Origin of the sequence: Colwellia sp. MB3u-55 (genome assembly GCF_014076785.1) — a bacterium.
Lineage (GTDB): Bacteria > Pseudomonadota > Gammaproteobacteria > Enterobacterales > Alteromonadaceae > Colwellia_A.
The window spans coordinates 1-57,671 of the sequence record NZ_JACGUS010000103.1 but is presented as its reverse complement, the minus strand read 5'-3'; the positions used below and the strand labels follow the sequence as shown (position 1 = coordinate 57,671).

The following is a 57,671-nucleotide window of genomic DNA, read 5'->3' as shown; positions in this document are numbered from 1 at the left end:
TAAAGGTGACAGAGTATGTCCATAGAAATTATTTTACTGGCGCTAAGCCCGGTCTTTATTATTTTTGTTACGTTAGAATTTATTAAATATCGCCGTTATTACGATATCAAAGACAGCTTCGCCAACACGGCACTGGCTCTGATGCATCAAGGTGCAGATGCTGTCGCCTTACTGATTTTAATGCCCTTTTTTTATTGGCTTTATGATTATCGACTCTTTGATATAGCGCTAAACCCTATCAGTATTTTTGGTGCCTTTATCTTGCAAGACTTCTTGTATTATTGGTTTCATAAGGCATCTCACCATATTCATTGGTTATGGGCCGCGCATGTGGTTCATCATAGTTCGACCAAAATGAACTTTACTACCGCCTTTAGACAGAGCTTAATGTATCCGCTTGCCGGTATGTGGCTATTTTGGTTGCCGATGATATTACTAGGTTTTGACCCCATTACCGCATTTACTGTAGTCGCACTTAATTTGGCTTATCAATTTTTTGTTCACACTCAAGTTGTGAATAAGTTAGGGTGGTTCGAAAAAGTTTTTAATACCCCATCGCATCACAGGGTTCACCATGCAATAAATGCGGGTTACCTGGATAAAAATTTTGCTGGGGTACTGATTATTTGGGATAAATTATTTGGCACCTTTGCCGAAGAAGAATCTGGAAAACCTTGTAAATACGGTATTGTTGGACAACTGCACAGTAATAACCCACTGACGATTACCTTTCATCAATGGCGTTATTTAATAAGCAGTATGTTGACCAGTAAAGGCATGAAAGCAAAACTGAAGGTACTCTTTGGTTATCCGACCAGCTCCGTTAAAGAGAAGTAAGTGAGATAACCGCTAAGCTTTGCTGGTTCTTACGACTAAGCAACAACACCTTGCTCAAAAGCACTTGAGATAATGGCATCATCATAGTTAAGCATATCCTTTAAAACAAAGTAGGTATGCTGTCCTAACTCGGGTGCTGCACTATGGTATTGCAGAGGTGTCGCCGACAGATTAATGGGTGATGCCACAACATCGATTAAATCGCCATCATCGTTTGGCAGTTGCTTAACCATAGCTCGGTGTTTTATTTGAGGATGGTCAAATACTTGCTCTAGAGTATTTACCGGTCCACAAGGTACTGATATCAATTCAAGTTGCGCTATCCACCACTGCGTTGTTTGTGTCTTAATTTTTTTAGCTAATGTCGACACGACATCGTCTCGATGAAGAACCCGTTGAGCATTCGTGCTATAGCGGTCGTCTGCTGCAAACTCGTTTAGCTGACACAAATGACAAAACCTTGAAAATTGGCTGTCATTGCCGATGGCTAAAATTAAGTCACCGTCTTGGGTGGTAAACGTTTGATAGGGCACGATGTTTGGGTGTGCATTACCTAATCGCGGCGGGTTTTCATTAGTGGTTAAGTAATTCATCGCTTGATTAGCCAGCATTGCTGTTTGAACATCAAGTAAAGCCATATCAATATATTGACCACACTTGGTGTGATGCCTAGCCATAAGAGCGGCTAAAATAGCGTTACAGCTATATAGCCCGGTCATAATATCCACGACTGCAACCCCAACCTTCATTGGACTGCCTTGCTGTTCACCGGTAATACTCATCAGGCCACCCTCGCCTTGTATCATGGCATCGTAACCGGGTTTGTGAGCATAAGGACCCGTTTGCCCATAGCCAGTAATTGAACAATACACCAAATTAGGATTAATTTTTTTCAACTCAGCATAATCTAAACCATATTTAGCTAAATCACCGACTTTAAAGTTTTCAATAAAAACGTCTGACTGCACCACTAAATCTTTAATGATCTGTTGACCTTGCTGACATTGAATATCAATGGCAATAGATTTTTTGTTACGATTAGCGCAATGAAAGTACGCCGCTTGTGGCGGTTGACTGGTTGCTTGGGATTTTACAAAAGGAGGTCCCCAAAAGCGGGTGTCATCACCTACTTTTGGCCGTTCAACTTTTATCACCTCAGCCCCCAGATCAGCGAGCATTTGCGAGGCCCAAGGCCCCGCAAGTATCCGGCTTAAATCGACTACCTTGATACCTGCTAATGCCGATGGAGGGTTTGCGTTTGTAGGAGTATCTGTCATTAGCAAAAAGCTTGTAAACCGGTAATAGCACGACCTAAAATTAAGGCATGAACATCATGTGTACCTTCATAGGTATTAACCGCTTCAAGATTCATCATATGGCGAATAACCCCGTATTCATCACTAATGCCATTGCCACCGTGCATATCACGTGCAACACGAGCAATATCAAGTGACTTACCACAATTATTACGTTTCAATAATGAAATTAATTCAACCGGACATTGATCCGCATCCATTAACCGTCCCATTTGTAAGCAACCTTGTAAACCAAGACTTATCTCAGTTTGCATATCGGCAAGTTTCTTTTGAATTAATTGGTTAGCAGCTAAGGGGCGACCAAATTGCTCACGGTCTATCGTGTAAAGTCTTGCGGCATTAAAACAGAACTCTGCAGCCCCTAAAGAGCCCCAAGCGATGCCATAGCGCGCTTTATTTAAACAACCAAAAGGCCCTGCTAAGCCTTTAATCTCTGGGAACATATTTTCATCGGGTACAAAAACGTTATCCATAACAATTTCGCCGGTGATTGAAGCACGTAAAGAAAATTTACCTTCGATTTTCGGTGCCGTTAACCCTGCCATACCTTTTTCAAGCACAAAGCCGCGGATTATCCCCTCAAACTTTGCCCAAACAACAAAAACATCAGCGATAGGCGAATTGGTGATCCACATTTTACTGCCTGTTAAAGCATAGCCACCCTCAACTTTCTTGGCGTGCGTGCTCATTGAAGCAGGATCGCTACCTGAATTAGGCTCAGTTAACCCGAAACAACCCACCCATTCGCCGGAAGCAAGTTTAGGTAAATATTTCATCCGTTGCTCTTGTGTACCATAGGCATAGATAGGATGCATAACGAGTGATGATTGCACACTCATCGCGCTACGATAGCCACTGTCAACGCGTTCTACTTCACGAGCGATTAAGCCATAGCTAACATAGTTAACTTCACTGCCACCATACTTAGCAGGCAAAGTAGCCCCTAGTAAACCCAATTGACCTAATTCACGCATTATTTCTCGGTCAAAATGTTCATGTCGATTGGCTTCGAGTACTCTGGGCATCAATTTTTCTTGGCAATAATCATAAGCCGTATCGCGTATCATACGCTCTTCTTCGGTTAATTGATTATCAAGGAACATCGGGTCTTGCCAGTTGAAAGGCGTTAATTTGTCGCTCATCAGGTAACTCCATTAGTAGGTGGTTATGCGCTAAATTTTTTATTTATGCGTTAACTCTATCCTCAAAATAAAAATAAATATAATATATAGTTATTATATTTATCATAACTTTCTCTTATATACAGGCTTAATATGAATTTAAAGCGTTTAGCATATTTTTGTCAATTAGCCTTATTAGGCAATTTTACTCGGGCTGCACATAAAATAGGTATTGCTCAGCCAGCGTTGAGTATAGCTATTCAAAAGCTAGAACAAGAGGTTGGTTTAAAACTAATTAATCGTACCGATAAAAACTCCTTATTAACCGCTGAAGGCGAAGTGCTCTATAAACTGGCAACACAATTATTAAGCCAAGCAAAACAAGTTGAATTAGAGTTAGAAGAACTGAAAGATTTAGAAAGAGGTACCATTCGCTTTGGTGTTTCCGCGATGATGGGATCTTATTACTTTCCGAAAGTGTTAACGGCATTTAAGCAACAGTATCCAAAAATAAAAATACACTTGATTGACCAAGGCACAGCGGCACTCGAGAAAATGTTAATGGATGGCGAACTCGACTTAGCCTTGATCCGCGGTGATTTAGAGAATCAACAACTGCGTTATACCGAGCTTATTGATGAGGAAATTGTTGCTGCTATGGCGATTTCACACCCGCTAGCAAAAGAAGAAACTTTATCATTGGCACAATTTTGTCAAGAACCACTGGTGTTGTTTCATCAAGGTTATTTTTTACGTGAAGTGGTTAGTCATTATGCAAAAGCGCATAACTTATCATTAGACATACGTATGGAAACGAATCTTATTGAACTGCAAAAATCATTGGTTCGAAATGAAGTCGGTATCACCACCTGTTTGTCACGTATTTTGCAAAATGAACAGCAGATAACTTCAATTCCGTTTGAACCAAAACTCGCCTTTAAATTGAGTTTGGCATGGAAAAAAAATCATTATCTTTCTAAAGCGAGTAAAGCCTTTATGACTTGTTTAACCTCTACACTCGATCCCATCAACTAAGTATTTTTGCTTAGCTTAGGCTTAGGCTTAGGCTTAGGCAACATAGAAAAATCATCTTCGTTGTTTTGGTCTTTATAGATTGCCCTTATGTTGAACTTAATATGCCAACATCGATTGCCTGCTGTTCATTACTAAAAATAGCCATTGCCGTATTCATTTGTTTAAAGCCAAGCTTTTTATAAAAACCTTCTTTACCCGGATTAGCATATAATATTATTTTTTTATGTCCGAAAGATAGCTCAACTAATTGATTAATCATTTTACGCCCTAACCCCATCCCCTGATATTCAGGATGAATAGCAACGTCACATATATATGAACAATCAAGTCCGTCAGCTAAAGCTCTCCCTGCACCAATAAGCTTTTGTTTTTCATAAACAAAGCACTTAAACTTACTGTTTGAAAAGACAATATTAAGGTCGTCTTTGGCTTTATTACCTAAAGGCGCAATACGATATAACCTTGATAACTGCTGCCAATCAATGTCGGCTTGGTCGAAGACCCATGAAAAGTTCTGCATATATTCCTTATTTAATATCACAACAAGTGGCTAACAATTGTCGTCTATTATCGTAAAATAATGACTAATTTTTTATCATCTTTTATTAATAAAAGAGAAACTGTAAGCATGTTATAAAGCGCTGTTCATTCTCTCAGACAACTAAATTTAGTCATTGTTCTTTTTAATAAAGTCGCACATTGAATCTAACAGCAAGTACCGGCTTTATAAATACTATTCTCTATTACTTATATGGTTGAATAATAATGCAGCTAAAATAATGCCCGCGCCAATACTTAACTTCACTAGATCAGCATCTCTGTTCCAAATAAGTACGTTCACAATAATACCTGCAGGAATAAGTAAATTATTCAACACGGCTAATGCACCGACATTGACTAAGGTAGCACCTTTATTCCAGCCAAAGTAGCCTAAACCCGACGCTACAATGCCTAGGTAAATAAGGACACCCCATTGCGTTGCTGTACTGGGTAATTTATCTGAATTGCCGAATAAGGTATAGCAAACAACAGCAACGATTAATGCACCAATAAAAAACCAGCCAAAGACCGTTTTATCATCTAACTTGCTATTAGCCATTAAACGTTTGTAAGTGACTTGTCCGGTTGCAAAACAAATGTTGGCCGCTTGCACAAGCAGAAAGCCTGTCCAAAAGTTACTGTTAATACTTTCATAACGAATAGCTACTGCGCCGCCAACGGCGATAACGGCAGTTAGAAAAAACTTAGGGTTAAAGTGTTTTTCAAGGGCATCATTTAATAGCGTGATATAGATAGGTGTCATTACCGTAAACAATAAGACTTCTGGTACAGATACATATAAAAAGGAATGATAATAAAAGCTATACATAACGCCAAGTTGCACAGCGCCTATCATCATAAGCTTTAGCGCTAAGGGCTTTGGTATTTGTGTTAATTTCAAAAAAGGTAAAAAAACTAAGGTAGCGAGCGTTATCCGCATAAGCACACTAAACCATGCATCAACCTGCCCTGCCAAATAAACGCCGATTAAACTAAATGAAAATGCCCAAAGCAAAGTAACTGCAAATAAATAGCCCATAAAATCTATCGTTAAATAATTAATTGCCGCAGTCTACCTGTTATTAATTACGGTATAAACAATAAAAGAGAGCAATAAGCAATATAAAGACCAAACCAAGCAAAATCAATTATTCAAGCTGCGACTTGTATGTAAGTCCAAACTCTGTTTATATTGATGCATATTCAGCAAAATCTTAACAGAAGGGAACTATGTCTGTATTGAATCACCCCAAGAAAACCCTGTTTTTATGCGCAGCACTTTCACTCACCGCTTGCCAAAATGATAAAGAACCCAATAAGGCCCCCGTAATGAAAGTGGAAAACCTTGATAAAACTATTACCTATGAAACCTTAGGTAAAACTGACCAAGATCATTTATATCTTGAGGAAGTTTTAGGTGACAAAGCATTAACTGAAGTAAAAAGCTGGAATACCCGCACCCTCGACCGCCTAATGGCAGACCCTCTATTTGAAAAAATGAATAGCGAAGTGTTGGAAATTGTTAACAGTAAAGACAAAATTCCATACGCGTCTTATCGAAATGGAGAAGTGCATAATTTTTGGCAAGATGAGCAACATGAGAGGGGGATATGGAGAAAATCGACCCTCAGTAGTTACCTTTCAGACACTCCGGTTTGGCAAACTGTTTTAGACTTTGACGCTCTGTCAAAAAGTGAAAATAAAAACTGGGTCTACAAAGGCAATAACTGCCTTTCACCTGATTACGAAATTTGCATGGTCAGCCTTTCTGATGGCGGTAAAGATGCCGTTATTCAACGTGAGTTTAATACCAAAACTCAAACTTTTGTAACCGATGGTTTTATCACCCAAGAAAGCAAAGGCAGTATAGATTGGCTAGACAAAAACACCTTAATTATCGGGGTTGATTTTGGTGAAAACACCATGACAACATCTGGTTACCCTATGGTTTCTAAACTATGGCAACGCGGTACTGCGTTATCGAGTGCCGTTGAAATTGACCGTGGCGAGCAAACAGATGTTGGCTATTGGGGGGGTATAACAGAGCTAAGTGATGGCCGCCGCGAAATTATTACTACCCGGGCATTAACCTTTTATGATACCGAGTATTATTGGTTTCCACGTAAAAGTGATGGCAGCATCAGTGAAAAAATCAAATTACCAATACCTAAAAAATCAAATTTAAGTGGTGAGTTTAAAGGGCAAATGATTGTCAAATTAAACGAAAACTGGCGTGAATTCAAACTAGGCGACTTAGTCAGCTTTAATATTGATGATTTTATGAATGATAGCAAAATTGACCTTGTTAACCTTGTTTTTAGTCCTGATGAAAAATCTTCAATTGGTAACTTTGGCGTCACAAAATCTAAAGTACTGATGAGCATCTACCATGATGTAACCGGCTCCGCTCATCAATTCGATTGGCATGACGGTAAATGGACCTCTAAAAAATTAGACTTTCCAGCTAATGGTTCCGTCTCTATTGGCAGTACCAACAGTAAAGAAGAAATTGCTTTTATTTCAGCAGAGAGCTTTCTTAACCCTGACACACTTTATACTTATAACACCGCAACAGGTGAAAAAGCTAAAGCGAAATCTTTACCTAGCTGGTTTGATGCTGAAAGCATGGTCAGTGAACAATTTTTTGTTTCTTCAACCGACGGTACTCAAGTCCCCTACTTTGTGGTTCGACACAAGAATACAAAGTTAGATGGTAAAAACCCAACGCTTTTGTATGGCTATGGCGGTTTTGAAGTTTCTCTAAACCCTAGTTATTCCGCTACTCGTGGAAAGTTGTGGTTAGAAAGAGGCGGTGTATATGTCCTAGCCAACATTAGAGGCGGTGGCGAATATGGACCTAAATGGCATCAGGCTGGTTTAAAAACCAATCGCCAACGTATTTATGATGACTTTATTGCTGTCGCTCAAGATTTAATCACAAAAAAAATAACGTCTCCTGAGCATTTAGGTATCGAAGGTGGCTCAAATGGAGGCTTGTTAATGGGGGTGATGTTTACCCAACGTCCTGATTTATTCAATGCGGTAATATGTGCTGTGCCCCTGCTTGATATGATGCGCTATCATACACTATTAGCAGGTGCCTCATGGATGGGCGAATATGGCGACCCTGAAAACGAAATTGAAGGTAAGTTTTTACGAAGCATTTCGCCTTATCATAATATTGACCCTGCTGTAGATTATCCAGAAGTCTTCTTTATAACATCGACAAAAGATGATCGTGTTCATCCGGGACATGCTCGAAAAGTAGCGAAACGCATGGAAGATCAAGGGCATAAATTTTTATACTATGAAAACATTGATGGTGGGCACTCTGCTGCTGCCAACCTTAAAGAAACCGCCAAGCGAATCGCACTGCAACATACTTATTTAATGCAAAAGTTAGCAAATAATTAACAGTTTTATAGCGTAACACTGATGATAGTGGCAGGATAATTCGTAGCACTTGTCTAATTATCACCGCAGGTTTTTTGAAGTCTGTTTAACGTGGTTAAACAGACTTTTTATTAATAGCAGTAACGAAGTCTTGCCATCAATAGCTATAAGGAACATTGTTTCTGTACCTTTATTTAAAGTACCTTGCGAGGCTAATATGGGTAAATAAATACCCAAAACCTTAAAGCACTAGCTTTTGTCTTTTGATATTTGATGAATAAGTAATGTACCCCAATCATTCATTCCATCGCCAATAGCACCGACCATCAGCGACAAATACTTTTTCCCGGTAGCTTGCTTATAAAAATTACTATATTCATTTAAATCTTCATTACTGATTTCACGATAAATAAAATATGACGTTAAAACCATTTGCTGTTCCATTGATGGCTTTATATTGACCGCCATTTGTTCTAATTGAGCATCGAGTTGCGTGGCAAGCTCAACATTTTCTGGTTGGGTGATTTTCAACGCTTCAAACATATTTTCTAACATCGCCATCATCAAATTCATCCCTTGTTCTACAATTTCTGATGACTCAACATAATTAATAATTACTTTTGTTCTCTCAGGAGATGGCGGGCTTGATTGCAACTCAGCCATATAAAGCATTAAATTTTGCTGAAACATTGGATCAGTAGATTGAAGTTCAGCACTTACAACGCGAGAGGCAAGATCACTATCCAACCATGTAAGAATCGGCTGTAGTTCAGCTAATGAAATATTCTTCCTGATGTTTTCAGTCATTTTTTTTAGCATCACATCAGGATTTAATGACGATGCAAACACTTGCATAAATTTTTCATGTTCAACTGGATTTTTAGCCGTTAAAGCCATTTGTTGACCCATCGCTTGCAATTGTAACGGTAGTCCCTCAATTGACTGGGTTATCCCTGACTTATCCATTAACTGATAAATTTGTTTGTCTGTTATCTGATCATTGGCATACGATGTTGTGATGATAGACGACACTAAAATAATGCAGAGAGCTATAAACGTAGTAAATTTTTTCATGTTGTTCTCCAGATTTATTAAACTATATGTTTAAAAATTTTTAGTGACTTTACCATTTGAAGTAAGTCGCTAAATTCCATTAAAAAACTTTCTATAAATACAAGTTATGCCCCCTTTTCATTATCAAACCAAAAAAAAGCCTTGCGTACCGTGCGACTGAAAATGTGATAAAAAAGAGTATCCAATAAACTAATTTGTTATGAACTAGGTTTAGGTATAAAAATCACTAGACTTAATAAAGGTAACTTAAGTCTAGTTTATTAAAACAAAACAGAATAAGTTATTATGGGTGGCCTAATAAGTGGTGTTTTTTGCAAGCGTCATATAGACACTTAAGGTAAAACAGATAACCAGCATCGGCAAAAAAGCACACATTATGATTATTGCCGCGACTAATAACATGATAGTGAACATTCGTTAAAAAGTGGCATGGTTTATGGAGCATTATCGACTCCTTTCGATAGTGAATACCCCGTTCATTATAGCTGATTAATGACAATAGCAAATAAGATCTATTCTCAAGTGTCACCGACCTCTTTTATTTTTCTAAGTATTTCTAAGGAAGTTCAAAATACTTTCTGTGCCTATGTATTTCACATAACTTTTCTTCACAAAACTTCAGCTTTAATGAGTTAAAATACGACGCATTCACGTAAAAAGACCATGTATCCTGTTTTTCAAATGAAGAAAAACCTATTGGATGAAATAACGGTTCAACCATTACATTAAAATCTGGTTTCGTTGCTAAATCTTTAGCTGTTTCAGTAGTTACTTTAATTTGAATAAATACGGAGTCTCCATCACCTTTAAATTGGCTCAGAGATCTTGCAAGTGATTTATATACATTATTCTTATTTGCTCCAATCTTCAAACCATATGCTGAGCCAGATGTAACTGTTTCATCAATATAAGTTAACCATAGATAAGCAGGGTAGCTCAAAAACAGAAAACATAATATTGATAAGAGAGGTCTAATTCTCATTTATCTTTCTCCTTAAACCCAACTCTTTCAGGAACTGTGCTACCGGGTTGGCTTATACCGTTATTTACAAAAGAATACCCCCCATCAGCTTTCTTAGCAATCGCTCCAGCAGCGGAATTACTGTTTACACCACCTTGTACTTCTGGCACCGCACTATATTCTTGGCCTCCTTGCACAGAATCAGTAATCTTAGCAACTTCCGCGTCCGTTGCATCAATCTTACGATAAGTAACTTCTGAACCTTCAATACTTAGACTTTGCCAAGCTTCCATATCTGAATCAGAAGTACCTTCTGAAAACCCTCGTGTATCAGAATTTACTTCGCCCATTTTGTCATTACCAGTATCACCGAATGACCTCACTGTAGCCAAAGGGTCACCTATAGATTTTGCATTGTAAACAATAAAGTTGTGGTTAGCTGAACTTGTAAAGCTTAATGCCTTGCTAACCAAATAGGAAGCCTTCCCATCAGGATCAGTATACTTATACGGATTATTATTTGCATAAGCATAACGATTAAAGTTATGAACATTGTTAAACCCAACAGGATCATTCGAATAAAACCGCCCAATCACTGGATCATAGTATCGTGCTTGCATATAACTTAAGCCAATATCAGTATCGAACTTATGTCCGGTATAACCTACATCATCACTTTGTGTTCCAATCGTTTCACCAAAAGGTTGATAGTGTAGAGTTTTTATAATCACTCCCGCTAAGTTACTAAATGCAGCGGGACTGCCTAAATAGTCAGTATGAATGAATTCTACACTGGCATTTTTTGTGGCGACTAATTTACCACCTAAACGGTAGTAATCTGTGTTAACCCCACCAACTTTTCTAAACATTAGCTGACCAGATAAGCTGTACATCGAATAACTTAAGCCTGAACCATCGTTTGTTTTCACTCTTCGGTTATGGCCATCATAAACATAAGTATTGCCACTTGCTTCGTCCATTTGACCGGCAACATTATACGAAAAGCTATCATGACCATTTGAAGTGACATTTCCTCTACTGTCGTAAAGAAAGTTATATGATTTACTTCCTGTGGTGTAATTTAAACGGTTTAAGCTGTCATAAGCATACCCAATCGATTTAGAACCTATTTTATAGTAGGTAATATTACCTTTGGTGTCGTAATTAACATCTCCGGTACCCGAGTAACTATCGGTGATCAGGTTTAACCTATCAAGCCCGTCATAGGTTGCTTTTAAGTCATAGGCATTATTTTTTTGGTCATCCCAGAACGTCAAATTATTATTTGAGTCGTAGGTCATGGCTTGTTTTATCGCATAAGTGCCACTTCTTGAATCATAGGTTGAAGCAAGTAAGCCAGCACTGTTTAGCGTAGCAGAATACACAAAACCATTGCTATAATTATGAGACTTAATAGCACCTAATGCATGATACTTAGCATTCGTTGCGTAATTACCCACTCGCAATTGTTGACTTAACGCATTATGCTTGACATTCATCACTTGCCCGCTGGGATAAGTGATTGAACTTTGATTACCTAAATTATCCGTTTGATAAATTAAGTTGAAGGTATTCCCGTCTATAGATAAGCTTTCAGAGGCCAATCCCCCTGAACTATTGTATGAATAATGATTAGCAACACTTCCGGTATTAAGGGTAATTAACTGACCATTTCTATCATAATAAAAGCTTTTGTTTGCTCTATCATCCTCATATGTTTCTGAAATAGTATTTCCTCGGTATCCATAGACGTAATTCGTTTTATTTGAACTACTTACTAAACTATCGCACGAGGTGGTACTAGTACTAATCGACGTTCCATAAGCTTTCCAGCTTAACTGCCCGACACTATCAAATGAATAAGCTCTCGGGCCAACATCCTCTCTAACAACTTTACAAAGCTTTTGATAATCATCATAAACGCGGTATTCATGCTCTCCGCCTTGGCTAACGCTGCTAACATTACCGTAGATATTGTAGGCCATACTTGTACTAACATCAGCGGGTGAGTTAATTAAAATAGGCATTGATTGACTAGGTGATGCATAAGACAAATAAGTGGTTGTGGTAACATTGCCTTTATTATCATTAACTTCTACTTTGTCATTAACCAAATATCGATAAGATATTTGACCTGAAATGGCATTGTTATTAACCGCCTTTGGACGCCCTAATCCATCATAGCTGTAATTAACACCATAATAAGTAGACGCAGAACTTGTCTGCTGACTTTGAAAAGTTGGTTTATTTAAGTAGTTAAAGTTTGTTCTTACATACCTTGTTGTATTACTACTATCGCCGTTATCCCACTCTTTTACGGCCAACGGCCTCAATAGTCCATCATAAAAAGTCTGTTTACGGTAGTCACCTTGACTAACCGTTTGAACCGTCATACCTGAAACTGTTCCTGGAACGCCAATACCACCTGATGACTGTGAATATGAAATATTGGTATTTGACCATTCTTCGTCACAAGGGTCTATTAAGGTTAACCGCCCTAGAGTGTTATAGCTGTAGTTTTCACAGTTACCTTCAAAATCCGTTACTCGAGTAACCTGAGCATTGGCATTGACTATTCGATAACCATATTGAGAAACTGTACTGCGGCTCTTAGGCGTCTGAATAGTTCTAGGAATTCCACGATAATAATTTGAGTATTTTACCCACTGATTATTGGCATTTCTTGTTATTTTATTAGGTAGACCATTCGATAAGTAGGTGTAATTGGTATGCCAACGACCAAATGAGTATTGGTTAGCGGGTTGTGACTTGTAGATCCCCGCAGCAGAGTGATAAGTCGTCTTTACTACTTCTTCATAAATAGTACCGTTAAAGACCTTTGTTTGATATGGCCGACCAATTAGCCAGTATGTTGGATCATTATTATAGGTGGTTTGAATATATTTATGTTTGTTACCATTAGCATCATTGTATTGGTGTGCCTGCGTTGGGTTACCATAAATATCATATGAGTTGGTTAGGTGAGTAAAAACATCTTTACCACCTACTCTATAGTATTCTTTTACTTCAGAAGCAATTAACGCTCTGTTTGAATGAGCAACACCACTGCTTAACTCAAATCCCACATTACCGATATTTTGACGAGTAAATGTTTTCTTTGTTTGGAGCAGCATCGCGCCGTTTGTATCAAATTCTTCTACAGCGGCTAAGCTACCGTCTAAGTAACTGGAGTAATCACGGTTATGATAGTATTTTGTTCGACTGTTATCTGGAGCTATTACTTGTGTCCATTTATAATCTTTATTATTGATATTGCTCGGTAATGTACCCTTTAATAACATACTACTTTGGATATTTTCATTAGCGGCAAAACCTGTGTTTTCAGAGTAATCATAATTCCATGTCATCTTGGACATTCCCGGTCCGTCTAACACTTTTTCAATAATAGACATGGTTGCGTAGCATTGTGGTTGTATATAGGGACCGTTATTACTAGTAGTGGTTTCAAGCGTGTTACTTCTTCCTTGAACTTTTCCTTCAAATTGAAATGTGCCAGTTACACCATCAGGGTGTGTGATACTTGCAGTACTGTTTTTTGGTGTATAATTTATGGTGTATGCACAATCATCCATTTTGTCACCGTTCCTGGTACCAACAGTTGGTTTAGCATTTCTATATGGGCTTAAATCAAAAACCCAGTTTTTACCATCAGGTCTGGTGACAGAATCTAGCCCTTCCGAACTCCCATATGAATATGTCCAATGACGTCCGTTATAAGAAACTTTAGTAATATGATTTAGATGGGATCCCGTTCCATAAGTCATAAGAACTGTTCTGCCATCACTGGACGTTATTGAAGTTAGCTTGTTACCAGAATAATTATACTGAATCCAATTACCGAAACGATCTTCTACTTTTGAAGCCAACATAGAGGCTTGATACCGAGAAGTAACTTTATAATCTCGATAAATACCCTTAGAGGATATTAATCTCATTTTGTTGAAAGTGTACTTAAGCCCATAGGGTGAGTGACCGATAAAGCCTTCGCCATTGCCTCCTGAACGAGTAAAACAATCGAACTTCCAATTAGATTTTGTTTTTCTACCGTTTTTTTCAACTAACTTCTCTTGCCGACCGGGTAAAATAAGAGAGTCACCGTTCCAGTATTCATGAGATTCAAACACGTTACCATGATCAGAAATTCCGCCAGGGTTTAAGGAACCAGAGCATTCTTTGCCTATTCCCCATGAACCTGAATACCGAGAACCATTAAAAAGTAGTGTGGTATGAATCGCGGGGATTTCAAGTAACCAATCATCAAAAAAAGCTGAATTATAAGCAGTTAAACCGGCAGCTTCAGGATAGAATTTTCGAGCTATGACAATGTCGGGGCCAATCCCTTTAGCCACCAAATCAGTATGGCTAAATCCAATCGTGCCAGAGTTAAGGTCAATATGCTCGCCGAGTAAGTCGGTTGTATAAGGCGTAACAGAATCTTTTACAGACATACGCGCTAAGATATCTTCATTGGCAATACCATAAGCATCCCCACCAGGGTCGTCTCCGGGATCACCACCGCTAGGAGGAGCTAAAGTAGACATTTTTGTTGATGACTTGTGCGTTGTTGGTAAGTTTTGGCTAACAATTGCTGAAGTAATTTCCGCAGTCATTGCTTCATTGAATGGAATTTGTTTAGCAATTGCCATTATAGGTAAAATTAATGCTATCGTTAAATATCTCATAGAAATCCCTTATCTATTAATAATTACAATAATATTCAGTTACTTATTTTAATAACTTATAAATAAAAGTTACAAGACAGCCAATAAATTAACCAGGTACACCCAACCTAATCTACTTTTTCGAACGCTGGTTAAAAGATTATTTCATTTTATTTAAAGCTGTAAATGCTTAAGTTTTCCAATTTCAAATAATGAAATATTCGCATAACTTTTTGTTTACTTGTTTGTATGGGTATCACGAGCTGTATATTATTCATACAAATAAGCAAACAAAAAGTTAATATAACGTAAACATAAAACAAATATAGTTGGTAAATATCGCTAAAGCAATTTATGCGTAGACATTAATAAGAGAAAAGAAATAAAGTTATGGCTGCGTATAAAGTTTTATAAAAGGCGTATTTATAAAATAATTTTACGTGTTTGATATCATGAGTTAATTAACAAAGTGATGATGCTAATAAATAAATGATAGCGCGTAATAATAGGCATTTATTACGTTTTATATAAAAAATAATCACTAATTAATCCTAATAGATAGGCTTTCTGGAGTTGTACCACTCATTAGCTGTTCACTTTGATTTAATAGCGTAATGAATTAATAGCATCTGCTACTGTTAAGAAATATATTTTAGTGAGACAAAGCTCCGCCTTACTAAATTCATGAGCACGGATCAAACCTAAAACTTCCGCTATAATGACTGTTCGCTCTGTTTTAACTAGCACTCGTTGTTGTGATACACATTCGATTAAATAGCAACCCCCCATAGAATCTATAACATAATCCTCATCGCTAAGAATTAAATCCTGACATTCTGAAATAAAATCTAGCGCAGAGGCTAAATAAGTAAGCTCATCTTCGCCTTCTAACTTTAAAATACATGGCCAACAGATCATAAAAACTCTCTATAAATATAACGGAAAAACAAGCCTACCCAGTCAAGGTTTACTTACGAGCCATCTCTTTGAAGGCAGCGGCCCCTGGGTTCATCACCTTCATGAAGCACAGTGTCGGTATGTAGGAACTTTGCCGCTTCTGCAGAATCTTTCACTTTAGAGGCACTGCGCGCCAGCATTTCTGCTTCAAACTCATTGAGGACACTTTGCCTTATGCCAGCATCTCGCCATTGAGATAATGGCCGACATCCTATCGATATGCCTCGTGCAAGCGACAAGGCATCGAGAAGCGCTTGATTTGCTCCCTGTCCTTTGAATGGGCTCATCGGGTGAGCCGCATCACCAATGAGCGTCGATTGTTGCCCTTGCTGCAATAATTCTGCTTCGAGTAATGGCCGGTCATACACGGGATAACCAGAAACTTGAGCCACCAAGGTAGCAGCTAAAACTTGTGGTATAGGGTCATGCCACTGAGTTCTTCGACACGCTTCGTCTTTTAGTGCCTGAGGACCTTTAGCGCTTAATGCCTTAGCTTCCGCTTCAGGCATAGGAAAACTAAGCTGCCACATCACAGAGTCAGACGCATAAGGCATCATATAAATACGTTCATTACCATTCGCCGTTTGAAAAACAGTCGCTGAGTCCAGCAGTGAACTTTTAAGTCCTTCAAGTGCCGCCAAAGGACAAATACCCAAAATAACAATACAGTCTAAGTATCGTAGAGGTGTTTTATCATCAGTTATCAGTAATTTTCGCACTGAACTGCGAATACCATCGGCGCCAACAACAAGATCGGCCTTGGCGCTTTTCAATTCACCTTCGACCTGAAAGCTCAAATCAACACCTCCCGCCAGCAACTCTTTATAACCTACTAATTGGTGACACCATTTTACTTGGTTGTCACCAACGAGTTGCTTAAGTAAAGCTAATCGCAAAGATTGGCGAGCGATATGAATATTGGTGCGTTTAACCGACGATTTCACCGCAGAGGGGTGCCACTTTCTGATCCCCCATTCACCAATAATTTTACCCGTGGTGGTATGAACAACATGCCGAGTTGAAATAACGCCTTGGCTTAATAAAGAAATGCCAAGCCCTGCTATCGCTCTACTGGCTTGTTGTAATGTCAGTCCATACCCCTGAGAGCGAGTATCAAAGCCACTGTCTCTTTCATAAAGCGTAAAAGGAATACCGCGGTGCAAACAAGCAACTGCTAGTGCAACACCGCCGATACCGCCGCCAATAATAGCAATGTGCGGGTAGTTTTCTTTATCTGCGATGGTAATATTTGTCGCCTGAATAAGGCCAGTTCCACTGCAATTTAAACAATCAAATAGATGTCCCTTAGGACGAACTGGAGGTGTACCTTCACTTTGTTTTTGTTCAAATTCATCCAACTGACGCTGATACTGAAGTCGCATTTTTTTGCGTGGTCTTTTATTTTTTTGACCAAGCCCTTGGCACTGCTGACAAATGGTCCAATTAATTTCTTCGTTGTTCAACGTTATAAGTTCCTGTTTATTTGATCTGATTTTAACTTGACTTTTGCGGAAAAATTCGTATTAACAACTCATGTTGGGGTTAAATACAAAACGGTACATTTCACTAAGGCTATAACAATTTAATGGTTTACTATATCGTTGCAATTAATAATAGCAGCAATTATTTAGCCATAATTTTGCAAGAAAAACTGATGGGCTAGGATTTTAGACTGCTTTTTATCAAGAAGACATTCATTTGATGAAAACATTAAAGCTATAGTGAAAGAACAGCAGGACATATAGATTCAATATTCTATAAATACGCCACTTAACGTAGCGACTTGTAATCGTATAATATGTTACCTATATTTTAGCGTTCAGCTCAGCATATATAGTACCAGCGCCAATAACGGAGTAATTAATAGCCAATTAAAGTACCAGTCGATAGTGTTTATTCTTGCTCTGTTTTACATAATTTTTGAATGAGTATTGAAACCGACAACGCAATTAATAAGCCCATAAAAAAATAGATGGCGATTAAGTACTTCCCTAAATCAGATGCTTGTATTTCACCATTTACTAATACACATTCACCTTTGCTGTAATTGAAGCTACCACTATTATCTAAGCATTGATCAACCAAAAAGAAATCGTTAACTAACCAAATAGCAACAAAACTAATGATGACACCAATAAACTGTGGGATAGAATTTTTTTTCATAAGTTCCTAAAGACATAACAGAAGGTCAAGTAACACGTCATTGTTGATAATAGTGTAATACAAAATGAGGCTCGATCGATAATTATCCCTGCTTCTTTATAGACTTATTTAATTTATCTAGCTTTAGGTATTGAATAAGTTCCAACAACATGAGCTACAGGGTTTACATCACCATCTGAGTATAAGGATACCTCTCCAACAATGAGTGACTTCCCTATTTTTAGTAAGGTACATTTACCAATAATATCTTTGCTTGAAGAGGGTTTTCTCAGAAAATTAATGGTTAAGCTGGTGGTCACAGCAAGAGAAACGATGCCTATTTCACCAAGAATAGCCACATATAGAGCACAATCGGCAACAGTCATTAACACGGGGCCAGATACAGTTCCACCTGGCCTTAATTCATCAAAACCTACGGTATGTCTTATTGTTGCTGATTGTTCTCCAACAGCTTCAACAATGCACTTGGCCTGCGGAAACTCTGTCCTCATAAAGTCTGTTACTTCTTGCTTAGTCGCCAAGATAGTTCTCCAAAAAACACTAAACTAAGGGCAAATACTACTGGCTGTAAGATGTCTAAAAGTTACTATTTCGGACATGCTTCAAGCTGTTTTACCCTTACTTTTATGAATTGTAATGATAGTGAAAATTAACAATTATTTTTAAACGATTCGATGAAGCGCACAAATTTTGTTATCTGAGGGATCACGTAAATAAGCGAGATAAATATTACCTATCGTTCCATCTCTTACACCCGGAAGGTCTTCACACGCACGACCACCATTAGCAACACCCGCTGCATGCCATGCATCAGCAATAGCGGTACTATCAGCTGCGAAACCAATAGTAGAGCCATTACCATGACTAGCAGGCTTTCCGTCTATCGGCTTACTTAACCCAAAAACACCATTTTCGGTAAAATAAAAACAACGACCTTTGCCGTCAATTACACCAGGCTCGTGGCCCATGGCACCAAGAATGGCATCATAAAAAACTTTTGATTGTGCGACATCATTTGCACCGATCATTATATGACTAAACATTTTTTCTCCCCGTTAATATTAATCAGGCCATTAAGGGCCAATGAACTTGTTGGCTATAATATTTATTGTTGGCTAGCCAATTTAATAAGTAAATTAAGTACTACCTTATCTTTTACTCACTTATAAAAAAAGCCTTTAGTGACGTATTATCGACACAAAAGGCTTTGTTATTATTACCTATGACCATCTGTCTTATTGGTCATCTTAGCGATTCATAAAACTAATAATATTTTATGTACTTACTAACGCCGCTGACTTAATAGGTAAATCTCGTACTCTAACTCCTGTTATCTGAAAAATAGCATTGGCGATAGCGGGTGCTATTGACACAACGCCAGGCTCACCTAAGCCAACAGGAAACTCTTCGCTTTCTACAAATTCGATATCAAGCTCAGGCACATCATTCATTCTTAATGGAGTGTAGGTGTTTAAATTAATATTACTTACTTGACCATTTTCTATCGGACTTTGTTCGTGTAATGCTAAGCTTGTTCCCCATAGCATTGACCCTTGTACTTGAGCTAAAGCGCCATCAGGATGAATAATAACGCCAGCATCAGCAATCATAGTCAATTTCTTAACCGTGATTTTTCCAGAGCTAGGTTCAACATGTACTTGAGCGGCACAAGCCATCCAAGCTGGCATGGTACGTTCTTGTCCCGCACTTATCGCAACACCAATCGCTTCATTTTTTCCTAACTTAACATTGGCGGTCTTTTCTTTAAGCCTAGTTAATACATGAGCTAAACGCTTAGCACCACCAACACTTTCTGGTGCTTTACCCGCTTGCTTTCCTAAACCATCAAGCATGGATAAACGAAAATCAATAGGATCCATTTTACTTTGATGCGCTATTTCATCAATAAATGATTCTAATCCCCAAACAATCCAACCCTGCCCTACGGATCTTAACCAACCAGGCAACATAGTTTGTTGTGCTAGGCTATTGTTAGCCACGCGCACACGATGGTTTTCCATGCTGTACCAATGATCTGCACCACTGGTGGAAAACATATCGACACGAATTTTTTTATCTAAACTTTCAGGCATAAACCCTGGCGCCATCGATAAGGTTGGCCAACCTGCAGCAAGTGCGTGCTGCATGCCAGTAAATTTATTTTTTTGATCAAATAGCGCTTGAAACGAAACAACCGAGGGCGATCTTGGTTGGTCAAATCTAGAGTCATCTTCGCGAGTAAAGACCATTTTTACCGGTTTGCCAATGGCTTTAGCCGTTAATACAGCAGGAATCGCATAATCGCCAAATAAACGACGACCAAAACCACCGCCGAGGTATTGCTGATGCATAACAACATTTTCATCTGAAACTTGTAGCGCTTTAGCGATCGCTGGCAAAGTTAACGACTGCCATTGATTACCGGTATAAACATGCCACAGACCATTTTTTTCTTCTACTGTTGCGTTAACTGGCTCTAAAGCAAAATGTAACGCGGTATGCGTGCGGTAAACAGCATTAATAGATTTATCTGCTTTAGCACTCGCCGCTGAAAAGTCGCCGTCATTAATAAACAACCCACCTTCGTTTTCATCAGCAACTAAACGCTCACCTTCTTTAATAATATCTTGCTCGCTAACTTTGGCAGTTTTACCCGCTTGATAGCTTACTTTTAACGCATCGCCGGCTTTAATCGCGCCGTAATAAGTATCGGCCTCGACACTCACCCAGCCCTGAATGTTTTCACTTGGGTCTTGCAAAATATGATAGCCAAGATAACCTTTAACCTTTTTAGCCGCACTATCATCAACATTGGTGACCTTAGTGCCATAACGTGTTGGTGGAACAATAGGTCGAGCATAAACCATCCCTTCCAACTCAACATCAATACCATAAACCGCCGAGCCATTGGTTTTATCCGGAATATCGAGGGCTAAACTAGGCTTGCCAACTAATGTTCTTTTACTGGCTGGTTTTAAGGGTAATGCATCAATCTCTTTTGGTGTAAAGACACGATTAAAGGTGCCCTGAGTGACGACTTCACCAAAACTCAACGATTGTTCTTGATAAATTACCGCACCATTTTCAACACGACATTGCTCCGCTGGGCAATTGAATATTTTTGCCGCTGCTTCTATTAGCGCAATACGACCGGCTGCCCCAGCCTGAGAAAGTGGCTTAAACGTTTGAAATACTGACCAAGAACCGCCCGTGACCATATAACCCCATTTAGGGTCAGTGTCTACATGAGTAATAAAGACTTTAGACCAATCAGCGCCTAACTCATCCGCCACAACACGTGCGAGTGCCGTACCAATATGCTGCCCCATTTCTGCCTTAGCAATATTAATGTTCACATCGCCCTGTGGGTTAATTTCAAACCATACAGTTGGCGAAAATAATTTATTTTTCAGCGTTTCTTGTGGGCTTTGCCCAATATTGGCGGCGCTAGCTAGGGGTGCGAAAGCCATTAATAATGTACTACTGACCGTACCAACTAAAAAACGACGACGAGATAAGCTGACATTATTTTTTGCATCTTTAATATTTTGCATTGTCATGCGCCTTTATGATTGTTGGGTTGAAGAGCGTGGATCAAAAGTTTGTACATCGGCTGATATAACATCTGCAGCACTTTTAATGGCGCTTTGAATACGGATATAGGCCATACAACGACATAAATTGCCGCTCATATGATCGACAATTTCTTGGTCACTTGGGGAAGTATTACTGGCTAGCAAAGTTGCGGCCTGCATAATTTGTCCAGATTGACAGTAACCGCACTGAGGTACTTGTTCATCGATCCAGGTTTGTTGCAATGGATGTTTGTTGTCTAAACCTTCAATCGTGGTGATATTTTTATTTGCGGCAGCTATTAATGGAAAAGAGCAGGTTCTGATCGCCGCACCATCGATATGTACAGTACAAGCACCACACATGCCAATACCACAGCCAAATTTTGTGCCTTTAAAACCAAACTCATCACGGATAACCCATAATAAAGGCGTGTCTTCCTCTGCAGTAGAGGAAACATTTTTCCCATTTAACTTGAATGCAATCATAACTTTCTCTCCAAACTGAGCTAAAAAATTATCAACTCATTTATTTATTAAGTACGCCACTTATAAAAGTAGCTGATTTTTATTTCTGATTATCTCTGTATTAACAGATTGAATTATTTTCAACAGCGCAAATTTGTAGCTTAAGATAAACTTTTGAACAACTTATTGATAATTATATAATGATGCGTTTATTTATAGTTAACTTATACCTAAAAAATCAAAAGTTTGAGCAGTAATATTTATTACTACCTTCATAGGTTAGCACCTTAGGTTTATTTTTCCTCATTAAGGGAGAATATTAAACTAAGCTAAGCTAAGCTAAGCGTTCGCCATCAGAATTAGCGCTGTTTTCAACGGGATCACTACCACCAAAAAGGTACAATAGTAAAAAATTACTATAATTGTAGTCACTTAGTTTAAGAATGTCGCATACGATCGAACCCTATAACTGTACTATTGGGCTATTTCGGTACTATTGAGCTATTTCAGTACTATTGAGCTTTAGTGAGATGCTGCACAGTGATGTGGATCAATACCCCTAACCCTCGAGTTTATCGGGTGCATTAATGAGGCGGTTAAACGATTATCAATGGTGATGTAGCTTAATGCTAAGCTAAGACGCTAACGTTGCAATAATAGCGCTGGATGCTAATAACAAATGTATTAAGTGATGGGGGGCTTCTTTGCTGCTAACTGAACAAAATAGTATCGACCTAAAATCACCGTTAAAATACCACCCAGTACTAAAGCGGATGACTCAACCAAACGTAATGTAATGAGTTCATTGGCAAATACTATTCCGCCTGCAGCAGCAATAACAGGTACAAACAATTGCACAACAGCGGCTTGTGTAACAGAGAGTCCCCGCAGGGCTATATACCAAACAAAATAACCTATGCCAGAAGCTACAGCACCAGACAATACCGCAAGTAATATCCCCATTGGTGTTATATGAGCATCATTAAGTCCAAAAATTATCAGTATTAAAATAAAAGGAGACGTTCTCATAAAATTATAGGCGGTATCACTGAGTGGATTTTTAGATGTTCTGCCGGCAAGGGTATAAAGTCCCCAAGCAATACCTGAAACAGCCATCAGTATAAAGCCTTTAAATGATGGTGTTACTAGGCTAGGCACGATTAAATAAACAAAGCCAGAAAACGCAATAATGAGTCCTCCCCATTCAGTGAAATGAAGTTTATTTCCTGAAATTACACTCGCCATAATCATCGTTATTTGTACTGCGCCAAATAGAATCAGTGCGCCTGTTCCTGTATCTAACGAGATATAGCCAAATGAAAAAGCGATAGCATAAATAAAGAGCATACCTGCTGCCAACCAACTGCCTTTTGATTTAGGTTTAATTTCATTTGGTTTACGTGTTAGTTGCAGCACAAGAATTAATATAATAATGCCAGAAAGAAGCCGTATAATTGTAAAACTGCTTGCATCAATGGCATTATCGCCTAATGCTAACCTACATAGCACAGAGTTTGCCGCAAACGCTAAAAGGGCGAAAATAGTACTCGCAATAATTTTTATAAAATTGATGTTCAAGAAAAATCCCACTTAAAAAACACTAGATTACTGACTTAGGTAATATCTTGGCTGCAATTAGCCAGTAAGTCTCCCTTATACATTGTGCACAAGGGAGCAGCCATTATAAAGTAACCGGATTATGTTTGTTTAGAAATTGAAGCACTTTTTCATGATATATAATTCGGTTGTCAGACTTATAAAAATTATGCCCTTCATTTTCAATTTCAAACCATTCATACGACTTGTTATGCTGTTTTAATTGCTTAAGTAATACTTCTGCTTGCTCTAAAGGCGTTCTGTCATCCTTGGTGCCATGCACTAATAAAACGGGCGCTTTTAATAAATTAATCTTATGAATGGGTGAATGATCTTTTTGGATACTTTCTAGACCGATTCTTTTAATTAATATTTTCGCTACCTCAGGCTCTTCGTGATCAACCAATAATGGCAAGTCATAAACCCCTGATCGAGCAATAGTACACTTAAACAGATCCGGTGCAATAATGCTGCTTTGAATAGCACTATAACCGCCAAAACTTGCGCCCATGATGCAGAGACGGTTTTTATCTATGTATTTTTTGTCGACCAAATAATTGATGCCATCTAAAATGTCATACTGAATTTTCTTTCCCCATTGGCCAAAACCAGCGGCTTCAAATTTCCAACCTAAACCTGTTGAACCACGATAGTTAACCTGAACCACCGCATAGCCTCTCGAAGCTAATAATTGAACTTCAGGATTAAATCCCCAATAATCTCGAGCGTGAGGGCCACCGTGAACTAAAACAACAGCAGGTACTGTGGCAGTCGTCGTTTTTGTTGGTAAGGTTATATATCCTTGAATGGGGGTGTTATCTCTCGCGTTAAATTTAAACGAGTATTGCGGATGTAATTTTTTAGTATCAATACCCTTTTTGCTATGTGCAACGTGGCTCAACTTATTGGTTTCACCGTCAAATAAATACCATAAGGTTGGTTGAATATCGCTCGAAAGAGAGATTAAGGCTTTTGTCTCAAATGTCTGATCCCAGCTAACGTTAATATGATAACTGGCAAATTGTTCTAAGAAGTCTGAAAGTTTTTCAGCCATAGGATGCTTTTTATCTAAAATTTTATATTGGGGGTACTCGTCAAAGTAAGAGACAACAAAAGGTCTATCTTTATTATCTAAGTAAAGCCAGTTGGTATCATAACCATCGACGGTATATAACGTCGATAATTGCTCAGTCTTTGGATTAAATAAACAAATAGAAATAGTATCGTTACCACAATAATCACTTACCACCAGTTGCTTTTGATCTTTATAACTACTGATAATTGACAAGCTAGTGCTCGCATTTTTAGGTTTGTAGTACAACCAAGACTCATCATCAAAATCATAACGCGCGATAGTAATATCATCATCTTCCGTGTTGCTGCTAAACCATAACTCTTGGCTTTCATCGAAGTAATCTAGCTGAGTCGTTTGATGGTTTGCCTTGCTATCATCTATTTTTGCTAACGTTTCTATTTGACCCTCATATATATTTAACTTAAAAACCCACATACCTTTATCATTATATTGTGACGTTGAAATAATGATATGTTCAGGGTCATCCTTTAACATGCTGATTATTTCAGGGTGTGCCAAATGTTTTTCGTAGTCGTGGTCTTTAGTCCATTTTCTTATTTTTCCTCGACAAACAAGTGAACGGACACCAAAAATAAAGTTACCTTCATCTTCATCAATATTAATACTATAAATTTCACCATAGTAGCCCTTCCTCTCTTGATTTCTTTTTTTACTGGCAAGAAAAACCAGTAATCTTTCATTATTTGCCCATCGGTATTGACCGACACTGTCTTTATTGGCAAAAGAAATTTGATTAATCGCTTTCATCGTATCAACAGCAACGATCATAAGAACAGGCGTCCCTTTTTGATCTTGGATCAAAGCAAGGTGTTTACCATCGGGAGATAAACTAACATCACGGTAATCGTCTTCCTCAAAGAGTGTATTAATATCGAGGTTTTTTAACGCTAGCTTGTTTTCTATATTGTTATTTTCCAACGCGTGAGCCATGGTACAGCAACTGAAAAACATGAAGACTAATGTCAGTATTTTTTTTGTTTGGGAATACACAGAACATCCTTTTACTATTATATTTCTGTTTATCATATCCTTGTGTTTTCATAAAGGGCAATATTTATTCGACAGTTTTACCACAGCATTTATAGCTAAGCTATTATAATAAAATGAGTTTTTATTAAGCATATCTAACCATACCGCTCTTTCTTGGATAAAATAGTGAAGTAAAAATAGCCGCAAAATTTCTGCCGTTGACAACAAGCGAAGTAACAGTAACTCAAACGGTTAAAGCACAAAATCATTGCATGAACATGCCTCAAAAAATGGCTTTTATTTAATTGTTCACCTACGCTTTTGATAAACTAACTCAAATAATAATACGACTAATTCGTATTATTATTACTTTTCCATATTCCATTTAGTTGTTGGCGGTTGTCATAGATGAACAATCATATAAAGGAAGCTAACATGACTAAAAATCTAAAAGTAATATTATTTTATTTTGTATTATTAACCTTGTTCTTACTGTTAACTTGGGTGTCAGTACCGGTAAGTGCAGAAGAAAAATCAGTAAAAAACATTGCTAATGTTTGGTTATTTGTACCAAAACCAGGACAAATAGCTAATTTTGAACAAGCGTTTATAGACCACATTGCCTATCGAAAATTAATGAAAGACCCAAGAAGCTAGTCTGTTTATCAAGGAGATATGGGGGCAAATATGGATGCTTACATCGTTCGGTCTTGTTGTAATACTTGGTCAGAGCTTGATGATTACCGTCAGTGGAACATTCAAGCGAAAGCCTCTGAAAACTGGCGTGAAAATGTCAGTAAATATATTTCTCATTATGAGCACCACCGCGCTAAAAATGATTTAAACAACAGTCATTGGCCAGCAGATGTTACTTATAAATATATCGGTGTTAATACCTATCAGCTGAAATTAGGACACAGCGAAGCTTTAGAAAAAGATAAGAAAATCATTAGTGATGCGGCTAAAAAAGAAAACTGGCCATATAATTGGTTATGGTATGACAGAGTCAATGGCAAACTTGCAATGAGTCTGGCTATTCCTTACACGACTTATGGAGCTATGGCGCCACCAGAAATTAAGTTTAGTAAATTACTAGCTAAACATTTAGATAGCCCAAAAAAAGCTAAAAAAGTACTGCAAAGATGGTCATCACACTTTGATGAAATTTCTTATAACATTTACATATTACGTGAAGATTTATCGATGTAAGGTATTTGATGACTAGGCGCCTAATGAAAGTGCATATAGAGCGAATAAAAAAGCGTCTTTGGTAACAACTAAAGACGCTTTTTATTTTATAAAGAGTATTTATTTCACTATATTAAAGCTCACTGTATTAGCGCTTACTGTATTAGATCTTAATAACGGCCATCTTATCCTGAGACATATCATGCATAGTGTAAGCGATGCCTCCAGTATTATATCCTGAGCTTTTGCGCCCAGCGAAAGGCATCCAATCAACCCTAAAGGCAGTATGGTCGTTGACCATTACAGCTGTAGCGTCTAATTCCTGTATCGCCTTCATCGCAACATCAAGATTTTTGGTAAACACCGATGCCTGAAAAGCATAGTCTAACGAATTAGCCTGAGCAATAGCCTGGTCAATGTCATCATAGCCATAAACACAAATGACTGGCCCAAAGACTTCCATGTTTGAAACTTTGGCATCGACTGGCGGTTCAAGCAGTACTGTTGGCGCATAAGTAGTATCACCCAAGCGTTTACCGCCGGTAACAAGTGTTGCGCCACCAGCCACAGCTTCATTAACCCACTCTTCAACACGATCGACTTCTTTGGGACGAATTAGTGGCCCACATTCGGTTGTTTCATCAATAGCGTTACCAACAACGAGCTTTTCAGCGCCATTAGCTAGCATTTTTGCAATGGCTTCAGCTTTATTTCGAGGCGCAAAAATACGTTGTACAGAAACACATACTTGCCCCGAATGATAAAAACCACCTTTGAGCAAACTCGGGATCAATGCTGCAATATCGGCACTTTCTTCGATAATAACCGGGGCAACGCCACCATGCTCTAATGCACAGCGTGTTCCTGGCGCTAATTTAGAACGTAACATCCAACCAATTTTAGCTGATCCAATAAAACTAAAAAAGGCAACGCGAGGGTCGGTGATCATTCTTTCAGACGTTGATGTCTCGCACGTAATAAAGCGACACCACTGAGGTGGTAATCCCGCTTCGTGCATAATATCAACGAATGCCTGACAAGATAATGGTGTATCTCGAGCCGGTTTAACTAACACCGGACAACCTGCAGCTATCGCAGGAGCTACTTGATGAACAATTAAATTTAATGGGTGATTAAATGCTGAAACAGCAACCACAACTCCAATAGGCTCTTTACTGGTGAAAGCAATTCGCCCCGCTCCAGCTTCAGTTAAATCCATCGGTATTTGCTTACCTGTTAATGCCGATATTTCTTTTGCGCAAAGCTCTACACCATCGATAGCTCGAGTAACTTCTACACGAGCATCGACCAGCGGCTTTCCGCCTTCACTTGCGATGAGTAATGCTAATTCATCAGCTCGTTGTGAGATTAACACCGCCGCTTTTTTAAGAATACTTATCCGTTTAAAGGCAGGTAGCCATTGCTTACGATCTTTGAAGAGTTGCTGGGCAGTCTCTAAATATTCATCAATTTTATCCCACGTTACCGTTGGAACTGATCCTACATAAGTTTGATCATAAGGGTTAACCACATCGAGTGTTTCAGCGGTACTATTTTTGTCTAAGTCTGCCATAATCTGCTCTTTATAAAGTTAAAAAATGCTTGCTGACAAACGATATTATAATAAAAGGTTTATATTAAACAAACCTTTGCTGCCAATTCATCAATCAATACCCTTTGATTCTCAGAGTAATCAACGGGAAGTTCAACAAGATGAACACCTCCCGCTGAAAATGCTTTTTCATAGGTAGCAATGATATCTTCAGCAGAGGTAACTCTGTGCCCAGTTGCGCCGTAACTTTCTGCGTATTTAACAAAATCAGGGTTATTAAATTCCAAGCCCCAATCTGCAAAGCCTGAGCTGGTTTGCTTCCAGCGGATCATTCCATAAGAGTTATCATTTAACACGGTGATCACTAAATTCAAGTCTAAACGAATTGCTGTTTCTAGTTCTTGTGAATTCATCATAAAACCGCCATCACCGCATATTGCCATCACGCGTCGGTCAGGGTTTAACATTGCTGCCATCATACCTGATGGCAAACCAGCGCCCATTGTAGCGAGGGCATTATCGAGTAATACCGTATTAGGTTGATAAGCTTTATAATTACGGGCAAACCAAAGTTTGTACATACCGTTATCTAAGGCGATGATATCTTTTTCACCCATGACTTTTCGAATATCAGCAACAAAGCGCTGAGGAATAATAGGAAAGCGATTATCGCCAGCTCCTTCTTCAAGATGCTCATCTATGGCAAGTTTTACCTTGTCAAAATAGCTTCTATCAAACTTTACTTCTCCTGCTAACTTATCTTTTAAAGCAGTCACAGACGCCGCAAGATCACCAATAATTTCTGATTGAGGGAAATATACTTGATCAACTTTTGCAGATTTATAATTAACATGAATAACTTTTTTACCCCCTTGCTCCATAAAAAACGGCGGCTTTTCAATAACATCATGTCCAATATTAATAATTAAATCTGCACGTTCAATCGCACAATGTAAATAATCACCCGATGATAACGCTGCAGTGCCTAAAAAGAGACTTGAGCGTTCATCAACAACTCCTTTTCCCATTTGTGTGTCAAAAAAAGGAATACGTGTTGTATGAACAAGGTCACACATTGCCTCTCTAACATTTTGACGATTCGCGCCGGCTCCAATAAGTATTAACGGCATTTTAGCGGCCTTTATTAACGTAACCGCTTCCTCGAGTGCCACCTCATTAGGACCTGCATAATAACGTTTATGGGGTGTCATAATCCCTGCCGTACAATTTTCAGCAGCGATATCTTCGGGCAACTCTAATAACACAGCACCGGGGCGTTCTTCTTCACTGAGGCGGAAAGCTTCGCGCACTAATGACGGAATCGTATTGCCATGGACAATTTGTTTAGACATTTTGCAAATGGGGTCAAACAAGCCAACTATATCAATAATTTGGAACTGGCCCTGCTTAGATTTTTTAATTGGCTTTTGTCCGGTGATCATAATTAAGGGCATGCCACCTAAGTGAGCATAGGCCGCAGGTGTAGCTAAATTTGTTGCTCCTGGGCCTAGTGTTGCCAAACAAACGCCCGCTTTATTAGTCAAGCGTCCATAAGTTGCCGCCATAAATCCTGCGCCTTGTTCATGGCGAGTTAACACTAACTTTATCGACGACTTACGAAGGGACTCGAGCATATCGAGGTTTTCTTCGCCGGGAACAGCAAAGATATGATCGACCCCTTCCGCTTCTAATGCTTGCACAAATAAATCGGACGCTTTTATTTTGTCATTTTCGTTCATAGTTTTCCCTCATTAGTTTGTACACAATGGTTTATAAAACTTTACCCAACTACCCTACCATCAAAGAGACTTAAAAGTACGGGTGCTATTTTAAAACGCCATAACCTCGATGAACATTAGGGTCAGTGCTAAGCTATTTTTATCACCACTATTTTATCGATGACGATCGCCATAAATAAAACAGCGTTGGTAAAACCAGCAATGTTAAAATAACCGCACTCAACATACCGCCAACCATAGGTACGGCAATACGACTCATCACTTCAGAACCCGTGCCTGTGCCATATAAAATAGGGAGTAAACCAACAATAATAGCGGCAGCAGTCATCATAACAGGACGAACACGCATCCCAGCGCCATGTAAAACAGCCTGTAGCACATCTTCTTTTTTAGTGATGCTCCCTTCTAAGCGGTGTTCATTGAGCATCGATTGGTAAGCCTGATTGAGGTAAACCAACATAATACCCCCAATCTCTACAGCAACACCGGCTAACGCAATAAAACCAACGCCAACAGCGACTGAGAAGTTAAAGTCTTCTAAGTACATTAACCAAATGCTTCCGACCATAGCAAAGGGTAAAGTTCACAGAATCATCGCCACCTCAATAACGTTACTAAAATTGAGATAGAGTAAAATAATAATAATATATAAAGTTAATGGCACCACATAAGTCAGCTTAGCTTTAGCACGTTGCATATATTCATATTGTCCAGCCCCAAGTAATAGAGTAGCCAGCAGGCAAGATTAATTTATCAGCAATCACATGTTGCGCCGCTTCAACGTGGGTTCCGACATCTAGGCCATCAATATCAACAAAAGCCCAACCATTGAGTCGGGCATTTTCAGATTTAATGCCCGGAGGTTCATTTTCTAAGATGATATTGGCAACATCACCTAACGAAATACGTTGTCCGTTTGGCGTCACTATGGATAGTAAAGATAATTGTTCAGGCGAATCACGATAATTTTGTGGATAGCGTAAATTAACGGGATAGCGATCTAAACCTTCTACCGTTTTAGTAACATTCATTCCACCAATAGCCGTTGCTACCACTTGTTGAATTTCTGTGATATTTAGGCCATAACGAGCAGCTTTTGCTCGTAGGATATCTATTTTAATATACCGGCCACCGGCAACTCGCTCTGAATAAACGGACGCTGTGCCGGGAACATCGGCTAAAATGACTTCTATTTGCTGACCTATTTCTTGAATAACGTCCAGTTGCGGCCCCGCTATTTTTATGCCTACCGGTGTCTTAATAACGGTTGCCAACATATCAATACGGGTTTTAATAGGCATAACCCAAGCGTTGGTTACTCTGGGTAGTTTGACTAACGCATCAAATTATTTTTTTAAGCTATCTGTGGTTAAGCCCACTCGCCATTGGTCATGAGGTTTTAACTGAATAAAAGTCTCTATCATAGTCAGTGGCGCAGGATCTGTTGCGGTTTCAGCTCGACCAACTTTACCAAACACGGTTTGTACTTCGGGGACGGTTTTAATCAATTTGTCGGTTTGTTGAAGAAGTTGACGAGCTTGACCAATAGAAATCCCTGGATAGGTTGTCGGCATATACATCAAGTCACCTTCATCAAGTGGTGGAATAAATTCACTACCAATTTTATCCAATGGATATATGCCAATAGCCAACACAGCTAATGCCGCAACTAAAGTTATTTTTGGAAAATGTAAAACCTTCTTCAAAGCTGGCATATAAATAAAGGTCATAAATTGATTAACCAGATTTTTATGCTCTGCTAACACTTTACCGCGAATAAAATAGCCCATAAGTACCGGAACTAAGGTTATAGCTAACGCAGCAGAAGCCGCCATAGCATAGGTTTTAGTGAAAGCGAGTGGAGCAAACATTCGCCCTTCTTGTGCTTCTAAAGTAAATACCGGCACAAAACTGACAGTAATAATTAATAAGCTAAAAAATAATGCTGACCCGACTTCACTGGCGGATTCTGTGACGATTTGCCAACGATTTTCTTTTGTTAAGGGCGTTTTTTACATATGCTTATGCATATTCTCTATCATGACAATGGCGCCATCAATCATCGCACCAATAGCAATAGCAATAGCAATACCGCCCAACGACATAATATTAGCGTTAAGCCCTTGCAAGTGCATAATGATAAAAGCGGTTAATATACCTACCGGTAAACTAATAATTGCCACTAAAGAAGAGCGAACATGAAACAAGAAGATAATACACACTAATGCGACTACGCCAAATTCTTCGAGCAACTTGTAGGCTAGGTTATCTACTGCGCGTTCAATTAAGGCAGAGCGGTCATATACAGGTACTATCTCAACGCCTTCGGGCAAACCTTTTTTGAGTTTTTCCAGTTTATCTTTAACACGATTAATGACTTGCTGTGCGTTTTCGCCAAAACGCATCACGACAATACCACCAACAACTTCACCTTCGCCGTTCAACTAAGCAACACCACGACGCATTTGCGAACCTGTGCCTATATCGGCAACATCTTTTAATAACAGCGGTGTTCCTTTCTCGTTAACCCCTAGCGGAATGTTTTCTAAATCACTGACACTTTTAATATAACCTGTTGTCCTGATCATATACTCAGCTTCTGCCATCTCAACAACTGATGCACCTATTTCCTGATAACCTTGTTTAATGGCCTGTTGTATATGAGAGAGAGGTATACCAAAAGCACGCAGTTTTTCTGGGTTAATTTGTATTTGATATTGTTTAACCATGCCACCAATAGCAGAAACTTCCGAAACGCCAGGCACAGTTTGTAACTCAAATTTTAAGAACCAATCTTGTAAACTCCGTAATTGGCTTAAATCATGTTGACCAGTTTTATCGGTTAGGGCATACAAATATACCCAGCCCACGCCTTTAGTATCGGGACCCAATTGAGGGCGAGCATCACTGGGTAAGTTTGGGGCAACTTGACTTAAATACTCAAGAACTATTGAACGTGCCCAGTAAAGATCGGTATCTTCATCAAAAATAACGTAAACATAAGAATCACCAAAAAATGAATAACCTCTTACCGTAACAGCGCCGGGTACGGACAACATCGCTGTAGTAATAGGATAAGTAACTTGGTCTTCAACAACTTGTGGCGCTTGACCCGGATAACTTGTTTTTATGATGACTTGCACATCAGATAAATCTGGTATTGCATCAATAGGTGTTTTGCTGACAGAATATAAACCAGCAGCCACCAGTAATAATGTTGCAAGTAAGACAAAAAACCGATTACCAACAGACCATCGAATAATAGCAGTGATCATCATTATTTCCTTTCGTCGTTAGTCATGTTATTTACATCGACGCCAGGTGCTGACATTGCCATAGCACTAACAATAATAAAATTACCCGCGCGAATTTCAAAGGTAAACATCACATAGGCATTAATTGAAAATAAGGTCATATCAACCTCTTCATTGACAATAAAATCGACTCTATCGGCTTCTCGGTCGATAGTCACCATTCGATGATTTACCATAGTGGAAATAACGGTATCATTAAGGGTTGTAGAGGAAACACTCTCTTTGATAACGTTATCACTGCTATCACTCATCGTCATCGCTATTGAGTCAGACGTTGTTTGTTCCAGCTGATAATGCATACGTTTAAAGTCAGAAGATTTACTTGATTCAGAATCCAATAAGAATTATGCCGAGCTCACCACTTTATCGCCATCAGTAAGGCCGGTTAGTATTTCAACACTGTCACTGCCATAACGCCCAACAGAAACCTCAACTGACTTAAAACTGCCTTCTCCTAATGCCAAAACAACTCTGTCTTGATTACCCGTTCGAATTAACGCTTCTTTAGGAATAATGAGTGTTCGTTTATCACTTGTTGTATCTATGGCAATTTCTGCAAAAATATTAGGCTTAAAGTCACCCGCTTCATTATTAAAACGTAAACGTACTTTCACAGTACGTGTTTTAGCATCAAGCATTGGGTAAATATAGACCACTTGTCCCTGCCATTTTTGACCCGGTAAATAATCAAGTGTCATGGTAACGGGTAACGCGGTTTTAACTAGACTTGCTTGCCTTTCAAACACCTCAGCCTCAACCCAAACTTCCGATAAATTAGCTACCGACATTAATGTTGTACCTGGCTTTACAAAAAAACCTTCACGGATATTTAGACTTTCAACAAAACCAGTTTGTGGTGAATAAAAAGTTATTTTTTGTTGTACTTTTCGCGTTTTCTTTAGTTCTTTAATTGCTAGTTTAGGTAACTGTAGTGCTGATAATCTATTTTCTGCCGCGTTAATTAATCGATTGTTTTTCCTCTCTAATCCCAGCAGTAGCTCTTCTTAGGCATTAACTAACTCAGAAGAATAAATATCATATAATGGCTGGTTTTTTTAACTGGATCTTCAACCGCTTTCACATAGAGCTTCTCAATCCACCCTTGTACACGAGGGTGAATATGATCAAGCTTATCTTCGTTATACGTAACATAACCGACGGTATTAATTTGGTTATTGAGCTTTTTATATTGAACATTTACCGTGCGTACGCCTAAATTATTAACAACATCAGGTGAAATACGAATGGTGCTAGGACCTTCATCGGGTCCTTCGCCACCGTCATCGTAAACGGGTACTAAGTCCATGCCCATGGGTGATTTACCCGGTTTATCTTTGGTATAATTGGCATCCACTGGTGCGACCCAATAAAGTGGCACTATCTCTTTAGGCGTAACATTTGATACTGAGTTGCTGCCCGAAGTGATAAGTTTAATGAGAGCAAAAGTCAGCATCCCACCAAGAATAATACCAATAACTAATGGTTTAGCGTATTTTGTTGAGGTAGATGTACTCATTGCTTTTCTCCCGAAATAATCGTATCTCGTCTACTTTTGTCTAAAGCCAGTTTGCTATTTTTGTTTTGTATAGCGGCCGAATTGAAACCAACAATAAAGAGATAATTAAGCTCTAGCCTTATCTTCTGCTCTTCTACATTAAGCGTTAGCTCGTCGATTTCAGCGTTTAGCACGGCAATACGTGAGCGAACAACTTCTGAAAAATCGCCGTCTTCATTGGTATAAGCAGTCAAAGAGGCTTCTGCTTGGTCATGTATTTGTAGTAATAATTTATTTTTATATAAATTTTGTCTGTAATTTAAGCGCAATAGTCTTCCTTTTGCGCTTGAGTAAGTACCTAGCAGTTGTCTTAGTAACAGTAATTTTTCGGTTTTCACCGCTTCTGCTTGAGATATCGCCGATTGAACCTCTTTGTCTTGTCGGTTTTCAGTAAAAAGGGGGATGTCAAAAGTTACGCCTATAGAAAATAAATCGGCGCAACTTCCCCCCATAGCGTCATCGCCACGATAGCCATAGCTTGCGTTTACACCCCATTCAGTTTTATATTTTTGCTGCGCCAAATTTATCCCTGTTTTAGTCGCAGTCACCTTCTTATCAACAGCAATAACCGCCGGATGATTTGAAAAATATGGCAGCAACTCTGCTGGTGTAAGCCAATTTTCTTTCAAAACTAAGTGACTATTCATTAACTCTATTTGCGGTAATTGATGACTGACTACAATATCATGTGAAGAAAAAACAGTGAGTAATGACGCTTCGTCTATTGTACTACCCGTCTTAGAAAATGTGTTTAGCCAGGGTAAAAGCATGCCTTCATAGTGATTTTTCTGTTGTGCTAATTTATCTAACCTGTCTTCTAAATAGGTTAATTCTAATTGCGCACGAACAATATCTTGTTGACGAGTTTTACCTAAAGCCGATGAATAGCTTGCAGTTGCTACATCGGCTAACTATTCAAATAACGATCTTTTTTTTTCAATTAAGACAATACTTTGCTGAACTCGATAGGTGTCCAACCATAAACTTCCTACGGTAATCGCAACCTTTAATTATCTGTCTTTGCGTTGATAGGGAAACGCTACACTTTCAATTTTTAGTTGTTGGCTTTTAATCGCTAAACTGTCGCCACGTGGAAACATTTGTGAAATAGCCACTTTAATTTTCGTCATACCTTCTTGACCAAAGTCATAACCGTTAGTCGGTAAATTTGCCAAGCCAATTGACATTTTAGGATCAGGTAAGGTACTAGCAGCCGAGCTCATCGATTCAAGAGCGTGTTGTTGATGAACATTCCCTGTTAACCAAGGATCATTTTTTTGAGCGACCTTAACTGCCTTTATAAAAGACAATGGTGGCGGGCTCTTAAACATTTTAACATCAGAGGCACTGGCAGAAATAACAATCAAAGCAAGCAGCCCTGCACTGTATTTTAAGTAAAACTTACTATTGATCTTGTGATTATTAATCAGCATATTCCTTAATGGAACACCGTTTGTCAGAACCCATGTTAACGGTCGCGTCACAGTAGCAAGTGCAGGCACTTTATTATCTGAGCCAACAGCAAAGTCTGCCATTAATTTTGGTGTGAATTTTTTGAAAACATAACCCCTCCAAGAGGGATATCAATTAATATTTTTGATTAATTAGGTTTTTTATCAGTATCAGTTGTTATAACAACCCAATATCAAAAGAGCCTAATACAAGAGTAATGATATAAATGGTCCAAAATTTGGAGGCATTTATCCTGTATTTAGCTTAATATTGGTGGGCGGTACAAAGATGCTGGTTGTTGGCTTAAAGCCAAACTAGAAGAAGAAAAGATCTTAGCTGAAAAATTAGCGACAGGTCCGTTACCTGCAACACCTTTGATAAATGCGATAACCATAGAGCAACCGCCAGCAGAGCATTTACATGAAGACGTACAACAATCTTCTTTTGTACTTTCTGACTACTCAGTTGAGTCACTAGCCGTAATGTGGTCGCTGTGATCCATCATAGACATATCTTGTGGCTGCGCATTCATTACCTTCATACCTATCATTTGATAAGCCATACTAGTAGACGCCATTGCCTGACCAACAAAGGCCAAACATACGAACAATATTATTAATGTTTTAGGGAAAATAAATCTCAAAGTGGCCAACAAAATATTAATAAATTAATAAACGATTACATAACTGTTTTTTTTATTCAATAAAAAAATTAATCGCTACTTCTACTAATCGTTGCTCTTTTGTCATAACCTCAGCACCTAAATGCCCTCGTAAAAGTGCTTCTAGCACTTCTTTCATTAAACCATTAACCGCACCTTTTATTGCGGCGCCCTTAGATTCAAACGAATATAAATGTATTTTAAAAGAATTTTTATCACATATATCTATTGAAATACGTCATGATCAAAGTGAATACATGACCTAACTTGAAGCGATAAACATTCGTAATTTTATCACTTGATGATGTAATAGTGGTTAAAGTTGAAATTCACTTAACGATATTTCTCATCCTAAAAATTAAAATTCAGCTACATTAGGATCCCCAAAAGGGTTACTAATGTGAGAGAAGCTTTAAACCCTTAGCCAATACCATTGATAGAATATGGTTAATTTCTAACTATTAATTAATTATTAAATTTTAGCGCTAACCGCAATGTTAATTCGCTCAACAGTGCTTGCTCGTTAACAACATGAATTAAATGAACTAGGATATTGAATGACGTTGGTAAACATTTTATTGTGCAAGTTAGCAGCTTCGCATTGTACAAAATATAATCCCAGTAGAAATGATGAATCACTGCAACATGCTCAATACCATCATCATTTTCGTTGTTAAACAACACCTCCTATTTTGTTTGGCTCACTTTACTCAGTAATACTTTTATTTGTAATTGCTCGCCCTGCGGTAAAAAGTCACTTATTGCACCTAAACAATTAGCGTCTTTAAATTGGCAAGATTAAACGGTAACCTGTAGTCTTAATCTAGAGCAAATAAACTCATTCGCACAGTATCAGAGAGAAAAATTGAATGATGCTAATGACCTTAAAGTGGTTAAGGCAAAACTAATATTTGAGAAGTACCCTATTCAATAGACTCTGTTCGACCTTACTCTATGATTAATGTGCGTGATACTTAAAAAGGCTAACTAAATGCAAATAAAAGACAATAAAACAACAGTTAATAAAAAGCATATAACTGCCTGTTTATACGGTAATGAAACAGCTAAATCATTAGCCAACTTCACCATTAGTGATTTAAAAATGCCACGCGCTTTCCTTTGGGCACTAGGCACAATCAAGAGCGCATCTGCACAAGCGAACCAAGAACTTGGTCTACTTGATGCAGATAAATCTGAAGCAATTCAATTGGCTGCCAAAGAAGTTGCGGATGGTTTCCACGATAATCAGTTCCCCGTTGATGTCTTCCAGACAGGGTCGGGAACCAGCACGAATATGAACGCAAATGAAGTAATTGCCTCATTAGTTAAGTTAAATAGTAATCAAATCATAAACGTTCACCCCAATGATCATGTAAATATGGGACAAAGTTCTAACGATGTGATCCCCTCTTGTATCCACTTAAGTGCAGCAAAACTTATCGCTGAACAGTTATTACCCTCGCTAGAACACTTACGTAACACCTTAGACAACAAAGCCGAGCAGCATCATGACACCATAAAAACAGGGCGTACTCATTTAATGGATGCAATGCCATTAAGTTTTGCTCAGGAAATAAGTGGTTGGAGTGCTCAAGTGAGTTATGCCTATGAGCAGCTTCAAAATAACTTACCAAGTTTATACAAGCTTGCCATTGGCGGCACAGCGGTAGGCACTGGAGTTAATACACACCCAGATTTTGCCACGATTGTCACTCGCGTCTTAACAGAGAACACCGGCTTAACCTTCATGCCTGCCGATAATTATTTTCGGGCAATTAGTGCGCAAGATACAGCGGTATGCATTAGCGGTATTCTTAAAACTACCGCGGTTAGTTTAAGTAAAATTAGCAATGATATTCGCTGGCTAAGCAGTGGACCATTAAATGGATTAAATGAAATTCGATTACCTGAACTACAAAAAGGTAGCAGTATTATGCCAGGGAAAGTCAACCCAGTGATCCCTGAAGCGGTTTTAATGGCTTGCACACAAGTCATTGGTAATGACACAACCATTACGTTATCAGGACAATCTGGCAACTTTCAACTTAATACCATGCTACCTTTAATTGCTCATACGTTAGTGCAAAGTATTCAACTACTCAGTTCAAGCGCCAACGCTCTTGCTGACAAGGTTATCAAAGATATAAGCGTGAATCATGACGAAATTAAGCAAAATTTAGCAAAAAATCCAATTTTAGTAACCGCGTTAACTGACTTAATCGGCTATGAAAAAAGTGCTGAGATTGCTAAAAAAGCATACATAGAAAAAAGGACCGTAATAGACGTCGCTATCGAACTAACCGATATCAGTGAAGCAGAGCTTATGGCACGATTAGATCCTAAACAGCTAATTGGTGGTGTTAATAAAATCCAATAATCGATAGCTTTCCCAATAAAGAAAAACGTTCCCCGTGATCTTTTTAGAGGTGATCACGGAGTTATAACTCATCGATTAGTCCTTATTTAAGATGACCAGCCAAGCTTACTAACTCGTTAATCGTTCATTATTGAAATGGGTTAACTCAGTGTTATTTTCAGTAAGAAAACTAAAACTCAAAGACAGTAAACATATTTCAATAGTGCCAATAATTAAGCAGATAGTACTGTAGGCTAAATTTAATCGGAAAATATAATTTAGTTAATTTTATAAATAATTAAGGTAACTAATCAAGCTGGCTCAGCAGGCTTATTCAGTAAAGTGAAGGTATACACATAACCATAAATAGCGGTAATGACTATACTAGGTGTAACCGTTAACCATAAATTAGGCGTATGGTTAATAAGGTTAACACCAATAGCAATGGAAGATTGAATCGCTATAGGTAAGAGTGGTGCTAACAAAGTACCTGGTATAGCGTTATTACTTAAATATTTAGCCGAGCGGTCTAAGGCATTTCTGAAGGTTCTAAAAATGGCGATGTTTTGTTTTGTTTTAGAAAATACTGTACAGATAATAGGCACAACAAATATTAATGAGAGATAACTTTTCCCAAATTTCGACACTGACTTTTCTAATATAAAAGTAAATAAAATAGTAATCGTGCCGCTTAACGTTCCTTGAACAACTGCCGATCTTAACACCAGTGACTGATCTTCACTGACTAAACCATTCGCCCAATATGACCAAGCAAAATAAAAACAAAATGAGATCCCCGCCGAAAGAATCAGTCTTACTGTAGATGACATATAAAATTGCCTTACCTGCGCTTTAGTTAATTTTCCATATTACCGCTATAATGGTGCCCTCGCGATAAATATTTATTTTCAACGAAATTGTTGCTTGATATTTTATTAATATTTGATCTGATAAAATTAAAAGCTTCACGGCCATATCGGTTTTTTAAAAAAGTATTAGAGCCATTGGCTAGTGAAAATAAATCGATAATTACCACCTTACCTCACAGTATAATCAAACACTAATCTTTCAGTATTGAAAATTTACAAACCCATATCTATATAATAATGACTGATTATTCTTACTATATTAGCCAAAATTATCATTGAAATCAGCCTGACGAATTTTTGCACTAATATGTTCATAAAAAGATGATATGATAAGTTAAATTAATTTAACATAGCGAAGATTAGTAATGCGGATAAAATTAACTCAAAACCTAGTATGTGGCAATGACACTTTTTTAATGGGTGAAGAATACGAAGCGGTATTGATATTACCCCGTTCAACTACCGTAGAATTTATAGCTGACTCAGGTAAGAAAGTCAGAGCATTTAACTATGAATATACGAAAGTAACCTCTGCAACAGAAATATAGCAAGCTGAGTGCGATCACAGTCGTTTAACAGATCAATAAACGCTGATATTCACAAAGTGGCTTAGCTTAAGTTATATCAATTAATAGTAACCGCTTTCAAAACACTCAATAAACGTAGTGAACGACCAAGTACCGTCACTACGTTTTAAAAATATAACAACCTATATCGTTTTAATCATCTGCACCGTTTCAGGTTTAAAACCTAATGTTTGGTAAAAGTTGTTTGCTTTTGTATTATTAGCGAAAACTTCCAGATGCAGTAACCTGCACTCTAAATCTTTAGACCATTTTTCAGCAAACTCAATTAAAAATTTACCAACACCTAACCCCTGTGACTCAGGTGAAACAGCCAACAAAGGTATTGTTCCAGACATCTCACCAGAGATACTGTCTTTATGGGTTCTAACATGAATAAACCCCAAAGAAACATCACTTTTTGCAGCGATAAAGGTAACGTTGGCATGTGATGATTCAGCAAGCATTTCGGCAATGTAATCAAATTGCATTTTTGAATAACATCGTCAGAATGCCAAGATAACTGAGCAACGTTAGCTAAAATAGGCGAAAGTTTAAAAATAAACGAATGATCACTTAATTTTGCTTCCCTAATGACTAGTTCGTTATCCATAAACACTCTACATTCACCCTTAAATATCAGTTAAATATTAGCCGTTTAAACAGCTAATATTACGAAGCAATAGCTTACTATTTTAGCTGTTTTTATTTATTGGGGATTTTATATTATGCCCTAACGCATTAATATCGACGCCTTGTTCAGAGAGAATTTTCTCAAATAACGGCAGTAAAGCTCCTAGATTTTCTTCCAGTGCATCGCGTAAAGTGTCAACAACAACTTGAGTGCCGCGCTCTATCTCTATGTTAATATTTTCGCCAACAGTCTTAGCCTCAAACACTGTCATCCTTCGAGTCTCAGGAATTAACCAAACTTCAAACCACTGCTCTGTCTTATTCACTTGAGAAATGGTTAAACTGGCTCCGTTTAAGGCAATATAGCCCTTTGGAAAGACATAGCGCTTCCATTCTTTTGACAAACCTAAACGAATACAATAATTGTCTTCTATATGAGTAATATTGACAATAGGGGTTTTAAAGTCCACATGCCCCGACAGAGGATGACCTCCAATTTCAGCCCCCTCTTTAGCTGCTCGCTCTACATTGACACAGGTATTTGTTCTATATTCGCTGAGGGTCGTTATTAAAAGGCTTTGTAGCATTACATCAAACTTGACCCTAACTTCAGACACTATTTCAGTAACTGTCAAACATACTCCGTCAACAGAAACACTTGCTCCTATTTCTAGATCAGTACAAAAACCTTTACTGAAATCAATAACAAAAGTTCTGATACCCTTTTCATCTGTAATATCGATAATTTTAGCTATCGATTGAATTATTCCTGTAAACATAAATATCTCTTCTTTAATTAGTAACACGACTTAATACTCATATATTGTTAAGCCATGAAAAAATGAACTCAGTTGTCGGATAAGCTAGGCCAATGAGTTTGCTGTCATCATTTAAAAATATCAAATTGTGTTGAAGCATTGAATGGTTAGAAATTTCGGTCTGCATATTTAATTGAAAACATCAAAAACTATATTTTATTGTTCGCTGTGACCAGATAATAAATCAAATAAGATAGTATCAATACGGTATGAATTTTCAAGATTTTCCCTAGCCATCTCTCGTTCCTCTTTAGCTGCATCAGATTGACCAATAGATTCATAGTAATCGCCTGCCTTGGCATTATTATAAGCTCTTTTATTTAATGCTGAACTGGAGACACAACCGCTGAGTAAAAAGAAAACGATAAAAATAATAACATTATTTTTTTCATATAATGACTCACCCTAAAAATAAATACCCTGCAATAGCACTTATCAGTAAACACACGTCATATAAGCTAAAATAGTTGGCTAAAATTTGAAAAAAATAGCAAGGCTAACCTTATTTAATGACTTCAAGTATGAAGCTACCAGGTGTTAATTATCGTCACTTTCAGAGATAACTTGCTCGTCTTCTGACGGTATCTCCTCTACAGCTGATTTTTTCAAACGTTTTTCTTCCTTTTTTTTCTTTTTAGCTATTTCTTTCTGACGCTTTTCGAAAGAGTAATTTTGCTTAGCCACTCGTATTCTCCTCTGGGTATCTTAAAATTCTAGCATGAATAATACGGCATCCCCCGAATAATTGCGCCCTTGATTACGATTATAATAAATAAAATTAAGGGATAATGCTTTTATTTCATCTGTCGGTTCAGGCTACTAGGCCTTTTTCATGATGCCATCAACCACTACACCTATTATACCAACAACGATATTACCGAGTAAGCCAAAGCCCGTCACTTTCATTAACCTTAACGCTACCCCCAGCTAAAGTGCCGATAGCTGAGAATATAACCAGTTCTGTTAAATCCATAAATTAACTTCTGCTATTAATTCTTCTTAGAACGCGACAATCTGTCACATTACAATCGTAGAATATAATTTTGCTATATCTAAAATAAACAAGACTAGTCAACTGATTGTTTATTAATCTAAAACACTCCAAACGTTATAATTAATTTTTCATCTTTTACTTCCAATGATTTCAATACTGCTTTGGCTAATTTGTGTTTTACATTTTCATCTTTAAATTTATAAACTGGATAAACGGCCATCACTTTTGAAAGCGCTGCCTGCGCAATATTTTGTATTATTGGAATGAAATTTTTAGCGACTTTATCAATGGCTAAACTGACAATTCTAGGGTTTTTAAAATAAAACTCACCTTTTATAGGCTCATAATCTAATGTGCTTTTAATCATTACTTCGCAACTACCCTTGATTCCATCAGGAGCACTGGTGTCAATATTTGCACGAATAGCTATTTCATCGCTTTCTTTTAGTAAATCTATTATAGAATTTGATAACAGTAACAAAATATTTCTTTTTTCTATTGGCATAAAAGCTGATATTTTTCTTGTATCTCTTGTTCTGTGATCTCCTGTGTGTAATCTAGCGCAACAGCAAACTGACTCAGTAGCGATAAAGAATAAACATAATGCATCTAAACATAGCTTTTCCTTAAAAAACTCACAATACTTTAAATAAAGAAATCAGTTAGCCAAAATAAACAAGACCGTATTAAATGCCAACGGTTCTTTTCGTTTTAATCATATATTATGTTCTTCTTCTTGCAAAAAAAGATTAACCAATTTATGTACAATAGGAGATATAATTAAAATAGTTGGAAAAGCAAAAATAAAAGCGAAACTCCACGCTTTTAACCATATAGGAACAATATTCTTCACCATACCTACGTTAAACACACTTATAACAAAAGACATTACGCAGGACATAAGTAACGCCATAAAAAAAGAAAATACAACTTTGTGATATTTACGTGAAATCATCTTGAATACTCATCGATTGTGCTAAGACTCAGTGCTTTACTGAGATTAAAAAGAAAATTTTTATGTCTTGTTAACTTTGCGCTAAATAACCCCGTTCATTTATTTAGCTTCGCCGGTAATTTAATTATTTAAAAAGCTTATTATATTTTTTTACAAGTTGACATATCTTTTGAGAGTTCTGTTATATATAAACCATTTTTACCGTGAAAGCGGTACACCATTATTACCCCCAAATTTATAAAACTTTCTAACGCTTTATTCGCACACAATGTACCTATCAACACTTTCTCTATAATTGGCTCAAAAGCCTTTACATCAAGTTGATCATCGGTGTAATTGATCATAGTGTTATTATAGATAATGAAATTTTTGAATGTTGCTGCGTAATCAAGTCTTGTTTCTTCATCAATTATTTGAGCGCCTTTAGCGTTAATTTTAGCAACTGCCTTAGTTAACTCTTGCGATAAAGAACGCTCTAACAGGGTGTGTTCAGCATGACACAAAAACGATGTCGTTAAAGCGATAGGTAATATTATTCTAATTTACTCTATCGATTACGTTTTTTAACACTTATCCATCAAAGACTATTTTAGCTTCTGCATCAAGTTAACAAAAACTACTTAAATAATTGATAAACAGTTAATTAATGCCTTTTATTTTAAACGAATCAAAAAACAGACCCCTTAATACTCATTCTCAATGACTTATATCGCAAAATCACTCAGAAATAAAATAATAACCTTTAAATAAAGCGGGACGAAATGCAGAACCACTTAATGCTCTTAGTGGTGTATAAGATATTATATTGCCGGTTGAGACAAAGCTTGAAACAACTCTTAACTGACCGTTTTCAAATTTAAATTTTAGCTGCTCATCGAGCGCGTAAACTCGACTGCTAACACCGCAATTAAAAGTGATGGCAGGTTCAAATTTATGGGTCAGCGTATCCATTTCGTTTATGGGTAAGAGCTTACTCATCAGCATGCCATCAATATTAACCGCATACTTATTCAAAAAATCCTCTGCCGCAGTGCAAGACAAGGAAAAGCTTAATAGTATAAATGATAGTGTTTTCATTCGATCTCCCTATCGTTCTTCGTCGCTAACGTTGCGGTCTGTAATAGACAAGCCCTCAACTGTAATTTATCCGTTTGATTCACTTGTTTTAAAGTCTTTATAATACAGTAAAAGCAAAGGTTAATTTACAATCGATATATTTTAACATGCGATTGACTATCACAGGTATATCAAAGCATTTAGTACCTGAATCCGAGCTAACCGATACAAATATATCACAGTCTTCAATATTAACTCTTTGTCGGACATAATAGTCACTAATGTCGTCGAAGTTAGTGTCCGTTAAGGGTACACAAACAACATAAACATTATTTTCAACATTTTTATCGTACAATGAGCCTAGTATCTCTCGCTCGAGTGTAAAGGCTTGCATCTTATCTAATCGATTGAACCTGAAGCTTATTGAAGCCCTAGTCTTTGAATTTTCCACCGAACTCTCTGTTTTGTATAACGCCAAATAATCAGCGAAGTAATGTAAGCTAAATAATACAACGAAGTTAAGTAACCTCGCCAGCTCTATGAAGTCATAGTGAACTGCTTAAGTATTTTAGATCGGTACATGCCCTAAATTTCTTTTTTCATGACACCTGCGAACTCAAGACCCCCCTCAAGTTCACGAAAGTCTACATTAACCAGTTCCCAGCCAGCACTGCCAAGTGTATTGAGATAACTTTCAACATCTTCTCGTTTTCTCCCTTTAAACAGTCCTGCTGTCTCAACATCTCTGGTATCTACTATTTTATATTTGTACTGTTTCATCAATTTTATCCTCAAGGAAATTCAATAATGCCGGCCTCAAACTTAACTAAGGAGGTTTATTAACCTGCTAAATTATTGGTTATAAGTTCTATATTTTATTTAAAGATACACCATCCCTTAACACTGATTGCCATTGGGTAAGTTGATTTAATTTATAGCTTCTCTCGATAATATTTGTGTCTCTATCAAGCTTGACTACATAAGGAACAGCACGTCTTTCGTTTCCAAAATAACGTTTCTGTAAGGCCATTTTACCCTCACTAGCTATCCACACTTTACCTGTAAAACCAATTTTAATTAACATGCGGTTAATTTCATCAATATCTTCATCCAAGGCAATCGCTAATAAATTAATGGGTAATTGCTTATTAGCGGTCACTTGCTCTAGCGTCATTAAAGATTTGTAGCAAGGGGTGCACCACGAAGCAAAAAAATAAATAACGGTATCGTTCCCCTTTAGTTCATCAAAAGAATGACGACTTCCTTGAAGGTCTATTAAATCTATTCTTTGAATGGGCTTGTTTACAACAGATGAAAATGATGGCGATAAAAAGCCCTGATAGTTTGCCCCAGCAAAGCCAATAAAAAATAATATAGGTAAAGAAATTAACATCCATTTTTTCAACGTCGTACTCCAATGTTTATTTAGCGCTGCTTAACCAGTCTTATTTGCCATCAGCCTGATAAGTGAATAAACCAATGAGTGCTTCACTCACGAAAATAACACCATACTGAATAACAACAACAAACATAAATCCAATACCTGCTTTAGCAGAAGACGTTATGCCAAATAATAATACTCCGCATAATAGTGAAACAATAACGCCTGCTATCGCCCTAAACCTATTAACAAAGGGCTACTATAAGCGGCTTGATTTGCAAGCAAAAATACCAGCAGGTAAGGGAGCAAAATAAAAATAGCTTCCCAAAAACCAAACCCCCAATATTTATAAGTAACCGCTATTAAACTAATTAACGATAAGGCTTTACTATATTTATAAAGATTCAATTTAATCATTTGCATTCCTTTGCTCATCCCCTCTCAGTAGAGAGTAATATTATCATTGGCAAAATGCCAAATTAGTAGCACAGCTATTTGCGTTATTACCTGCCCTGTTTAATTTATTACCGTTAGGTTTAACTAGTTTACTTTAGGTTTTCTCAAGAATACTTTTAAGTTCAGCACTTAAACGTATTAGAGAGTCTAAATGATTGTTTGAGGATTTTATCCCTCCATATTCAGCTTGTCTAGATTGAGAAAATTTAACAATATTTAAGGCCATATCTATCTTCTCAACTAAAGCAGTCCCCTCTTCAGGTATCGGTTTGATCCACTGTAATGAAGTTGATAGATCTTCAGTCCCTTTTTTAGATAATAATTTTATTAATTCACACGCGTTCATATAATACCTTTACTGATTATGCCCATTTATAGACAATAAAATAGCTTTTGTTAGCCGCTAAATAAACTTTAAACTTTACGAATGCCACTCTGTGGCTATTAGGCACATAGCGTTTTGAGCGATTCACTTTAACCCAAAGGCTTTATCCTTGGTAAAAAATAGCTAAGGGCTAATGTTATAATGGCTATATTCATTGTACAGATTAAATGTTTTTTTCAGATAGCACTCATTGTAAAATCATTTTCATGATGTGAGTTTGTTTTCATGTAAAACTTGCTGAATATACGGCCACTTTTTCTTAGTGTATTCATCCCTATCGTTTTTATAAGTAATGGCTAATTCTTGTTTCAAATTTGCGTATCCGTTAGCGATAACTGAGTTTGAACGTAATAAATTTCTGAACCTTAAACGTTCATTCCAGAGTGGACTTTCAAATGGCACCAAATGTAAGTGATGCGTGCGAAATTCATCTGAAGGTTTACAAAACCAATGCATCACGTCAGGCTTATAAGGCCAATATTTATAACCGTTTTGGGCAAGCGCTATAATAGCAGGTTGAGCCAGTTCCAAAGACTTAACGCCAAACATTATATCTATTATCGGTTTCGCAATCATGCCCGGAACAGCAGTACTACCTACATGTTCAACAGAACCATAAAGCCAATCACCTGCAACAGCTATTAGGCGTTTTTTTTCTGCTGCAAATTTATCATCCCAAGATGGATTATACGCTTCGAGAACAATTGCGGCTTGACTGATATTTTGTAGTTCCTTTGTCATTAAACCTCACCAAGTGCGAAATCACAGTCGATTATTATATTAAGTGCAGTGAAAAAATTGGCGTTAAATGTTATCAATTATGCGATTGGTTATCTTCCATTACAAACCATTTTCTACCATGGTTTTAATTTTAATCGCCTTAACGAAATGATCTAATCTGTGAGTCTGTATCCACCATGTTGCAACTTCCATAAGGAGTTCAGGTGTTTCATTTTTATTAGCAAAAAAGGCATAAAATGATAGTCCAACGTTGTCACCATTACTCGCTATTTTTTTATTACAAACGTTGATAATTTTTAATCGTAACTCTGCTTTCATTGTTTACTCATCGCCTTGTAATTTACCATTAACCCACAGACCTATAAGGTATATTAACGGCTTTATCTTTTATAAACATCAATCTATGCAAATACCTGATGAGTCAGTTAACGTTTCTATTTTAGATTCAATTAACAGAAACTATGCAAAGCACTTAACATTAATTTGGTTATTTTAGTGACTTGACCACGGCATTGTTAAGTCTTTATCTCTTGAAGATGGTTATATAAATGCATGACATGTGCTATTTCATACTCCGCTTTCGATAGCTCACCGTAGGCAAAATGCGGCGCAAGAATCCCCTGATAACGGCTAAAGTTGAGCAGAGATTGTTTTAAACGAATGAGTGCGTGTGTTGAGTCTAGATGTTTAATAATAATTGGAGCACTTGGAATAGGCTCTCCTAAGTCATGTGTCATCTTTCCCTTAGATGCAAAAATCGAGAATGCAAGTTGACCAACCGTACTCTTAAATAAATTCGATTTATGTTCTGGAAATTGAGACATTGAAAACTCTACACTTTGTGCGCAATGGGTAAATATTTGATATGGGTTCCATTCGCCTTGGTGGATAAGACTTTCATCAGATAAATCATCTAGCTTTTTTAAGGCCATCTCTACAGTAAGGCTATTTTTATTGCCCTCTTTAATCAGGGTAAATGCGCCGGCACCTACGCCTAAAATAACTCCACCACCTATTAGTGAAGCTTTAACAAACTGTCTACGTTTCATTTCAAATCCTTAAAAACTATTACCCCCAATAAGAGGTTAAGTTTAGTGAACTAAAGGTTATTGACCGTCCTAGACACGAAAGTACAGCTAAAATTTGCCCGACTTGAATGACTTATGTTGGCACTGTTATGATAGTTATTATTTAAATCGACCTTAGAGTAAAAACATTAAGTATCGTTCGACTTTCTATCTTCTTCCATTTTAGCCATGCTAATATTTAATGCTACAAGAGACTTTTGAATATCCATTAACACAGGATTAGATTTGGAATGGTTCCTTATTTCTTCTTCACGAAAGCCGAGTCTGGAATCAAGGTAACCAATAATCAACGACAATAAAACAAAAGTGAACAATATAATTGGCACTGCAATCATTGGACTTGTAAATACAAATTCAGTGACAAAATTATCACCTAGTGATTTAATAAAAACGAAAATTATCAGGAGAAATTGTACATATCCAATATACATTTTCGACCTATCTATGTAGACCTTCCATCGAATCAAAGTTTTTTTGTTAAGTCGTGAAATCAAGTAAACTCCTAGGGGGTATGACGCCACATTAAGCGTCAGAATATCAGGTAAAGTATTAGGTAAAGTATTAGGTAAAGTATTAGGACGAAGCAAACGATATTTCTTTGCAAGGATATGTGAATATCCCTTACTGAGAAATTATTGATACCGCATCACCCTGGCATTTTGGGCTGCCCAGCAAACATAATCCCATTTTACTGCGCTAAAGTTACCACAAAAAAGAACTCAAACAAGCAGGAAATCATTTAATTAGCACCGTGAGTAAATATAACCTCCGCTAAGCGACTAAACTTAGTTAGCTAGCGCTGGCAAAAGATTATTTTAGCTTTAATTAGCCAGTGTGATTTTCTTGTGAGATAAAGTTTTTTTCCATAATGTCTATAATAACAGCCTCTGACAGTTCATTTAGTGCGTATTCAGCCGACGAATAAATATCACCTTCTTTGCTACCCAGTGCTATTTCTATAGTATCAGGCTTATCATCATGGATGAGTACAACAATCTTCTTGTTCTGGGCTATGCAATCAATGGTAATCGCATCAGCTTTCATGCCTTGGTTACGTAGGTTTTTATCCATTATGCCCATCAATGTATCAACATTATCAAATTTTTTGTAGAACGAGTCATTCGCCTTAGCGACAATCTCTGATACCTTTTTTAGTGTACTTTTCATTTTATTAACCTCAACAAAGATAATATAAATGCCCTACCCAAAGATAAGTAATTATCAGTTATATTTATAACAAATGGCGCGAATCAAAGGTGTTCGCTCATTGTAAACGTACTGAATGCCGATTAACCCTCTAATTTAATAAGATATTTATACCTATTAAAATCAAAGTGACACCACCCAAGAATTCAGCCTTACTTTCTAACCAAGTACCCGTTTTAGCGCCAATTAACACGCCCAACCAACTGAAGAAGAAAGTCATGCTACCAATAATAATGCAAGCGACGAATGGATTTACAGCTAAAATGGTAAAAGTAAAGCCAGCTGCCATGGCATCAATACTGGTAGCGATGGCAAGTATTAGCATAACGCGATGAGTTACTTTTACAATATCATCTTCTATGCCTTCAGAAAAAGATTCATAAATCATTTTAACACCTATGAGCAAAAGCAATAAAAAGGCTAGCCATGTAGCATAAGACTCCATCCAACCTAGTATTCCTCGTCCTCCAAGATAACCCAATAAAGGCATCACCCCTTGAAATAGCCCAAAATATACTGCTGACATTAATGCCAAAGGCGTAACCTTGCTATTGTGTTTTGCCCCTAAGCCAATTGATACTGCAAAAGCGTCCATACTCAATGCCACAGCTAAAATTAATACTTCATTCATTCAGTAATTCGACCATTAAATTCAAAAAATAAAAAAGCCAACACCAAATTAAAAGTAAATTACAGATAAGGGAATGTTGACTAGAATGAAAGATACACTGTTTTTTGGTTGCTATAGAGTTCGAGGTCCGAGTCTTAAAACGATAGTGGTAAAAAAAACCACCTAATCGACTAATTAGACCAATAAATCTGCTAGGTATCTTACTAAGCACTCATTTCATCATCTAGCGTAGAAGGAATAAATGCTAAGGTTATTATAGATCTGATGGCTGCCCTAAGTCACATTTTTTACACTTTAATAGGTGGCCTAACAACGAATCGCGTCCCTTTTCTGTTATTACCCAAGGGCGACATATAAAAGGAGGGTTATGTCTGACATGCTGAAAGTGACCGCATTTTAATTCAGCGACCCAATCACCTTCTTCATCTTTATGATAACCGACAATAGATTGATTCATTTATACCTATTACAATTTTTAGAGGTGAAAAATAGTCGTTGAATAACATAGTTCAAAAAACTACCGGTGATTCATTTAAGTTTTAAATATTATATCAAATAAATTTTATCGGCTTAGTATATCTAAAGCTAAAATTCCCCACATAAATAATACCGCTAAAAAATTTATATTAAAAACACTGCCTCTCAGGCGAATGTTTGTTGAAACTATTTGAACAATACTATGTACCACACGTCCGATAACAAACACCCAAGCAGCCCATAAATATGCGTTTTGATATAAATCGGGCCGGGCAATTACAATAATACAGATAACATAGAATAATACCGGCCATTCAAATTGATTTGAAAGATTAGCGCTAGTGCTCTTTTCTAAGTTAAAAAAGGGATGACAATCATCTGGACTTTCAACAGTGCCCCAAATATTTGGAGCACGTATTATTGTTAGTAATACATATAGAATGACTACCCATAAAATATAAGATAATAATGGTGCAAATAAAGCGTATTCATTGATAATTTTCATATTTTAAAATTCACCTAGCGCCTTCTAAAAGACTAATAATGCATAGCTAAAATATTGAGGAATAAAAAAGCCAATGGTTTGTTATATATAAAAAATAAAAGTTTTTGTTATGAGTGTGAGGTTACCGGCTTAGAAAAGAAAACAAAGGGGATCGCTAATGGACCAATTAGCAGTGCTGCTAGCACCCATAATGTTTTATCGGCATGACGGTATTTAGCTACATAAAAACACAAAACCATACTGATTAAACTTATAACAAATAAGATGACCATTATTATTCCACTCCAATCTATAAGTAAACACTCTAAAGTTAAACAGACGATTATAGGGACAAATAATGCTCCATTTAAAAATAAGTTATTGATGGTAAAATAGTCGATGAGGGAGTAAATAGCTAACGGTTATTTTTATACTTGGTATTTTATTATATTTTAATTGTTTAGATAAACCATTAACACAATGGATAGCACATAAAAGGATATTCCTAACAGACAGATTAAATTGATTTTTTTAGACTTAACCTTCTTAAAAGAAGCAAAATCATGAAATTCTATTTTAAACTGACCCAAGGTCAGCATTTTTAGAATCAAGCCGCCGGTCGTATAAAAAACAAATCCAAATATAGTCTCAATTAATAACCAAACAAAAATATCTATAACGAAACTCATCCGACTAACTCCTAAAATAAATATTCCATTCGTAACTAATTTTTTTGGCGGAATGTCCGGCAACAAACAAAAAAACAACAGTTATCTACCAATGATGTAACTTACTGATTGATTACATATTCTTTAACATCAAATGATTCAACTAACGAAAATTATCTAATGCTATTTGGTTTTGCCATTTTTCAAATATGTTAACACTGTTAGATTAAATGGGAACATGCTCTTTTTAGCATAACTTGTTAGGCCGCTACCTGAAAAATATACTTTTTTCGAAATTAATCAGCGTTTAAACATGTCTAGTAATTATCAAAACACACCAAGAGTAACAAATGAATACTAAAGATTTCACCACTATATTTTTAATTGGCATTTTTTCTAGTATTGCCTTTATTGTAATCCAACCTTTATTTGGAATGCTTACGTTGACTTCGAGACACGCATCAGCATATATAAACTTAGGTAATTATAATGAAACTACCGCCATTGTATTATCATGGCTTGTGCATATTAGCGTGTCTGTGTTCTATACGTTTATTGCTAGCCTTATTTATAACTTTAACGCTTCATATCTAGTAAGTGTTGCGCAAGTAATAATTTTAGGATGGCTAACAACACTTTCAGCAACCCCTGCCAATGAATGGGTTGTAAAACTGATAACTACAGGACAATTTACATCAATTACGTCTTTATCTGAGTTGAACACTGAGATTGGTCCTAAGTTGTGGCTTCATATTTTATTTTTTGCATTCGTATTAACCGGACTAGGACTTTCTAGATTAATAAGTTCACCCAAAACATCCGTTTAAACAACTTATAAGCTCACTGCATATGAAGCTTGAATTAATTTTTCAGCTTCTTTAATAGTCAAATTTGATGATTTGCAAATGACATAACCATTAACTTGAGAGATGATATATTTAGGGGGAAGGTCTCTAGGAATATGTTCAAACTCTCTTTCTACAAGCTCAATTGCAGTAAAATCAGCTATACCACATAACTGTGTAGCTCTACGATTAAAGATTTTATGAGCAGCCTTATAGTCACTCCATGGGGCAAAATTTGTTTTTGCTACAATAGAATAAAGCCCTTTCTGAAGCTTATTGTCAGAAAATCCACCACCTAAGGCATTTGGCCCATTATTTAAATTATGATTGGACACAGTACAACCACTTAACAAAAAGACTAATACAACACACTTTTAAATTTTCAATATCATTCCTTTAATATATAACGCCCTACAACAAACAAAAATTGATTAGCTAAAATGCTGAACAACGTAAGAAAAACCAGCTATTTTGCATTTATGCCAATGCTAGAATAATTAATAACCCAACCTTCACTCAAAAAAAATGACAATTAAACTGTTTTAAAGGGTAACTTAAATAAGGTGTACAAATTATTTTTTAGATCCACAGGCAATAAAGGCAATATCACATTAATTATGAAACCGCTTAAGTTATCCGATAAAATAGAGTCGTGAACCATTTTTAGCCTTAAAAATTTGAGCAAATTTAGCGTTTTTATACTGCCATGTTTAATCATTACTTTGCGTGAAAGCGCTATACGCAGTTATCGAGTCACCTGAGTGAGTTAAAAAGTAGTTACTTACCCGTTTGAAAGACTTATTATATGCCCCCTCTAAATCACACCACCGGCTTTCAAAATAATAGCCGTTACTGTCAGTAAAACCGCCCCTGAATAAACCATTTTTCCAGAATATGCGGCTTTGTCCCAATTCATAGCACAATAAACTAATGAAAGAGGAAAACACAAAAATACAGACCAACCAAATAAGTGCTGTTTATTCCCCAGAGCTATAATAGCAGCAAAAATCGAACCTATAACCAATAGCATTAACCCTATGGATCCAGTTAATAACGCCACTACTATAATGTTTTGAACCATAATTAACTCACACCTGTATTTACGGTAAAAATGGAGAAATAATACCACATTAATCGCTAAATCTGTTAGGCACAAACAACAGCCAACTGTTATTTATTGGTGCATTAATGCCTTGTAATGTAACTATGCTAGATTGGTGAAAAATAACTAATAGCTAACTCTATTGCCTTCTTCGTAATTACCGATTAGGAGGAGACATCCACAAAGCTAATCCTGTGTATACAATAACAATGATCCCTCCAGTCAATAGTGCGGTGAGTAAAAAAGCGATTCTAACTTTATAGGGATTAATCCCCTGATATGCAGCTATTCCACCAGCAACTCCTGCTAGTATGTTTTTTTCTGATTTATGAAGCTTACCAAAATCCATTTTTATACTCCTAGTTATATAAAGCCAAGCTAAGTGGCGATAAATTGTTGGCCAAAATAAGCGGGGCACGAGAAGGCCAACTGTTTTTAATCTGTGTTTAATAGCTTATGTTGTTACAAGCCAAAAAATATCCAGTCACTTTTAGACCTTTCCTTAAGGTTTGAATCCGTTTGTATTACCGAAGAAATTTGAGAACACTCAAATGTTAATTTAGATTGCCCTTTAATAGCTGCAATTATATTAGGATAGATCACCAGTACATTTTCTATTACAACCGAATTTAATAATTTAATATTAACAATTGAAGCATCCTGCTTGACCTCTTTGAAGGGACCATCCCTTTCGATTATTTGTATGGGTATTTCAAATTTAGCCAACGCCTAACCTTCCTTTACAGCATAACGCCCCATTAAGAGCCAACTGTTATTAGTCCTGCTTGAATGCCTTGTATGGACGATTTTCGATCGAATTTATCTGCTTTCTTTCGGCCTCAGTTAATATAGTATACCAGCGAGGATAGGACCAACCATAACCCCATCTAAATGACGTAGGAAAATATGGGCTTCCTCCCACTCGCACACCTGCTAACATTAGCTTGGCAATTTGTGGCTCGCCAGTTTTTAAAACACACTGATGAAGTTCTTTATCTGCAACCAACCTCTCTTCATAAGTTCCACCTTGCCAATAAGCATAATCGTGAGCAGTGCAGCAAGATAACCATAGCTCATTATGATCAAATGTACCGTCAGGGAAAGAACTGCAACCATCTGATGTGAAAGGTTTAATATTTTCAGCTTTAACTGTCACTGAAAAAATTAGGAGGATTAAAACAAAAACTATACGCATACACTTTCCATGATTAACACAAACGCCTAATTAACAGGCAAAAAATTGGTTGGCTAAAATAGCGATGATGGAACAAATAGCCAAGTGCTTTTTGTCCGACTTGAGTGGCTTAGGTATTTAGAACACCCAACCTGCAACTATTGATAAATCTTTTACATCATGGCTAAAAGAACCACTTACATCATTGACAGCATAGCTTTCATTTACAGATAATAGTGAGTACTCAATGCCAAGATATAAATCTTCTGAAAACTTATATTCTGCGCCTAATGAATAATATAAATCATTTCCACTTCCGTCACTAACTGGTGGAGGGCTAAAGTTTGTAAGTTTTTTTGGCGTATAGTTTTTATATGACCAGTGAGCAAGTCCAACCCGAGCATTAACAGTAAAGTTAGTGACTAACTCTACCTCACCTTTTATTCCAAACCTAATAGATTCAATTTCGATAGGTATTATTGCTTCTGCGTTATAGTCATGCTAAGAACCTAAACAGCAATCTCCGCCAGAAGGTGTGCCTGTGATCGAAGTAGGATAATAAACTGTAAATTCATTAACCACACTTCCATGATCATGTTTAGCAAGTTCAATTGAAACATTATCGAAAAATTTAACACCGAATCTAAACCCAAATGAACTATCATTCAAAGTTGCAGAATAGCTCACATTTGAATCTTTTGGATTTAAGAACGATTTAATTTCATGTTGGGATTTACCGATAAGTATTTCTGATACGATAACTGTTTCCCCTAAAGCAATTAATGGGAATAAAGTTAAAATCATTCCAATAATGTTTTTTTTCATTTACATCCTTTAAAATAAATACAAACTCTGAACTAGAGAAATACTTAACACCCTAATAACAGGCAAAAATTGTTTGCTAAAATGTTGAGGAACGAACAACAGCCAGCTGTTATCTGAACGTATTATTATGCTGCTGGTTCTGAAACCTCTACAGTTTGATTTTTAAGCTCATAATAACTAAATGTTCCTCTTACCCCACCAATGAGGATAACAATAAATAAAATAGCTAAGAAAGGTACTGACGGGTTAGTTATAAACATACCAACTTGTTCGATAATATAAAAAATCAAACCAAACGTTGATGCGAATCGGCTTAGTTTCCAAATACCAAATGCAATAAGTATAAAAATAAATGAATCGACAAATGCCCAAGCATCAATTCCTAAAATTGGATCGTTATACATACCATATAAGGCAAATGCGGCTGTAACTGTAGCAACAAATAATGCTACGAACATAGAACCTTTGGTAGCAGCTTTGGCAGACTCTACTGTTGATACATCAGGCCAATAGAAATTATCTTTTTTAGTATCACTCATGCTTAAATACTCCTTGCAGCAAGACACAATGACTCCCCGCAAGGTGCTAGCCTATGAACGTGGGTTAGTTTTACAAACCAGAGCCATAATATATGTGTCAACAATATAAAACAGAGGCTAGCATGATAAAACATAACATACTTTAAAAAACTCGTACGACAATTACAGTCAAAATATCCTGACA

63 protein-coding genes and 1 pseudogene (1 of these 64 running past the window's edge) are annotated in these 57,671 nt (G+C 37.2%); 9 read left to right on the top strand and 55 right to left on the bottom strand.

The window, feature by feature from the left end; genetic code table 11:
* Both H4J66_RS06800 and H4J66_RS06795 read left to right on the top strand, forming a co-directional pair.
* A protein-coding gene (locus tag H4J66_RS06800) for an SRPBCC family protein (RefSeq protein ID WP_182172261.1) crosses the window boundary here: on the top strand, window positions 1-25 show its 3' portion. Its footprint begins 440 nt before the window's first position; only the last 25 of its 465 coding nucleotides appear in the window; the start codon falls outside the window, past its left edge; it ends in the stop codon at window positions 23-25.
* Complete coding sequence (locus tag H4J66_RS06795; protein ID WP_182172258.1) at window positions 16-837, top strand: sterol desaturase family protein; 822 nt, start codon at window positions 16-18, stop codon at window positions 835-837. The genes H4J66_RS06800 and H4J66_RS06795 overlap by 10 nt, the downstream gene beginning before the upstream one ends.
* 35 nt (window positions 838-872) lie before the next feature.
* Here H4J66_RS06795 and H4J66_RS06790 read toward each other — a convergent pair whose 3' ends face one another.
* Window positions 873-2,114, bottom strand: a complete 1,242-nt coding sequence (locus tag H4J66_RS06790; RefSeq protein WP_182172255.1) for a CaiB/BaiF CoA-transferase family protein — start codon at window positions 2,112-2,114, stop codon at window positions 873-875.
* Complete coding sequence (locus H4J66_RS06785) at window positions 2,114-3,295, bottom strand: acyl-CoA dehydrogenase (protein ID WP_182172252.1); 1,182 nt, start codon at window positions 3,293-3,295, stop codon at window positions 2,114-2,116. The genes H4J66_RS06790 and H4J66_RS06785 overlap by 1 nt, the downstream gene beginning before the upstream one ends.
* Before the next feature lie 132 nt (window positions 3,296-3,427).
* Here H4J66_RS06785 and H4J66_RS06780 point away from each other — a divergent pair, with 132 nt between their 5' ends.
* Window positions 3,428-4,309 (top strand): LysR family transcriptional regulator, encoded by an 882-nt coding sequence (locus H4J66_RS06780; RefSeq protein ID WP_182172249.1) that lies wholly within the window; start codon window positions 3,428-3,430, stop codon window positions 4,307-4,309.
* Window positions 4,310-4,394: 85 nt separating this feature from the next.
* Here H4J66_RS06780 and H4J66_RS06775 read toward each other — a convergent pair whose 3' ends face one another.
* Window positions 4,395-4,829: a GNAT family N-acetyltransferase gene (locus H4J66_RS06775; protein WP_182172246.1), complete on the bottom strand. Its 435-nt coding sequence runs from the start codon at window positions 4,827-4,829 to the stop codon at window positions 4,395-4,397.
* A 213-nt stretch (window positions 4,830-5,042) separates the two neighbouring features.
* Window positions 5,043-5,888 carry a carboxylate/amino acid/amine transporter gene (locus H4J66_RS06770; RefSeq protein ID WP_182172243.1) on the bottom strand — a complete coding sequence of 282 codons (846 nt, stop codon included), beginning with the start codon at window positions 5,886-5,888 and terminating at the stop codon, window positions 5,043-5,045.
* Between the two features lie 191 nt (window positions 5,889-6,079).
* On the opposite strand from H4J66_RS06770, the gene H4J66_RS06765 reads away from it, so the two are divergent.
* Entirely contained in the window at window positions 6,080-8,263 is a 2,184-nt protein-coding gene (locus H4J66_RS06765; RefSeq protein ID WP_182172241.1) for a prolyl oligopeptidase family protein, read from the top strand.
* 228 nt (window positions 8,264-8,491) lie between these two features.
* On the opposite strand, the gene H4J66_RS06760 is transcribed toward H4J66_RS06765, so the two are convergent.
* The 12 genes from H4J66_RS06760 to H4J66_RS06705 form a co-directional block, all read right to left on the bottom strand.
* Window positions 8,492-9,316, bottom strand: a complete 825-nt coding sequence (locus H4J66_RS06760; protein WP_182172238.1) for a hypothetical protein — start codon at window positions 9,314-9,316, stop codon at window positions 8,492-8,494.
* 556 nt (window positions 9,317-9,872) lie between these two features.
* A complete protein-coding gene (locus H4J66_RS06755) occupies window positions 9,873-10,298 on the bottom strand; it encodes a hypothetical protein (RefSeq protein ID WP_070376782.1) in 426 nt (141 codons plus the stop codon).
* The gene (locus H4J66_RS20215; protein WP_182172235.1) at window positions 10,295-14,980 is read right to left on the bottom strand and encodes an RHS repeat domain-containing protein; all 4,686 of its coding nucleotides are present in this window, start codon (window positions 14,978-14,980) and stop codon (window positions 10,295-10,297) included. The genes H4J66_RS06755 and H4J66_RS20215 overlap by 4 nt, the downstream gene beginning before the upstream one ends.
* A gap of 582 nt (window positions 14,981-15,562) precedes the next feature.
* Window positions 15,563-15,877 carry a DUF4144 family protein gene (locus tag H4J66_RS06745; RefSeq protein WP_182172232.1) on the bottom strand — a complete coding sequence of 105 codons (315 nt, stop codon included), beginning with the start codon at window positions 15,875-15,877 and terminating at the stop codon, window positions 15,563-15,565.
* A 53-nt stretch (window positions 15,878-15,930) separates the two neighbouring features.
* Window positions 15,931-17,379: an NAD(P)/FAD-dependent oxidoreductase gene (locus tag H4J66_RS06740; protein ID WP_220463228.1), complete on the bottom strand. Its 1,449-nt coding sequence runs from the start codon at window positions 17,377-17,379 to the stop codon at window positions 15,931-15,933.
* Window positions 17,380-17,809: 430 nt separating this feature from the next.
* Window positions 17,810-18,079: a hypothetical protein gene (locus H4J66_RS06735; RefSeq protein ID WP_182172229.1), complete on the bottom strand. Its 270-nt coding sequence runs from the start codon at window positions 18,077-18,079 to the stop codon at window positions 17,810-17,812.
* 113 nt (window positions 18,080-18,192) lie between these two features.
* Window positions 18,193-18,603: a PaaI family thioesterase gene (locus H4J66_RS06730; RefSeq protein WP_182172386.1), complete on the bottom strand. Its 411-nt coding sequence runs from the start codon at window positions 18,601-18,603 to the stop codon at window positions 18,193-18,195.
* Between the two features lie 138 nt (window positions 18,604-18,741).
* A complete protein-coding gene (locus H4J66_RS06725) occupies window positions 18,742-19,122 on the bottom strand; it encodes a VOC family protein (RefSeq protein ID WP_182172226.1) in 381 nt (126 codons plus the stop codon).
* 231 nt (window positions 19,123-19,353) lie between these two features.
* Window positions 19,354-21,639 (bottom strand): xanthine dehydrogenase family protein molybdopterin-binding subunit, encoded by a 2,286-nt coding sequence (locus H4J66_RS06720; RefSeq protein ID WP_182172223.1) that lies wholly within the window; start codon window positions 21,637-21,639, stop codon window positions 19,354-19,356.
* A 6-nt stretch (window positions 21,640-21,645) separates the two neighbouring features.
* On the bottom strand, window positions 21,646-22,140 hold the full coding sequence (locus H4J66_RS06715; protein WP_182172220.1) for a (2Fe-2S)-binding protein: 495 nt from the start codon (window positions 22,138-22,140) through the stop codon (window positions 21,646-21,648).
* Window positions 22,141-22,803: 663 nt separating this feature from the next.
* The gene (locus tag H4J66_RS06710) at window positions 22,804-23,697 is read right to left on the bottom strand and encodes a DMT family transporter (protein WP_182172217.1); all 894 of its coding nucleotides are present in this window, start codon (window positions 23,695-23,697) and stop codon (window positions 22,804-22,806) included.
* Window positions 23,698-23,800: 103 nt separating this feature from the next.
* Complete coding sequence (locus H4J66_RS06705) at window positions 23,801-25,729, bottom strand: prolyl oligopeptidase family serine peptidase (protein WP_182172214.1); 1,929 nt, start codon at window positions 25,727-25,729, stop codon at window positions 23,801-23,803.
* A 486-nt stretch (window positions 25,730-26,215) separates the two neighbouring features.
* On the opposite strand from H4J66_RS06705, the gene H4J66_RS06700 reads away from it, so the two are divergent.
* The gene (locus H4J66_RS06700) at window positions 26,216-26,437 is read left to right on the top strand and encodes a hypothetical protein (RefSeq protein WP_182172211.1); all 222 of its coding nucleotides are present in this window, start codon (window positions 26,216-26,218) and stop codon (window positions 26,435-26,437) included.
* A gap of 18 nt (window positions 26,438-26,455) precedes the next feature.
* Window positions 26,456-26,989, top strand: coding sequence for a hypothetical protein (locus H4J66_RS06695; RefSeq protein WP_182172208.1), 534 nt, complete (start codon window positions 26,456-26,458; stop codon window positions 26,987-26,989).
* 142 nt (window positions 26,990-27,131) lie between these two features.
* On the opposite strand, the gene H4J66_RS06690 is transcribed toward H4J66_RS06695, so the two are convergent.
* The 9 genes and pseudogenes from H4J66_RS06690 to H4J66_RS20190 all read right to left on the bottom strand — a co-directional run bounded on the left by H4J66_RS06690 (window position 27,132) and on the right by H4J66_RS20190 (window position 36,974).
* A complete protein-coding gene (locus H4J66_RS06690; protein ID WP_182172205.1) occupies window positions 27,132-28,541 on the bottom strand; it encodes an aldehyde dehydrogenase family protein in 1,410 nt (469 codons plus the stop codon).
* A 59-nt stretch (window positions 28,542-28,600) separates the two neighbouring features.
* The gene (locus H4J66_RS06685; RefSeq protein WP_409049356.1) at window positions 28,601-30,241 is read right to left on the bottom strand and encodes an acetolactate synthase large subunit; all 1,641 of its coding nucleotides are present in this window, start codon (window positions 30,239-30,241) and stop codon (window positions 28,601-28,603) included.
* Window positions 30,242-30,407: 166 nt separating this feature from the next.
* Window positions 30,408-33,534: pseudogene (locus H4J66_RS06680) on the bottom strand (efflux RND transporter permease subunit).
* A 2-nt stretch (window positions 33,535-33,536) separates the two neighbouring features.
* On the bottom strand, window positions 33,537-33,911 hold the full coding sequence (locus tag H4J66_RS06675) for a hypothetical protein (RefSeq protein ID WP_182172175.1): 375 nt from the start codon (window positions 33,909-33,911) through the stop codon (window positions 33,537-33,539).
* A gap of 6 nt (window positions 33,912-33,917) precedes the next feature.
* Window positions 33,918-34,535, bottom strand: a complete 618-nt coding sequence (locus H4J66_RS20210; RefSeq protein WP_310650632.1) for an efflux RND transporter periplasmic adaptor subunit — start codon at window positions 34,533-34,535, stop codon at window positions 33,918-33,920.
* A gap of 53 nt (window positions 34,536-34,588) precedes the next feature.
* Entirely contained in the window at window positions 34,589-35,089 is a 501-nt protein-coding gene (locus tag H4J66_RS20205; protein WP_259369071.1) for an efflux RND transporter periplasmic adaptor subunit, read from the bottom strand.
* Window positions 35,086-35,898, bottom strand: coding sequence for a TolC family protein (locus H4J66_RS20200; RefSeq protein ID WP_259368582.1), 813 nt, complete (start codon window positions 35,896-35,898; stop codon window positions 35,086-35,088). The genes H4J66_RS20205 and H4J66_RS20200 overlap by 4 nt, the downstream gene beginning before the upstream one ends.
* Before the next feature lie 240 nt (window positions 35,899-36,138).
* Window positions 36,139-36,663: a hypothetical protein gene (locus H4J66_RS20195; RefSeq protein WP_259368583.1), complete on the bottom strand. Its 525-nt coding sequence runs from the start codon at window positions 36,661-36,663 to the stop codon at window positions 36,139-36,141.
* A 176-nt stretch (window positions 36,664-36,839) separates the two neighbouring features.
* Window positions 36,840-36,974: a hypothetical protein gene (locus tag H4J66_RS20190; protein WP_259368584.1), complete on the bottom strand. Its 135-nt coding sequence runs from the start codon at window positions 36,972-36,974 to the stop codon at window positions 36,840-36,842.
* 1,258 nt (window positions 36,975-38,232) lie between these two features.
* Here H4J66_RS20190 and H4J66_RS06655 point away from each other — a divergent pair.
* Window positions 38,233-39,618, top strand: coding sequence for a lyase family protein (locus H4J66_RS06655; protein ID WP_182172172.1), 1,386 nt, complete (start codon window positions 38,233-38,235; stop codon window positions 39,616-39,618).
* A gap of 290 nt (window positions 39,619-39,908) precedes the next feature.
* On the opposite strand, the gene H4J66_RS06650 is transcribed toward H4J66_RS06655, so the two are convergent.
* A complete protein-coding gene (locus H4J66_RS06650; protein ID WP_182172169.1) occupies window positions 39,909-40,427 on the bottom strand; it encodes a hypothetical protein in 519 nt (172 codons plus the stop codon).
* A gap of 404 nt (window positions 40,428-40,831) precedes the next feature.
* Between H4J66_RS06650 and H4J66_RS06645 the strand changes: the two genes are divergently transcribed.
* Window positions 40,832-41,014 (top strand): hypothetical protein, encoded by a 183-nt coding sequence (locus tag H4J66_RS06645; RefSeq protein ID WP_182172166.1) that lies wholly within the window; start codon window positions 40,832-40,834, stop codon window positions 41,012-41,014.
* A 161-nt stretch (window positions 41,015-41,175) separates the two neighbouring features.
* On the opposite strand, the gene H4J66_RS06640 is transcribed toward H4J66_RS06645, so the two are convergent.
* The 21 genes from H4J66_RS06640 to H4J66_RS06540 form a co-directional block, all read right to left on the bottom strand.
* Window positions 41,176-41,520 carry an N-acetyltransferase gene (locus H4J66_RS06640; protein ID WP_182172163.1) on the bottom strand — a complete coding sequence of 115 codons (345 nt, stop codon included), beginning with the start codon at window positions 41,518-41,520 and terminating at the stop codon, window positions 41,176-41,178.
* A 204-nt stretch (window positions 41,521-41,724) separates the two neighbouring features.
* Complete coding sequence (locus H4J66_RS06635; protein ID WP_182172160.1) at window positions 41,725-42,441, bottom strand: riboflavin synthase subunit alpha; 717 nt, start codon at window positions 42,439-42,441, stop codon at window positions 41,725-41,727.
* A 576-nt stretch (window positions 42,442-43,017) separates the two neighbouring features.
* Window positions 43,018-43,164, bottom strand: a complete 147-nt coding sequence (locus H4J66_RS06630; protein ID WP_182172157.1) for a hypothetical protein — start codon at window positions 43,162-43,164, stop codon at window positions 43,018-43,020.
* 407 nt (window positions 43,165-43,571) lie between these two features.
* Window positions 43,572-43,979: a DUF1439 domain-containing protein gene (locus tag H4J66_RS06625; RefSeq protein WP_182172154.1), complete on the bottom strand. Its 408-nt coding sequence runs from the start codon at window positions 43,977-43,979 to the stop codon at window positions 43,572-43,574.
* A 210-nt stretch (window positions 43,980-44,189) separates the two neighbouring features.
* Window positions 44,190-44,387 carry a DUF2798 domain-containing protein gene (locus H4J66_RS06620; protein ID WP_259369073.1) on the bottom strand — a complete coding sequence of 66 codons (198 nt, stop codon included), beginning with the start codon at window positions 44,385-44,387 and terminating at the stop codon, window positions 44,190-44,192.
* Window positions 44,388-44,569: 182 nt separating this feature from the next.
* Complete coding sequence (locus tag H4J66_RS06615; protein WP_182172148.1) at window positions 44,570-44,932, bottom strand: hypothetical protein; 363 nt, start codon at window positions 44,930-44,932, stop codon at window positions 44,570-44,572.
* Window positions 44,933-45,146: 214 nt separating this feature from the next.
* The gene (locus tag H4J66_RS06610; RefSeq protein WP_182172145.1) at window positions 45,147-45,506 is read right to left on the bottom strand and encodes a hypothetical protein; all 360 of its coding nucleotides are present in this window, start codon (window positions 45,504-45,506) and stop codon (window positions 45,147-45,149) included.
* Window positions 45,507-45,603: 97 nt separating this feature from the next.
* Window positions 45,604-45,936 carry a hypothetical protein gene (locus H4J66_RS06605; protein ID WP_182172142.1) on the bottom strand — a complete coding sequence of 111 codons (333 nt, stop codon included), beginning with the start codon at window positions 45,934-45,936 and terminating at the stop codon, window positions 45,604-45,606.
* Window positions 45,937-46,070: 134 nt separating this feature from the next.
* A complete protein-coding gene (locus tag H4J66_RS06600) occupies window positions 46,071-46,265 on the bottom strand; it encodes a DUF4177 domain-containing protein (protein WP_070376757.1) in 195 nt (64 codons plus the stop codon).
* An 88-nt stretch (window positions 46,266-46,353) separates the two neighbouring features.
* Window positions 46,354-46,890 (bottom strand): TlpA disulfide reductase family protein, encoded by a 537-nt coding sequence (locus H4J66_RS06595; protein WP_182172139.1) that lies wholly within the window; start codon window positions 46,888-46,890, stop codon window positions 46,354-46,356.
* 204 nt (window positions 46,891-47,094) lie between these two features.
* The gene (locus tag H4J66_RS06590; RefSeq protein ID WP_182172137.1) at window positions 47,095-47,283 is read right to left on the bottom strand and encodes a hypothetical protein; all 189 of its coding nucleotides are present in this window, start codon (window positions 47,281-47,283) and stop codon (window positions 47,095-47,097) included.
* Window positions 47,284-47,416: 133 nt separating this feature from the next.
* Window positions 47,417-47,668, bottom strand: a complete 252-nt coding sequence (locus H4J66_RS06585) for a hypothetical protein (RefSeq protein WP_182172134.1) — start codon at window positions 47,666-47,668, stop codon at window positions 47,417-47,419.
* A gap of 243 nt (window positions 47,669-47,911) precedes the next feature.
* Window positions 47,912-48,448 (bottom strand): GrpB family protein, encoded by a 537-nt coding sequence (locus tag H4J66_RS06580; protein WP_182172131.1) that lies wholly within the window; start codon window positions 48,446-48,448, stop codon window positions 47,912-47,914.
* Between the two features lie 99 nt (window positions 48,449-48,547).
* Complete coding sequence (locus H4J66_RS06575; RefSeq protein ID WP_182172128.1) at window positions 48,548-48,766, bottom strand: DUF6500 family protein; 219 nt, start codon at window positions 48,764-48,766, stop codon at window positions 48,548-48,550.
* 197 nt (window positions 48,767-48,963) lie between these two features.
* Window positions 48,964-49,497, bottom strand: coding sequence for a DUF1569 domain-containing protein (locus tag H4J66_RS06570; protein WP_182172125.1), 534 nt, complete (start codon window positions 49,495-49,497; stop codon window positions 48,964-48,966).
* A 167-nt stretch (window positions 49,498-49,664) separates the two neighbouring features.
* On the bottom strand, window positions 49,665-49,862 hold the full coding sequence (locus H4J66_RS20185; protein ID WP_259369070.1) for a hypothetical protein: 198 nt from the start codon (window positions 49,860-49,862) through the stop codon (window positions 49,665-49,667).
* 499 nt (window positions 49,863-50,361) lie between these two features.
* Window positions 50,362-50,703 (bottom strand): hypothetical protein, encoded by a 342-nt coding sequence (locus H4J66_RS06560; RefSeq protein WP_182172123.1) that lies wholly within the window; start codon window positions 50,701-50,703, stop codon window positions 50,362-50,364.
* Between the two features lie 130 nt (window positions 50,704-50,833).
* The gene (locus tag H4J66_RS06555; protein WP_182172120.1) at window positions 50,834-51,373 is read right to left on the bottom strand and encodes a manganese efflux pump MntP family protein; all 540 of its coding nucleotides are present in this window, start codon (window positions 51,371-51,373) and stop codon (window positions 50,834-50,836) included.
* Between the two features lie 253 nt (window positions 51,374-51,626).
* The gene (locus H4J66_RS06550; RefSeq protein WP_070376746.1) at window positions 51,627-51,830 is read right to left on the bottom strand and encodes a DUF3565 domain-containing protein; all 204 of its coding nucleotides are present in this window, start codon (window positions 51,828-51,830) and stop codon (window positions 51,627-51,629) included.
* Between the two features lie 105 nt (window positions 51,831-51,935).
* A complete protein-coding gene (locus H4J66_RS06545) occupies window positions 51,936-52,355 on the bottom strand; it encodes an MAPEG family protein (protein ID WP_070376745.1) in 420 nt (139 codons plus the stop codon).
* Window positions 52,356-52,462: 107 nt separating this feature from the next.
* Window positions 52,463-52,627 carry a hypothetical protein gene (locus tag H4J66_RS06540; RefSeq protein ID WP_182172117.1) on the bottom strand — a complete coding sequence of 55 codons (165 nt, stop codon included), beginning with the start codon at window positions 52,625-52,627 and terminating at the stop codon, window positions 52,463-52,465.
* Window positions 52,628-53,352: 725 nt separating this feature from the next.
* On the opposite strand from H4J66_RS06540, the gene H4J66_RS06535 reads away from it, so the two are divergent.
* Window positions 53,353-53,829 (top strand): hypothetical protein, encoded by a 477-nt coding sequence (locus H4J66_RS06535; protein ID WP_182172115.1) that lies wholly within the window; start codon window positions 53,353-53,355, stop codon window positions 53,827-53,829.
* A 5-nt stretch (window positions 53,830-53,834) separates the two neighbouring features.
* On the opposite strand, the gene H4J66_RS06530 is transcribed toward H4J66_RS06535, so the two are convergent.
* The 8 genes from H4J66_RS06530 to H4J66_RS06500 all read right to left on the bottom strand — a co-directional run bounded on the left by H4J66_RS06530 (window position 53,835) and on the right by H4J66_RS06500 (window position 57,487).
* Window positions 53,835-54,182, bottom strand: coding sequence for a hypothetical protein (locus H4J66_RS06530; protein WP_182172112.1), 348 nt, complete (start codon window positions 54,180-54,182; stop codon window positions 53,835-53,837).
* Window positions 54,183-54,661: 479 nt separating this feature from the next.
* Window positions 54,662-54,928 carry a hypothetical protein gene (locus H4J66_RS06525; protein ID WP_182172109.1) on the bottom strand — a complete coding sequence of 89 codons (267 nt, stop codon included), beginning with the start codon at window positions 54,926-54,928 and terminating at the stop codon, window positions 54,662-54,664.
* Between the two features lie 178 nt (window positions 54,929-55,106).
* Complete coding sequence (locus H4J66_RS06520; RefSeq protein ID WP_182172106.1) at window positions 55,107-55,298, bottom strand: PspC domain-containing protein; 192 nt, start codon at window positions 55,296-55,298, stop codon at window positions 55,107-55,109.
* Window positions 55,299-55,411: 113 nt separating this feature from the next.
* Entirely contained in the window at window positions 55,412-55,675 is a 264-nt protein-coding gene (locus H4J66_RS06515; RefSeq protein ID WP_182172103.1) for a hypothetical protein, read from the bottom strand.
* A 49-nt stretch (window positions 55,676-55,724) separates the two neighbouring features.
* Window positions 55,725-56,144 (bottom strand): hypothetical protein, encoded by a 420-nt coding sequence (locus tag H4J66_RS06510; RefSeq protein WP_182172100.1) that lies wholly within the window; start codon window positions 56,142-56,144, stop codon window positions 55,725-55,727.
* Between the two features lie 117 nt (window positions 56,145-56,261).
* A complete protein-coding gene (locus tag H4J66_RS20745; RefSeq protein ID WP_409049355.1) occupies window positions 56,262-56,579 on the bottom strand; it encodes an outer membrane beta-barrel protein in 318 nt (105 codons plus the stop codon).
* A 45-nt stretch (window positions 56,580-56,624) separates the two neighbouring features.
* Window positions 56,625-56,948, bottom strand: a complete 324-nt coding sequence (locus H4J66_RS06505) for a hypothetical protein (protein ID WP_182172097.1) — start codon at window positions 56,946-56,948, stop codon at window positions 56,625-56,627.
* A 125-nt stretch (window positions 56,949-57,073) separates the two neighbouring features.
* A complete protein-coding gene (locus H4J66_RS06500; RefSeq protein WP_182172094.1) occupies window positions 57,074-57,487 on the bottom strand; it encodes a hypothetical protein in 414 nt (137 codons plus the stop codon).
* Window positions 57,488-57,671 lie beyond the last annotated feature (184 nt).

What these genes read in the sequence shown, in the direction of transcription:
- H4J66_RS06795 (WP_182172258.1), top strand. Translation starts at nt 16, where the DNA reads ATGTCCATAGAAATTATTTTACTGGCGCTAAGCCCGGTCTTTATTATT.
- H4J66_RS06790 (WP_182172255.1), bottom strand. Translation starts at nt 2,114, where the DNA reads ATGACAGATACTCCTACAAACGCAAACCCTCCATCGGCATTAGCAGGT.
- H4J66_RS06785 (WP_182172252.1), bottom strand. Translation starts at nt 3,295, where the DNA reads ATGAGCGACAAATTAACGCCTTTCAACTGGCAAGACCCGATGTTCCTT.
- H4J66_RS06780 (WP_182172249.1), top strand. Translation starts at nt 3,428, where the DNA reads ATGAATTTAAAGCGTTTAGCATATTTTTGTCAATTAGCCTTATTAGGC.
- H4J66_RS06775 (WP_182172246.1), bottom strand. Translation starts at nt 4,829, where the DNA reads ATGCAGAACTTTTCATGGGTCTTCGACCAAGCCGACATTGATTGGCAG.
- H4J66_RS06770 (WP_182172243.1), bottom strand. Translation starts at nt 5,888, where the DNA reads ATGGGCTATTTATTTGCAGTTACTTTGCTTTGGGCATTTTCATTTAGT.
- H4J66_RS06765 (WP_182172241.1), top strand. Translation starts at nt 6,080, where the DNA reads ATGTCTGTATTGAATCACCCCAAGAAAACCCTGTTTTTATGCGCAGCA.
- H4J66_RS06760 (WP_182172238.1), bottom strand. Translation starts at nt 9,316, where the DNA reads ATGAAAAAATTTACTACGTTTATAGCTCTCTGCATTATTTTAGTGTCG.
- H4J66_RS06755 (WP_070376782.1), bottom strand. Translation starts at nt 10,298, where the DNA reads ATGAGAATTAGACCTCTCTTATCAATATTATGTTTTCTGTTTTTGAGC.
- H4J66_RS20215 (WP_182172235.1), bottom strand. Translation starts at nt 14,980, where the DNA reads ATGAGATATTTAACGATAGCATTAATTTTACCTATAATGGCAATTGCT.
- H4J66_RS06745 (WP_182172232.1), bottom strand. Translation starts at nt 15,877, where the DNA reads ATGATCTGTTGGCCATGTATTTTAAAGTTAGAAGGCGAAGATGAGCTT.
- H4J66_RS06735 (WP_182172229.1), bottom strand. Translation starts at nt 18,079, where the DNA reads ATGAAAAAAAATTCTATCCCACAGTTTATTGGTGTCATCATTAGTTTT.
- H4J66_RS06725 (WP_182172226.1), bottom strand. Translation starts at nt 19,122, where the DNA reads ATGTTTAGTCATATAATGATCGGTGCAAATGATGTCGCACAATCAAAA.
- H4J66_RS06720 (WP_182172223.1), bottom strand. Translation starts at nt 21,639, where the DNA reads ATGACAATGCAAAATATTAAAGATGCAAAAAATAATGTCAGCTTATCT.
- H4J66_RS06715 (WP_182172220.1), bottom strand. Translation starts at nt 22,140, where the DNA reads ATGATTGCATTCAAGTTAAATGGGAAAAATGTTTCCTCTACTGCAGAG.
- H4J66_RS06700 (WP_182172211.1), top strand. Translation starts at nt 26,216, where the DNA reads ATGACTAAAAATCTAAAAGTAATATTATTTTATTTTGTATTATTAACC.
- H4J66_RS06695 (WP_182172208.1), top strand. Translation starts at nt 26,456, where the DNA reads ATGGGGGCAAATATGGATGCTTACATCGTTCGGTCTTGTTGTAATACT.
- H4J66_RS06690 (WP_182172205.1), bottom strand. Translation starts at nt 28,541, where the DNA reads ATGGCAGACTTAGACAAAAATAGTACCGCTGAAACACTCGATGTGGTT.
- H4J66_RS20205 (WP_259369071.1), bottom strand. Translation starts at nt 35,089, where the DNA reads ATGAGTACATCTACCTCAACAAAATACGCTAAACCATTAGTTATTGGT.
- H4J66_RS20200 (WP_259368582.1), bottom strand. Translation starts at nt 35,898, where the DNA reads ATGCTTTTACCCTGGCTAAACACATTTTCTAAGACGGGTAGTACAATA.
- H4J66_RS20195 (WP_259368583.1), bottom strand. Translation starts at nt 36,663, where the DNA reads ATGGCAGACTTTGCTGTTGGCTCAGATAATAAAGTGCCTGCACTTGCT.
- H4J66_RS20190 (WP_259368584.1), bottom strand. Translation starts at nt 36,974, where the DNA reads ATGGTTATCGCATTTATCAAAGGTGTTGCAGGTAACGGACCTGTCGCT.
- H4J66_RS06655 (WP_182172172.1), top strand. Translation starts at nt 38,233, where the DNA reads ATGCAAATAAAAGACAATAAAACAACAGTTAATAAAAAGCATATAACT.
- H4J66_RS06650 (WP_182172169.1), bottom strand. Translation starts at nt 40,427, where the DNA reads ATGTCATCTACAGTAAGACTGATTCTTTCGGCGGGGATCTCATTTTGT.
- H4J66_RS06645 (WP_182172166.1), top strand. Translation starts at nt 40,832, where the DNA reads ATGCGGATAAAATTAACTCAAAACCTAGTATGTGGCAATGACACTTTT.
- H4J66_RS06640 (WP_182172163.1), bottom strand. Translation starts at nt 41,520, where the DNA reads ATGCAATTTGATTACATTGCCGAAATGCTTGCTGAATCATCACATGCC.
- H4J66_RS06635 (WP_182172160.1), bottom strand. Translation starts at nt 42,441, where the DNA reads ATGTTTACAGGAATAATTCAATCGATAGCTAAAATTATCGATATTACA.
- H4J66_RS06625 (WP_182172154.1), bottom strand. Translation starts at nt 43,979, where the DNA reads ATGCCAATAGAAAAAAGAAATATTTTGTTACTGTTATCAAATTCTATA.
- H4J66_RS06620 (WP_259369073.1), bottom strand. Translation starts at nt 44,387, where the DNA reads ATGGCGTTACTTATGTCCTGCGTAATGTCTTTTGTTATAAGTGTGTTT.
- H4J66_RS06610 (WP_182172145.1), bottom strand. Translation starts at nt 45,506, where the DNA reads ATGAAAACACTATCATTTATACTATTAAGCTTTTCCTTGTCTTGCACT.
- H4J66_RS06600 (WP_070376757.1), bottom strand. Translation starts at nt 46,265, where the DNA reads ATGAAACAGTACAAATATAAAATAGTAGATACCAGAGATGTTGAGACA.
- H4J66_RS06590 (WP_182172137.1), bottom strand. Translation starts at nt 47,283, where the DNA reads ATGATTAAATTGAATCTTTATAAATATAGTAAAGCCTTATCGTTAATT.
- H4J66_RS06585 (WP_182172134.1), bottom strand. Translation starts at nt 47,668, where the DNA reads ATGAACGCGTGTGAATTAATAAAATTATTATCTAAAAAAGGGACTGAA.
- H4J66_RS06580 (WP_182172131.1), bottom strand. Translation starts at nt 48,448, where the DNA reads ATGACAAAGGAACTACAAAATATCAGTCAAGCCGCAATTGTTCTCGAA.
- H4J66_RS06575 (WP_182172128.1), bottom strand. Translation starts at nt 48,766, where the DNA reads ATGAAAGCAGAGTTACGATTAAAAATTATCAACGTTTGTAATAAAAAA.
- H4J66_RS06570 (WP_182172125.1), bottom strand. Translation starts at nt 49,497, where the DNA reads ATGAAACGTAGACAGTTTGTTAAAGCTTCACTAATAGGTGGTGGAGTT.
- H4J66_RS06560 (WP_182172123.1), bottom strand. Translation starts at nt 50,703, where the DNA reads ATGAAAAGTACACTAAAAAAGGTATCAGAGATTGTCGCTAAGGCGAAT.
- H4J66_RS06555 (WP_182172120.1), bottom strand. Translation starts at nt 51,373, where the DNA reads ATGAATGAAGTATTAATTTTAGCTGTGGCATTGAGTATGGACGCTTTT.
- H4J66_RS06550 (WP_070376746.1), bottom strand. Translation starts at nt 51,830, where the DNA reads ATGAATCAATCTATTGTCGGTTATCATAAAGATGAAGAAGGTGATTGG.
- H4J66_RS06545 (WP_070376745.1), bottom strand. Translation starts at nt 52,355, where the DNA reads ATGAAAATTATCAATGAATACGCTTTATTTGCACCATTATTATCTTAT.
- H4J66_RS06540 (WP_182172117.1), bottom strand. Translation starts at nt 52,627, where the DNA reads ATGGTCATCTTATTTGTTATAAGTTTAATCAGTATGGTTTTGTGTTTT.
- H4J66_RS06535 (WP_182172115.1), top strand. Translation starts at nt 53,353, where the DNA reads ATGAATACTAAAGATTTCACCACTATATTTTTAATTGGCATTTTTTCT.
- H4J66_RS06525 (WP_182172109.1), bottom strand. Translation starts at nt 54,928, where the DNA reads ATGGTTCAAAACATTATAGTAGTGGCGTTATTAACTGGATCCATAGGG.
- H4J66_RS06520 (WP_182172106.1), bottom strand. Translation starts at nt 55,298, where the DNA reads ATGGATTTTGGTAAGCTTCATAAATCAGAAAAAAACATACTAGCAGGA.
- H4J66_RS06510 (WP_182172100.1), bottom strand. Translation starts at nt 56,144, where the DNA reads ATGCGTATAGTTTTTGTTTTAATCCTCCTAATTTTTTCAGTGACAGTT.
- H4J66_RS06505 (WP_182172097.1), bottom strand. Translation starts at nt 56,948, where the DNA reads ATGAAAAAAAACATTATTGGAATGATTTTAACTTTATTCCCATTAATT.
- H4J66_RS06500 (WP_182172094.1), bottom strand. Translation starts at nt 57,487, where the DNA reads ATGAGTGATACTAAAAAAGATAATTTCTATTGGCCTGATGTATCAACA.